A 57,671-nucleotide genomic window follows, 5' to 3' on the forward strand; every position below is an offset into this window, starting at 1 on the left:
GATTGTAAAAGCACAATGTAACTATGTCAAGGTACTAGGGTCTGTTTGAAAATTGCTTTCCGCCCTCTGCCCCGACCTGCTCATTTCTCTCCCCACCCCCATGAAACTCCGCACCAAACATATCCTGTCAATTTTTCCTTTTTATCAATCCGCATGGAGTTATGGCTGTGACGGAGGTTGTAACCACAAAGTCTTATTTTTAGGCAAGCCGTTTGGTTTGCCTTTATTATTTTTATAAAAATAATTATTGTGATATTTCAAGCTTGGAAGTAAAAACGGCAGAATCCCTGTAAGTATACGGGTGTCAGGATGTATCGGCAACGACCCGACGGAAGCGTTCTGGGGTATGTTGGAATGTGAAATATCTTATCTGAAAAAGTATTACACCTATCAAGAACCCGTAACAGCGGTGATGGATTATATAGACTGCCATAACCATAGGAAAAACAAAAAACGGCTGAGCTGTATGACACCAATAGAATACAGGGAGTATCTACAGCAACAAGCTGCATAAAAATATCACCAGCCGCTGTTACATGGTTGGTGATATAAAAACTTTCCGTTTTTTCATCTGTCGACTTGACAGGGGGCGGTTCAATCAGCGGGGTTCCGGTATTATTTTCTTATTCCCACTCAATGGTAGCCGTAGGCTTCGGGCTTATGTCATAGCATACCCGGTTCACATTCTTTACTTCCTTTAAAATCCTGTCCGTAATCTTCTGGAGCACATCATAGTCAATGCGTTCAATGATGGCTGTCATGGCATCCACCGTATTCACGGCCCTGATAATGACAGGGTAGTCAAAGCAGCGCGCATTGTCCCTTACGCCCACTGACTTAAAGTCCGGCACAATGGTAAAATACTGCCAGACCTTCTTGTCCAATCCGGCATTGGCAAATTCCTCACGAAGGATGGCATCGGATTCCCGCACCGCTTCCAGCCGTTCCCTTGTGATGGCGCCAAGGCAGCGTACACCCAGACCAGGGCCGGGGAAGGGCTGACGGTAAACCATATCATAGGGAAGCCCCAGTTCCAGACCGCAGGCCCGCACCTCGTCCTTAAACAGCTGGCGCAGCGGCTCAACCAGTGTGAAGTCCAGGTCCTCGGGAAGCCCGCCCACATTGTGGTGGGATTTGACTACCTTGGCTGTCTTGGTCCCGCTCTCAACAATGTCCGGGTAAATGGTTCCCTGCGCCAGGAAGTCGATTCCCTCCAGCTTCCTTGCCTCTTCTTCAAACACGCGGATAAACTCAGCACCAATGATTTTGCGCTTCTGCTCCGGGTCAGCCACGCCTTCCAGTTTGCCCAGGAAACGTTCCACGGCATCCACATATACCAGGTTGGCGTCCATCTGGTTCTTGAATACTTCGATTACGCTCTCAGATTCGCCTTTTCTCATAAGACCATGATTTACATGGACACAGGTAAGCTGCCTGCCGATTGCCTTAATCAGAAGGGCCGCAACAACAGAGCTGTCCACACCGCCGGACAGGGCCAGAAGCACCTTCCTGTCCCCCACCTGTTCACGGATCAGTTCTATCTGGTCAGATATGAAGTTTTTCATATTCCAGTTGGCCTGGGCGCCGCATGTATCAAAGACAAAAGAACGGAGTACCTGGGCTCCATCCCCATCCCAGCTGCTGATGGAACACTCACATGCCGCTGATGCATGGTCAGCCGCCATCACAGGAAAACCAGCCTCATATATCTCAGGCAGTACGTCTATGGAAACGCCGTCCACCACATGGTTGGGACCGCCGTTGATGATGACACCCTTTACATTGGGCAGCGCCTTCAGTTCCCCTGCCGTAATATCATGGGGATAAATCTCGCTGTAAACCCCCATCTCCCTGATGTCCCTGGCCAGCTTGGTGTTCTCAGAGCTTCCCAAATCCAGAATCACTATCATATCCTGTTTCATCTTTTGCCTCCTAGTTCATTTGTATTGGTTTTTTATTTTCTTCATTATACTATGCCCAGGGCCTGGTTACAAGCAGGAATGTCCTGCCCAGGCCTATCCTTTGGACGCTGCATGAAAATGGACAGAACCCTGCATTCCTGCATGACGGCCTGTGTCCATGGCCTTGGGTCCTGTCCATTTTTATCCTGTCTGTTTTTGTCCGGGCCAATTTTATCCGGGCCTGCATTATCCAGTCCTCTTATCCGGTCCATTGTGCCTGATTTATATATCCGCTATTGTGTCTCTTCTCCAAGATAAGCCAGTACCGCCCTCAGGCAGCCTTCTACCCCGACCGGGCCGCTGTCCAGGCACAGGTGATAGTTCTGGGCCCTTCCCCATGTGTTGCCGGTATAGTACTGGTAATATTCTTTCCGCTTGCGGTCTACCTCGCGTATACGGCGCTCCATCTCTTTTCCGTCTGATTCAGCTTCTGATTCCAGTTCCAGCATGCGCCTGATCCTATCTTTCATTTTGGCATAGATGAACAGGTTCAGACTGTCTGTCAGTATCATATCCGCACACCGCCCTACTATGATGCAGGGTCCGTAGGATGCCAGCCTCCGGATTACGTTGGACTGGGCTACAAATATCTGGTCGGACATGGGTATCTGGTATACTTCTGAAAATGCGTGGTAGAACTGCCGGTCCAGGGGATCGTGTACAACGATATGCTCGTCATAATGCTGGAATGCATCCTCTGCAATATTGATATCGTCTGCTGCCATGGAAATCAGTTCCTTGTCATAAAAGGGAATCCCCAGCTTGTCAGCCAGCTTCACTCCCAGTTCACGGCCTCCGCTTCCGAATTCACGGCTTATTGTAATAACCTTATCCATATAGCACCGCCCCTTTCTGTTGGATGGTTGGTTGTCCTGTGGCTTGCAGGCTGATGGCTCGGGGCCGGGTCCGCAGTGCGCGCTCAATTCCGCTGCGCTCCATTTCGCTCACGGGCTTCGCCCTATACAAAAAGCGAATCAGAAAATTCCTTATGTGCGAGCACAACGGGATTTCCTGTTTCTCTTTTTGTGCACTACTCATTGCCTACGTGGACATTATACCACACTTCCCAGTTAATTCCTATGCCTAAAATCTCTTAAGATTTTGGAGGCCTGGATCAGGATGGTCGGGATTGCTGCAAGCAGGCAGACGCTTCCGGTTTGGGACATGGTCAGGGGGGTGACGGAAAATAGTTTTTGTAAAAATGGTACGAACATTACAAGCCCCAGCAGGCAGACCCCGGCGGCAAAGGCGCCCAGGCTGTACCAGTTGCTGGAAAAGCCTAGTTTGAAAATATTGTGCCTGCTCCTGCAGTTGAAGCCGTGGAACAGCCTTGCCAGGGTCAGGGTGGCGAACGCCATGGTGCTGGCTATTCCTGCATCTCCGCTCCCAAGGCCCAGATGGAAGGCAATCATGGTACAGACCGCAATGATGCCGCCCTGGGTAAGGATGGTCAGCATGAAGTCTTTTGTAAGGATTCCTGTTTTTGGATTCCTTGGCTTTTCTGACAGTAAATCTTTTTCAGCAGGCTCCATGCCGATGGCAATGGCGGGCAGGGAATCTGTCAGCAGGTTGATGAACAACAGATGAACCGGGGCAAAGGGCACTGGCAGGGCTGCCACGGAAGTGTACAGCACGGACAGGATTCCCGCCATGTTGCCCGAAAGCAGGAACTTGATTGCGTTCTTGATGTTACGGTACACATTCCGTCCATTGGCAACAGCCTTGATGATGGTTGCAAAGTTGTCATCTGTCAGGATCATGGCAGCCGCATCCTTGGAAACCTCGGTTCCCGTGATACCCATGGCAACGCCGATGTCCGCCTTCTTAAGGGCCGGCGCATCATTGACACCGTCTCCTGTCATGGCTGTGATGGATCCCCGTCTCTGCCATGCGTCCACGATGCGGATCTTATTCTCAGGTGACACCCTGGCATATACGGAAATACTGGTGATATCCTTATCCAGCTCCTCTTCTGTCATGGCATCCAGCTCGCGGCCCGTCATGGCAATGTCGCCTTCTTCAAAAATACCGATCTGCTTTGCAATGGCGGTTGCAGTAATCTTATGGTCGCCTGTAATCATCACCGGTTTGATTCCGGCCCTTTTTGCGTCAGCAACAGCTGCCTTTGATTCTTCCCTTGGCGGGTCCATCATGGAGATAAGGCCCAGGAACGTGAAACCATTTTCATTGTCCAGTGACAGCGTGTAATCCTCCGGCACCTCCTTGTATCCAAATGCCAGGACCCGAAGCCCTTCCTGGGAAAATTCCAGGTTCTTTTGAAGGATTGCATCCTTATCCGCCTGGGTGATTTCCCTAATCCCGTCCTCCAGCCTGATGTTGGCCGTACGGTCCAAGAGCACGTCCAGGGCGCCCTTTGTCAGAACGGTGGGCACATCGTGAAGCTCGTATTTTGTGCTCATCAGTTTACGGTCTGAGTCAAATGGGATTTCTTCCAGACGGGGCATCAGTTCCCTGAGAAGGTTTTCATCCACCGTGGCCTTGCGCCCCATTTCCACCAATGCAAACTCTGTTGGGTCCCCGATTCCCTTTCCGTCCACAATGGAGGAATCATTGGTCAGTATGGCGTCATAGAGCAGGTAACGGTGGAGCTGGTTGCGCAGGTCCAGACGGTCGATGGAAATGGTCTCGTTATTAACATAGATATTCTGTACCGTCATCTTGTTCTGGGTTAATGTGCCTGTTTTGTCAGAACAGATGACTGATACGCAGCCCAGGCTTTCCACTGCCTTCAGTTCTTTGATGATGGCATGTTCCCTTGCCATTTTCTGCGTTCCCATTGCCTGCACGATGGTTACGATGGAACTGAGCGCCTCCGGGATTGCCGCAACTGCCAGCGCAACCGCAAACATCAGTGAATCCAGGATAGGCATGTCACGGTACAGGCTCAGAAGGAACACAAGGCCGCAGATTACCATTATGGCCATGGCCAGGCGGCTTCCGAACTGGTCCAGGCTGATCTGCAGCGGGGTTTTCTTCTCCTTTGTGGCGTTCATAAGGGCTGCAATCTTACCGATTTCCGTATCCATGCCGGTGGCTGTCACCAGCACCACGGCCCTTCCGTAGGTCACAAGGCCGCTGGAATATACCATATTAGCCCGGTCTGCCAGGGCGCAGTCGTCATGGATCAGGCCATCGCTTTTATCCACATTGGTGGACTCTCCTGTAAGGGAGCTTTCATTGACCTGCAGGGAATAATTTTCCAGTATCCTTCCGTCGGCAACCACCAGGTCCCCGGCCTCCAGGTACAGGATGTCGCCCGGAACCACCTGGGCCGATGGCACCTCAATCTTATGTCCGTCCCTCATCACTTTGGTGCTGGGCGATGACAGGGATTTAAGGCTGTCCAGGGATTTTTCCGCCTTGGCATGCTGCACGGTTCCCAGGATTGCATTAAGTACGATAACAGCGATGATCACGATCGTGCTTTCCACATTGCCGCTTACCATGGATATAAGGGCGGCAATGATCAGGATGACCACCAAAAGGTCACAGAACTGCTCAAAAAAAACCTGAAGGGTGCTTTTGCGCTTCCCCTCCTTAAGGACATTTTCCCCGCTCTCAGCCAGCCGCTTACCGGCTTCCTCACCGGTCAGCCCATGTTCCGTCACACGGAAATGTTCCAATAACTCTTCCTTAGTCTGTTGATACCATTCTTTCATATGCTTTCCTCCTTATTCAGTACATCTCCGGCTCCATCCCCAGGTGCATCAGGTTAGGTGGTTTCCACCCCTGTCCGGATGGAGTACCAGGGTCTGTTTGAACATCCATTCCCGCCATCTGCATAAAAAAAGACTTCCATGGATGGCTTGCCAGAATATGTAACATATCTGCAAGCCACGCATAAAAGTCTTGTAACCGTATCGGCATATATTGCCAGGTTCCGTGCAGAACCGAGGTTGTTGACAATATATTTAAACTACTCCCTCTTTAGCTGTGTTGCCTTGCTTATGAAGTTTTAATGAGTTTATCCCTTTTTTTAATAATTGTCAAGGGGAAAGCAGAATTTTTTTGCTATTTCAGCAAATCCAGTACATCGGCCTGGGCTTTATCACAGGCCTCCTGGGCTGTCATTTCACCTGCCTGGGCGCGTGAGGCATAGCTTCCCATTATATCCAGCATCTGGTTGATCTGCTCATGAGGCGGAGTCCATTGAAGGCCTCTCTTAACAAGGCCGTTGGCCTTCTCCAACGCTGCCAGCTGTGCTGGATAGGAGGGGTTCTCCTTAATCAGTTCCTCATTCTCATATACGGAATACCTGGTGGAGGCGCCGCCGTTCTTTACATATTCCAGACTCTTCTCGCGGCTTGTCATATACATCATGAACGCCCATGCCGCATCCGGATTCTTGGCTCCGTTCGGTATGGAAATGTTCCAGTCAGCCAGGGCTGCGGACTCTCCTGCAGGACCGTCCGGAGGCGCTGCAAATGCTACCTTGTCATAAACCTTGGACTTCTGCGGGTCCGTAATTGCAGAGGCAATGGCGGTCGCATCCAGCCACATGGCTGTCTTGCCTGACATAAATGCCCCAAGGGCTTCCTCATGTGTATAAGTTGAAACATCCGGCGGTGCGCACTCCAGCATATCAAGATACCATTGCAGGGATTCCACCACGCCCGGGTCGTTAATTTTAGGCTCCAGCGTTTTCTGGTCCATCATTCCGTCGCAGAACGCATACATGGTGGTCAGCCATCCGGAAGCAAAATGGATTCCTCTCTGCGCCCTCAGGGCAACTCCATAAAGACCGTCCTCCTTGCCGTTAAAGAACCTTGCCAGTTCCAGGAATTCATCCATGGTTTTAGGCGGCTCCTTGCCGTATTTCTCAAACAGATCCGTTCTGTAGGCGAGGAACCGGGTCTCACCTGCTATGGGTATGCCGATGGTCTCCCCCTTGTATTGGCCCAGGTCACAGTATGCAGGAATCAGGTCGGCTTTGTCGTACCATTCCGGTGTTTTCTGAGGGTCGTTCATATAATTATCAAGAGCCTGGACCACGTTCTTAGCTCCATATTCCGCATTCCAGAAGCTGTCAACCATAAAAACATCATAGCTGTGCGCGCCCTGGAAATCCAGAAGCTGCTTGTTCTTAAGATAGGTCTGCTCCACCACATCCCACTCCACCTGAATTCCTGTTAAATCAGTAAACTCCTCAGCCATTGCCTGGAAGGCTTCGGTGGATGGATGGGATGCCATGGATACAACAATCCTGGTACCATCATACTGTTCCTTCATCAGATTCCCCCAGCCTTCCATGGTCGAAGCATCCGCGGCGGCTTGTGTGCTCTCTGCAGCAGCAGTATCCTGGGCCTCAGTCCCTGATTCCTGGGTATCCGCAGGCGCAGACGAAGCCGGTGTCCCCTTGCCGGCAGAACAGGCTGTCATTGACAATACCAGCATCAATGCCGTTGCCGTAGAATACAACTTTCTTTTCATAGCTTTTCCTCCTTATTTTAAAAAATACATTTGTTAACCTTTCACTGCACCAAATGTTAAACCGCGTATCATATATTTCTGGACAATTATCCCAAAGAGGATAACCGGAAGACTGGAAAGGACACCGGTTGCCGCCATCTCTCCCCATTTCGTGCCTGACACGGACAAAAAAAGCATGACCGAAGTAGGAACGGTCTTGGCATTTACACTGGTAAGGAAGTTTGCAAAAACAAATTCGTTCCAGGAATTAATAAGACAGAATATTGCCGTTGCCGTCAGTCCCGGAAGTGACAGGGGCAATATCAGTTCTTTGAAAACCTGAAGTCCATTGCATCCATCAATCTTGCCTGCCTCCTCAATCTCCATTGGTATATCCTCAAAGAATCCACGCATCATAAGGATTGTAAACGGTATGTTAAACAGCAGATAACAGATTATCAGTATCACCCGGGTATCCAGAAGCCTGGCCGCCATTGCCATCAGGAAATATGGAATTACAATGGCCATGGCAGGCAGCATTCTCTGGCTTAAGACCAGAAAAGCAGTGCTCTCCCTTTTCTTCCAGTTAAATCTTGCAAATCCATATGCTGCAAAAGAACCAATCACCAGGGATACAAAGGTGGATACCACAGACACAACCGCGCTGTTGGCAAAATAGTCCAGTATATGGGCATTCTTTATGATACTGGCATAGTTCTCCATGGTTGGCTGGAATATAAACTTGCCCGGATCAAAAATATCCACCCGGGGCTTCAGGCTGATTAATACCATCCACAGATAGGGTGCTATAAAAAACAGGCAGACAATGAAAAAAATGATTCCCTTTCCAACTCCCAGAAAAGCCCTTTTGTTTTTTCTGCTCATCTTCACAGCTTAGTCCCCCTTTCTCTGATAATGGATCAGGATCTTGCTGACCATGGTGGAAATGACCATCAGTATGATGGCATTTGCGGCCGCCCTTCCAATCAATCCGTTCTGTGCGTTTGCCAGCCTGTAGATATGCAGGCTGAGGAATTCGGTTGAGTTTCCCGGACCGCCCTGGGTCAGGACAAAAGGCATATCGTATATCTTCAGCGAATCTATGGTCCTGAATATCAAGGTCAGGAAAATCAATGGCCGAAGGGATGGCAGCGTTATATGACGGAACAGCTGGAAAGCGTTCCCGCCGTCAATCCTGGCCGCCTCATATTGATCCACAGGCAATGAACACAGTCCTGCGTAGCTGATTAAGGACACAAACGGGGTCCACTGCCAGACATCTGCCAGCACAACAGATGTAAATGACAGATTGGCGTCCAGCCATGTAACATTTGATATGCCAGCCAGATTCAGGAAATAATTTACAATCCCGTATTCCGAATTCAGCATTAACTTCCAGATATTCCCGGCAATGCTGGGCGTCATCACAATTGGTATGATTAATATGGCAAATACAACTGGTTTCAGTTTAAACTCCGAATCACACAGCAGCTTACCAATCATAAAACCAAGCACCATCTCAATGCCTGTGGTGATGGTCATGAATTTAAGGCTGATATAGACAGCATTCCAGAAGTCAGGGTCCCTGCCGGAGAACAGCCGGATGTAATTATCAAACCAGACCAGACGGATCCGCCCCAGATTCCACCCCAGCTGATAATCCGTAATACTGATAAGGTACAGGAAAATCGTGGGAAATACCGTCAGTACCGTCATGATGGTCATTGCTGGTGCAATATACGGTATATATGGCTTTTTCTTAATATAACGTTTCATCATATTGCCCAATCCCTCTTTCTATTGCTTACACAGCTGTCTGGCATCGATGGAAATAAACTGTCTTGAATCCGCAGCCTCTTTTGCGGCCCATAATATTTTCATGGTGCCTTCAACAGAGAACAGGTTTGACTGTTCAGGTTCCTTCTGGCATTTTACACATTCCACAAAATATTTAAGCTCTTCTTCATATCCGTCCTCATGTTCCAGGCTGATACACTGCTTTTCATTTCCACGGATTAATTCCAGGCAGTCTCCCCCGGAATATGTAATCATCCCTGTGTCCCCCACGATTTCCAGCATGGACTCCAGGCCCCCGTCATGGAAGCCTTCAGGCATTCCCCAGGAACCGACCACATTGGCGCAGCAATCGCTGTAGACTATGTTGAGGATTCCATGAAGGGTTGTCTCCGCCCTCTCCACGATTTTACAGGACACCTGTTCCGGCGTTCCCAGCAGCCAGTATAAATAGTCTATATCATGTATGCACAGATCCATCAGCAGACCGCCGCTCTGCCTGTTATCCATAAGCCAGTTTCCCTTTGACCAGGAAGGCATCTTCTGCCTTCTGAAACATGTAATCAGCCTTGGTCTGCCAATCTCGCCGTTCAGCACCATTTCCCTGGCCCTCACATATCCGTTCCAGAACCTGAGCACCTGACCCACCATGAGATGGCATGTCTTTGTATCTGCGATACGGCAGAGTCCATAATAATCATCCCTTGTCAGGCATACCGGCTTTTCGCAGAATATATAGTCACATAGGTCCAAGGCCTGCTCAATGGCCTCCCTGTGCAGATACGTTGGAAGGCATATGTCAATCATGTCTATATGTTTTCCTTCCAGCCCGCTCACGTCATCTATGGCCCTGCACCGGAATCTCCCGGAAAACTCAGCTGCCTTTCCCGCATCGCGTTCAACTATATACGCTATCTCAACATCCTTTCCCATCCCTTTATAGGCCTGGCCATGAACCTGTCCCATTTTCCCGGCACCCCATATAGCCACCTTCATAAATAACCTCCACAATCATGTCCATTGGAATCTGCTGCCAAAATCCTTACAATATGCTCTCCAAATATTTCTTACCCTCGATAATCTCCTGTTTCTGCCTCTCATTGCCGGCTTCTATCTCATACTCCACAGAAACAGGGCCATCATAACCAATTTCCTTTAATTTCTTTATAAATCCCGGGAAATCCACCTTGCCCTTCCCAATGGGGAACTCACTGCCTAATTCATATCCTGTTTCCGGGTAGCTTCCATCCTTTGCATGTACGCTGCGCACATATTGCCCCAGCACGTTAAGGCCATCCACCGGATTGGCGTTGCCATACATCATGAGATTGGCGGGGTCATAATTAACAAACAGATTGTCATTCCCCACATCCTCAATCAGGCGCCTGAGGACAATGGGCGGTTCCTGGCCTGTTTCCATTAAGAAATTCTGCCCATGCTTTTTCAGTTCCGATGTGATGTATCTCAGCGCACTTACCACTCCGGTGTAATTCACGTCCCTGCAGTTAGTGGGAACAAAACCAAGATGGGTGATGATGTCCTTAACTCCGAGTATCCTGGCATAGGCCGCCCCGTCCAGCAGGTTCTTTATGCGGGACGCCCTGTATTCCGGGGGGACGATTCCCAGAATGGAAGGGCCTTCTGCAAAATCCCATTTGATGGGACCGTGCCAGCCGCACCACAGGCCGGTTACTTCCATATCCAATTTTTCCAGAAGGTCCTTAACATACCCTGCATGTTCCCTGCACAGATGGGACATATCCCAAAGCTGCAGCTGGCAGTTATGAAATCCACTGTCCTTTGCCCAGCCAAGGGTCTCCTCCAGGTCCTCTCCCATAATGACTGCAATTCCTAACGGTTTCATAGGTTTCCTCCTTTACCTGTACATTCATATCATCATCCGCAAAACAGCTGCGAAGGTTCCATGTCATTGAACTTAAAATAACGGTTAATGTAGTATTTGGCAGCTCCCCTGACAACCGATGCCTCCCCCAGTTTCGTATAAACCACATCCACATCTGATACGAACTGCCGGAAACCAAACTGCTGCATCTTTCCTTTCAGCAATTCCAGAAACCGGTCCCCCAGCTTCCGCCCAATCCCTCCAATAATAACCAACTCCGGATGGAATAAGGTAATGGCATTGCAAAGGGCATATGCAAAATCCTCTGCCATATAAGACATAAGTTTGAGCGCGTCCTCATCCCCAGCCCCCACCAGGGCTGCCAGATCCTTGAACAGAAGTTTATCTCCGGACCCTTTGGGCACCTCAAGACCAAATTCCTCAAACTGCCTGGGAAGCGCCAACTCCCCTATCTGGTTCTCCAGACATCCCCTATTGCCGCAGGCGCACGGGCATCCATTGCGGTCCACAGAAAAATGGCCAAACTGTGTTGCCATGCCGCTGGCCCCGCCGAGAAGATGTCTGTCATGTATAATGGCCGCGCCAACCCCGTCATTGATATTAATATAAATATAATTCTCCCCATCCAGTTTTCCAAAGGCTGTCTCCGCATAGGCAAAACATGCCGTGTCGTTTAAAATGGCCAGGGGATATCCATCCAGCATACTTCTCAGCCTGCTGATTTTATAATTTCCCTGGCTTTCCGTGGGCAGTACCACGGATATGATTTCATCATGTTTTTCATCAATCATCCCGGGCACAATCACACAGACGCCCATTACATGGATGTCCACACACTGCGCTTCCCTGAATTCTTCAAAATATCCTTTTAATCCTGCCAGGGCATCTCCTGCGTTCTTCATGTCATATTCCCTGCACAGCACAATATTCATGGCCGAGTCCACCAGGGCAATCTCAAGGTTATCCTTATGCCAGTTTAAAACAATCACATAATTGGTGCTGTTATTGACAGCAAGGCTGTTAGGCTTCCTTCCCTGGCGGCTGCTTTCTGATGCGCCCTCATCTATAACGAACATTTCCTGCATCATCTCATCCACTAAAGCCGAAACCGTTGTCTTGCTGAGTTTGAGCTGCTCGGCAATCTGTGTCCTGCTGATTCCTGGAAAATCCTCTATAAGCTGATATATTTGTTTTTTATTATTATCTTTGATTAGAAGCTGGTTATATTTTTTCACCAAATCTCCCCCTCCATTAATTTGTTCAGTGACCTTACTAATTATCTTGAGTATAACACACAGCTGTTTATTACGCAATACCCAAATGCAAAAGGTTATGTCATCCTCCAGATTCCAGCCTCAGATATAACCATGTCCACTGCCTGGTCATGTTCCTCCACCGGTATATCATCCCGCATGATCCTGTCCCTGCATATGACCGCCTTCACTCCTGCCACACGCCCCAGATAACGGTCATAATACCCTCCCCCGTAACCCAGGCGCCTGCCCGTTTGGCTGCATGTACAGCAGGGAATGACTGCCAGGTCGATTTCCTCCGGCTGTATCCTCACCGCATCATTCCTCGGCTCTTGAATACCGTAACTGCCATCCTCCAGATCTTCCAATGAATCAATCAGGTATGCTTCCATCACGCCCTTTGATATGCATTTCGGTACGGCAACCTGCTTTCCATGCTCCAGGGCATGGGTTATGATGGGCCTGGTATTAATTTCCCCTTCCGTTCCCACAAAAATGAAAACCGTCACGGCCTTATGATATTCATCCAGACCAGTCACGGCCTGGCAGATGGCCTGGTCTGCCTGTATACAGTATTCATGGTTTAGGCCTGAAACCTGAAGCCGCACAAGCTTCCTCAGTTCCTGTTTCCTGTTTCCTTCTTTTTTCCTGCCCACTTCCTTTTCCATATTCCCTTCCATTCCCGGCACTCACTCCCATGTCTTCCACACATCCGGCTGATATCCCACCGTTGCCTTGGCTCCATTCCTGACAATCGGTGTCTTTAACACGTTCTGATTCTCCAAAACCTTCCCGTCCCTGTCCTCTGCCGCGATATACTGGATCAGGGCCAAAAGGTCCTTGTCCTTACAGTCCTTATCAATCATGGACTCCAGCCCGCCAACCGCCTGCTTTACCCGGTTGAACTCACCCTTGCTCATGCCCTTTTCGCTCAGGTTGATGGACTGGAACCGGATTCCGCGTTCCTTAAAATACCGCTCTGCTTTCTTTGTATCAAAGCACTTGGACTTTCCAAATATCTGTATGTTCATATGCGCCCTCCTATAACCATATCCTGTTTGGGCATTCCACCATTTTACCATGTAAATGACGCAATGCCTGTATTTTATACCACATTATAACAGACGGGGAGGGATCCAGCAATTTATTTCATTGATAATGCTATCCTGCCTGATAACTAAGGCCAGGAAACCGCAAAAATCCTGCCCAGGCCATCAAATGGCATCAGGGCAGGACCTTTCAACGGCTCATTAGTTAACCGCTGCTTCTGGAACGCTTTTTTTTAAATGGTTGAAAATCCAGGTATGCATTTTTGTGAACTGGCCGCAGATAATGGCATTTATCAGGGTGCCTTCACGTATGAACATAATCTTGCCCAAGAATACCAGGCCAATGACAGCGGATATGACAAGCAGGCCGCAGTCCACCATGGATTTTACATTTCCCCACTTCATGCGGGTCCTCCTCACAACCACGGTGTTAAATGCATCAGCGGGCATCAGGATTAAATCAGCCTCAATCATAAGGTACAGTCCAAGGGCCAGGACCGCGCATCCCAATACCAGGAGACAGAGCCTTAATATATAATTCTCCACTGCCAGGAAGCTGAACAGATACAGGTTGGCATCCAGGAACATACCTGAAATCATGGCCGGTACCAGCTGTGTGTCCTGCTGTGGATAGCGGGTGCTCTATGCACAAGGACCTGCGATACGTTGTACCGGAGCCTGTCTGAACATTCATCCCCGCCATCTGGGCGCCCCTTCACAACCCGGTATATTTGAGCCAAATTCAGGTTACCCAGCCCGCTATGCGCCCTTCATTTGGCCCAGATTCCCCCCAAAGCCGGGCGCTCATCTGACGGAAAACAATGTTCAGACAGGCCTTAAGAAATCTTACCCACACGCCATCCGGACATGGTGTCCTCCCTGATCAGGAACTGGTTTCCATCCATATCCTCAAACTGGAACATATTTCCATAGGGCATCCTCTTAATCTCCCCCACGCTGACGCCCTTTTCAAGCAGTTCTTTGTAAGCCTCCTCAATGTTATCCGTACTCATCATGACAGAGGGATGGCCCACATTGACCTTTGGGTTCTGGGCCTCCATCATCTTCTTATCATACAGTACAAATACGGTTGTGTCCCCCTGGGCCGGCCCTACTTCGATCCACTTCATATCAGGTCCCATCTGTTCCTCAGAGCGTACCTCAAATCCCACCTTTTCAGTCCAGAAAGCCTTGGCTTCTTCCTGGTTATTAACATAAAGTGTGACTTTAGATATTGCATTAATCATCGCCATTTCTCCATTTCTGTCTGTCATTCTCAATCTGTTATTCAGAATGCCCTGGAAATGGGATTTTCATGCAGCGTGACATGGAACAGGAAAGCATTTTCAAACATCCCCCGGCCGTACGCCGGATCCGGTCATGCCTTAACAGCCCAGCGCATCTTGGTGGACCTGGCACGGCTGTTCATACTGCACTCTTCTGCGGACGGACGGATCACATCCCCGGCTATCTCACTGTAAATACCCTGACGGTGCAGATTCTTAAATGATTTTTTAACAATCCGGTCTTCCCCGGAATGGAAGGTCAGGACAGCCACACGGCCGCCCTTTGCAAGCACATCCGGCAACTTTTCCAGAAATTGGTACAGCACCTCAAATTCACTGTTAATATCAATGCGCAGGGCCTGGAATGTCCTCTGGCAGGATTTCTTAACCGCCTCCCTCCGGTCTGGTTCCGGAACAAAAGAAAGCGCCTGCTCTATGGCTTCCCTGAGCTGGGTCGTGGTGTCAATGCCGTCTCCCCGCTTAATCCGGTTCACAACCGCCCTGGCAATCTCCTCTGCATATGGCTCGTCTGAATTCTCAACCAGCATTCCCGTCAGTTCTTCCCTGGAAATATGTTTCAGCCGCTCCGATGCAGGTATGCCCCGGCTGGAATCCAGACGCAGATCCAGCGGGCCGTCCTTCTTAAAAGAAAATCCCCGCTCCGGGTTATCTATCTGCATGGAGGATACCCCCAAATCAGCCAGCACAAAATCAAAGGGACCGGTTTCCGCCGCCAGCTGGTCAATATCCGCAAAGTTCAGCTGCCTGATGGACAGTATCTCAGGGCCGTATCCCAGTTTTCCAAGACGTTCCCTGGTCTTGGCCATTTCTATGGTGTCCACGTCCAGGGCATGAATATGCCCATGGCCTTGCAGGCACTTGAGCATTTCCTGGGTATGTCCGCCATATCCAAGGGTTGCGTCCAATCCGGTCTGGCCCGGCTGTATCTGAAGGAAATCCAGGATTTCCTTAACCATGATGGAAATGTGCATGCCCACCGGGGTGCTTCCCTTGCTGATTACCTTGGCAACGGTTTCCGGATATTTCTCCGGCTGCAGTTCTTTATATTTCTCATTGTATTTCTTGGGGTGGGTTCCCTTGTATCGGACACGCCTCTTGTGTTCCTGGGGCGGATGTTCCTGCCCCTGACGCTGATGTTCCTGTCCCTGATGCTGATGTTCCTGTCCCTGATGCTGATGTTCCTGTCCCTGATGCTCCCGGACCTCATGTCCCTGGTATTCTTGTCCTCTGTTTTCCACGTTTTCCTCCTGATGGGTTATCACTTCACTTTTATACGGATTTATCGCTGTTTTGCGGCAGCCTTCTTAATCAGCCCCGCGATTCCCTCTTCCGGATAAGACAGCAGCCGTCCAAATTCAACAGCAATGTCATAACGCGCCTGCGCAGTGTATGCGTCCTCCTGTTTAAGGCGCTTCTGCCTCTCCTTTAACCCAAGGTATTGTTCCAGCACATCTTCCGTGCGGTAAAAGAGATAGTTGAATTTATCCTGGTTCGCCTTTGCAGGGAATAAGTCCGTGATAAATGCCTGGTCTTCCGGGTAATAGGATATCCCATACTGGCTGCAAAGCCTTTTTACTTCGCCCAGATAGCTGTCCCGTTCCTCCCTGGTGTCACATGGATGGCTCATGGCCAGTTTCTTAAGGCCGCAGGAAACCATTTCACAAAAACAGTCCATTACACCGGCCTGGTAGGAATATGGGTCGATGGGGCGGGCAGCCTTCCCATCATCTCCTGCTTCCTCATACTCATCCCGGTCTAAAGACAGGGGAATTCCTGACGCGCTGGTCACATTAACCCCTCCGTACCAGGTACTGTCCACCGTAAAGATGTCCCCGACCTGATACTCCATTGAAAATCCATCATTCTTTCTGATTATGCGGATCCGCTGTTTATCCATGGCGTATGCTCCTGATTACTCATGATTTTATGATTCATGGCCCAAAGCCACGATTACGATTAAAAGTATAACACAGGTAGATGGAAATGATAAGAGGGTGCTGTGGATTTCCACTTGTCAGAACCCCCATTGTCATGTAGAATAGTACTGCCTGAGTTAAAAGTATTGGTGTGGAAATGGTGCCATTCCTATTCCCCAGCAGGAAAAACACCTATAAAACCCTATAAAATAAAGGAGTTTTCAAATGAGTATCTTAAACGTTGAACATTTAAGCCACGGTTTCGGCGACCGTGCAATTTTCCAGGACGTATCCTTCCGCCTGCTAAAGGGCGAACACATCGGCCTGATCGGGGCCAATGGCGAGGGAAAGTCCACCTTCATGGATATCATTACCGACAAACTGATGCCCGATGAAGGCAAGGTGGAGTGGGCCAAGAATGTCCGGGTGGGTTATCTGGACCAGCACACGGTGCTTGAAAAAGGCATGACCATCCGGGACGTGTTAAAGAGCGCCTTTGGCTTCCTTTTTGAGATGGAAGAACAGATGAACCAGATATGTGAGAAGATGGGCGAGGCAGACGAGGATGAGATGAATTCCATGATGGAGGAGCTGGGTACTATCCAGGACCTTCTCATGGCCCATGATTTTTATATTATTGATGCCAAGGTGGATGAGGTCGGACGCGCCCTTGGACTGAACGAGATTGGGATGGATAAGGACGTGACCGGGCTTTCCGGCGGCCAGAGGACCAAGGTGCTTCTTGGAAAACTGCTGTTACAGAAGCCTGATATCCTGCTTCTGGATGAGCCCACCAACTACCTGGACGCCCAGCACATTGAATGGCTGAAGCGGTATCTTCAGGAATATGAGAACGCATTTATCCTGATTTCCCATGACATCCCCTTCCTTAACAGTGTCATCAACCTGATTTACCATATGGAAAACCAGCGCCTGGACCGTTATGTGGGGGATTATGACAAATTCCAGGAAGTGTACGCTGTCAAGAAATCACAGCTGGAAGCAGCCTACAAACGCCAGCAGCAGGAAATCGCGGATCTGGAAGACTTCGTGGCCCGCAACAAGGCCAGGGTCTCCACCAGGAACATGGCCATGTCACGGCAGAAAAAGCTGGATAAGATGGATGTAATTGAACTGGCAAGGGAAAAACCCAAGCCTGAGTTCCATTTCCTGGAAGCACGCACTGCCGGAAAGTGCATCTTTGAGACAAAGGACATGGTCATCGGTTATGACGAACCCCTGTCCCGCCCGCTGAACCTTTTGATGGAACGGGGGCAGAAAATCGCGCTGGTGGGTGCCAACGGTATCGGCAAGACCACGCTGTTAAAGAGCATCCTGGGCCTTATCCCGGCCATGAGCGGCAGCGTGGAACTGGGTGATTATCTGTCCATCGGATACTTTGAGCAGGAGATGGCGCCAGGCAACACCACCACGTGCCTGGAGGAGATATGGAAGGAATTCCCCTCCTATACCCAGTATCAGGTGCGGTCCGCCCTTGCCAAATGCGGCCTTACAACCAAGCACATTGAAAGCCAGGTGCGTGTCTTAAGCGGCGGCGAACAGGCAAAGGTAAGGTTATGTAAGCTGATGAACCGGGAATCCAATGTACTTCTTCTGGACGAACCTACCAACCACCTGGATGTGGACGCAAAGGAAGAACTGAAATGCGCCCTGAAGGCATATAAAGGAAGCATCCTTCTGATCTGCCATGAACCGGAGTTCTATGAGGGTCTGGCCACGGATGTGTGGGATTGCAAGGAATGGGCCTTGAGGCTGTCATAGGGTGTGTATGAAAAGGTGTGTATGAAAATAACATAATAATCCGGGCAGATCCAACCGCGGCAGGCTTATAAGCCGCCCCCGCAGTGTGGATCTGCCCTTTTTCCCATGTATCAATTTTCGTATAATGCAGCCATGTCACGTATCCTGTGCTTTATTTCCATACGGACATGCGGCGGCTCTAAGCACTCGCACTTATCCCCGAAGCCTAAAAGAATATCATAGTAGTATTCATTCTCCACGAAAGGGAAGCTGACAATGTAATGCTCACCTCCATCCGGTGAAAGGTGTTCATACGTACAAAAATCAAGTATTCTGTCCACAACGGATTTATGGATACGGATTTTTATTTCTGTCTGCATTTTCTCCAGGATTTCCGCAAAATCCATATCCGGTTTTTCATAATCCCGCGGTATGAAAGTTTCCTCCTGTATCTGCAGGTCAGACATGCGGGAGAGCCTGAATAGACGGAACCCATTCCTCTTATGGCAATACCCCCGGAGATACCAATGGCTGCCTTTCAATACAAGCTGATATGGTTCGGCTGTCCGTTGGGATCCATTACCGTGGTGGGCTATATATCCAAACGAAACCAGCCTGCTTTCCTGCATGGCCGCCTTGATGATTTCCAGATATGGCTGTATGTTCCCGCTGCCCATCCATGGGCTTAAATCTATGTGTACCTGATTTATTTTCAGTTCAATGTCCTTCGCCCTGTGGGCGGGGATGAAACTCCTGACCTTTGCAAGAGTATGTACCAGTTCATCTCCCCGCACCATGTTGGAAAGACTGGAAAGCCCCATCAGGAGGACGGAAAGGTCGTCAGCGGAAAAAACCTTTTTGTCAACCTTGTATTCCTGCATGATCTCAAATCCGCCGCCCACCCCGGATGCGGAACGGACAGGAATACCCGCCATATTGATGGCGTCTATATCACGGTAAATTGTGCGGGGAGAAACCTCAAACATATCTGCCAGCTCCTGCGCGCTTATTCGTTTCTTGTCAAGAAGTATCATGATAATACTGACAAGCCTGTCAATTTTCATGGGATGCCCCCCTTTCAATCCATATTGTGGCCATACTGTTGTCAACAATTACATGGTACAATAAAAATGAAAGCAAATCAATCAAACAATGAAAGCGGAGGAAACTATGTCTACAATCTATGTGTACGTCCTTGATACGTTAGCTGACTGGGAACTGGGTCACGTTACTTCGGAACTGAACTCCGGACGTTTTTTCAAACAGGGGGCACAGCGCGTGTCACTTAAGACAGTCAGTTATTCAAAAGAGCCAATCATTACAATGGGAGGTCTGACAATCCTACCCAATTGTTCCATTGATGACATGGCTGTGGATGAATCAAGCATGCTGCTTTTACCGGGCGCAGATACATGGAATGATCCAAAGCATGCCCCTGTCATCCAAAAAGCAGGCGAATTCCTCTCTTTAGGGGCAGCGGTGTGCGCAATCTGCGGCGCGACCGCCGCGCTTGCCAGCGTTGGGCTATTGGACCGGCGCCCCCATACCAGTAATGGGCCGGGATTTCTGGAAATGGTTTCTCCTGGTTATAAAGGGCAGGATTTTTATATAGACAAGCCATCTGTGGCGGATGGCAGCCTTATTACCGCAGGCAGCACCGGGGCTTTGCTGTGGGCCAGGCAGATCATCCAGCGTTTAGACGTGTTTCAAACAGACACGCTGGAATCATGGTATGAATATTTTAGTACCGGTAAGCCTGAACATTTCTTTGCCCTCATGCAGACGTTGCCGTCCGGCAGCGATTCACAATAATTCCCCATCGGGAAGCTCCCCGAAGAATTGGAACGGACTGCCCAGGCCCAGGCAACAGCTCTTTCCAGGTATCTGGCTTGGTTCCCAGAAAGCGGAACATAGAGCAGCCGCGCATCGTTTAAAACGGTGCGCTTTTTTCTTTATACATACACTTGCTTTTATTCTTCTGTTCCTGTATAATCCATTTAAATACTTTTATATTTATTATAGTAATTAAGCTTGGATGAAAGGAGGCTATGCACCATCCTGCATCTGGCCAGCATATCCAGAAGCATTCGGTTCAGGCAGCCGGAAAGGAGAAAACCAATGAGCAGCTTATATACAAATCTGATGGAACGGTTCATGACATACTTCCTGTCCAACTGGCAGCTTTTTATCATTATTACAGGACTTCTGTTCTTGCTTGGCGGGATTTTCAACTGGAAATGGACCTGGGCCCCTGACGGCCACGGCGGAAAAAATCATGGAAATGAAGGTAAGCCCTGTGGTCCCTGCTGACTGCCAGCAGTTCATCCACATCCTGAGGGATGACCAGAGCGATTTCTGTTTCCCTCTGGGGACTTCCCTGGCCGGCGGAGCGGATGCATGGTGTGTAACCTACAAATTTGATAAGCAGACAATCCTTCCCGGAAGCCGTCTGCCTGAGGACGGTATTGTGCCGTTCCTGCTGGAAGCAAAGCCTAAAAAGCAGATTCCCATCCAGCTTGCCGCCATACCCGGCAAATATTATCAGGCGTGACCAAGTAAGGAAACAGACCCTGATACCATATTTTCCGCCCGTGCAGCATCATGCTGTATGGGCGCTATTTGTTTCCTGGTCTTCCATTCCTTATCATCCTGACCAGAAGATTTCCCTGGACATCATCGGCCGGGACATGAAAATGCCCCGGGAAATGCCGGACAGTCTCATTCACGGTCCAATTCCTTCCATTTAAGGACAGTTCTTTCATCTTAGCTTCCCGCCTGCTATAATAAAGTCCATAAAGAAATTACGCCTTAAACCAATTGAAAGGGGAACCGTACCATGAATCCAGCCATAAAATCCATATTGAAAAAAGCAGGCATCATCTGCCTTTCCACCATACTGTTTGCCATGTGTTCCGTACTTATCTATATCACAAAGATAACCGGGAACATGCACCGCCTGGACGGCAGTCCGGAAATCCCGGTCATGGAAACCAATCCCAATATTCCGGCAGAACCCATGAACATGGGGAGCGGATACTGGACCATTGCGGTTTTTGGCGTGGACAGCCGTAACGGGGATGTGGGGAAAGGCAATCATGCGGATGTACAGCTTCTGTGCTCCATCAACGCTGCCACAGGGGATATACGCCTTGTGTCCGTATACAGGGATACCTTCCTTATGAACAGCCCGTCCACGGACGGTTACGGTAAATTAAGCCAATCCTATATGGTCTCAGGACCCAATGGCAATGTGCAGGCACTGACCGCCAATCTGGATATCACCATCGATGATTATATATCCTTTAACTGGAAATCCGTGGCAGATGTAATCAATCTTCTGGGAGGCGTGGATATTGAACTGACTAAAGCTGAATTTCATTATATCAATGCCTTTATCACGGAAACCGCGGACAGCACCGGGATTCCCTCCGTCCACCTGTCTGATTACGGGATGCAGCATCTGGACGGGGTACAGGCAGTGGCTTATATGCGGTTAAGGCAGATGGATACTGATTTTGCCCGCACGGAACGCCAGAGAAGGGTCATCAGCCAGGTCTTTGGAAAGGCAAAGGACACGGATCCCGGCACACTGCTTCAGGTGGCTGACACGGCATTTTCCCAGTCCCTCTCCTCCCTGACCGCCAAAGACCTGGTCAGCATGATACGCAACATAAAGAAATTCAATTTAAGCAGCACAGCCGGCTTCCCATTTACCCATGAGGACGCCCCTCTTGGGAAGAACGGGGACTGTGTGATTCCCAATACCCTTGAATCCAATGTGGAACAGCTTCACCAGTTCCTATATGAAGACATGGATTATACCTGCCCTGACAGGGTCCGGTCCATCAGCAGGGAGATTATCAAGCAGGCAGTTAAGAACTAAGGAGCGTATGACATGATACGAATTGCGGTTTGTGATGATGAACAATGTTTTGTGGAGCAGATTTACACCATTCTTTCAGTGCAGGCAAAGGAAATCTCCTCTGCCCTGCACATTTCCACCTATATGGACAGCGGCCAGCTGCTCTACGATGTGGAGGACGGCGCCCATTTTGACCTGCTGTTCCTGGACATAGAAATGCCCGGTACAGACGGCATGAGCCTGGCCGGAGCCATCCGGCGTTCCCTGCCCCTGGCCTTAATCGTCTTTATTACATCCCATACAAAATATGCGGTCAAGGCGTTTGAGCTTTCCGTATTCCGGTACATCCCCAAGCCGGAGCTGGCAGCCTGCCTGCCCCTGGCCCTTAAGGATGCCTGCCGGCTTCTGGAACGGAATTCCAATGGAACCTATGTCATCGAATCCTCCCGCAGGGTACGCAAGATTGCAGTGGATGATATCCTCTATATCTATAAGGACCAGAAGTACGCTGTCTTTGTACTTGAAAATGAAGAATTGCCCGTGCGCAGGCCCCTGGAGCAGGTGTTGTCAGAGCTGTGCGGCCAGGAGCGCGACAGCGGTTTCCTGATGGTGGAGCGGGGATACATCGTCAACCTGTTCCATGTGGATAAGATGGAGGATCATGAACTGTTCCTGGATAACGGGACCACGGTTCCGGTCAGCCGCAGACATCTTAGGGAAGTGCGGGAATCCATCACATCTTACTGGAGGGCCAGATTATGAACAACTGGTATGAGGCGCTGGAAGTCTGCTCTGACTTTATTGAGGCATGGCTGTGTTACCATTTTATAGGGATTTTCCTACCGGACAGGGTCAGGGGGCGGCTGCCCTTCTTTCTGCTGTCCATGACCCTGGTCTGCTCCGTCAAAGCCATGAATGCATATGGGATCGACCCCCTGATATCCACCCTGTGGTTTGTTTTCTTTATCTGTATGACCACCGTGGTCCTGTTCCAGGTGGACCTGTTTTACGCGGTCTCACTGGTCAGCTTTTACTTTCTCTGCCTTTATGTCATCAACTTTTTCTGTATGTCCGTCATGGGCGTCATAGCGGGAAACCGGCAGTTTGCGGGGTTCATATTGAACCAGCTGTCCCTGTGGAGGTGTGCTTATATTGCTGCTGACAAGGCAATGCTGTTCAGCTTCTGTTTCCTGGCAGGAAGGGCCTTTCGGGGGACCACGTTTTACAATCCGAAAATGATATTTACCGTTTCCCTGTTCGGCATCCTGGGCGTGGGCTTCCTATCCCTGTTCACCCTTCAGGAAATCTCCGTACTTACCTTATTCAGCTGGGGCCTGTGCCTGGTCATCCTGCTGTGCCTCTGCCTGCTTATGCTTATCTATGCCAACTATGTAAAGGAAAGGGAGCTTCGGGGTATCCTGGAATTCAAAGACCAGCTGGTACGCCAGGAGTATGAGATGGTAAAGCAGATGCAGAAAGAACAGGAAACCCTTTCCCACAACATGAAGAACCATCTCCTGGTCCTGGACGGCATGCTGGCAGAGGGTAATGCAGCAGGCGCCCAGGCCTATATCGGCCAGCTGAGCGCCCCCCTGGAAGGTCTTTCACCTTCCATCTGGACAGGAACCCCCACCCTGGATGTGCTGCTGAACCACACCCGGAGCCGGTGTGCACGGGCCGGCATCCCGTTTACCGTACAGGCAGATGCCATGGACCTCCATCCCATGGAAGACCAGGACATCTGCAGCCTGTTTGCCAACCTTCTTGATAATGCATATGAAGCCGCCTCCGATGTAAAGGACGGGCCGGCATGGATACATGTGAAAATCAGGAAGATGAAGGAAATGGTTTTCATTGACATTTCGAACCCAGCCGCCCAGGCTCCCTGCCAAAAAGGCGGCAGGCTGGTTTCCAGGAAACGGGACAGCGCCCTGCACGGCATCGGCCTGAGCAGCGCCGCCATATCAGCCGGCAAATACGGAGGGCAGCTGGAATATGAATATAAGGACCACGTTTTCTCTGTGCGGGTCAGTTTCCTTGGCGGGATCCGGTCCGTGGGCAGCCATTCACCGAAAACCAGTTAAACGCGCCGCCGGAAGGCCTGATTTCAAATACAAGCCGTTTCCCTGTCACCGGATGGGGAAATGCCAGATGGTAAGCACACAGGGCCAGCGGGCCGCGGGCCGCTGGTTTCTTTTTTATGTCAACAATTGTGGATATGTCCCCTCCATACCGTCCATCTCCATAGAGGGGGGTGCCATGCCCGGCAAACTGCACCCTTATCTGGTGGTGCCTTCCTGTAAGCAGCTCAATATCTATTAAAGAAACCATTTGTTCCTTGTCCTCAGGGCTGTGGATAACTTCCATTTCCCTGTATTTAAGGACTGCTTTTTTTGCATCTTTTACAGACTTATCCACAATTTCCGATGTGTTGTTTTTCCTGTCCTGCCGAAGATAATCCACATATGAACCTTGTTTATCCACAAGTTGTCCACATATCACCGCCATATAAGATTTTTCCATTTTTCCGGCCTGGAGCGCAGCGCTTAAGGCTGCTGCCGACTTCTGGTTTTTGGCATAAACCATGACTCCCTGCACCGGCTTATCCAACCTGTGGATAACTCCCACATATGGAGGCTGGACCCTTGAAATACCTGCTGCCGGCTTGTGGATATCCTGTGGATTGTGTAGATAACAACTGATTTCACTGACCATGTCCGGCGCAAAACCGCGTGATGACTGGGATTCCAGCCCTGCCGGCTTGTGTACCACGATTATATCTTTGTCTTCATATAGAATGGGAACCATGACATTTACCTCTCCTGATGTTTCAATCCTTCAGACTCAGCATGATTATAGCATAGTTTTCCAGATAAAAGCCTTTGATTTTGAAGAATTTATTAAAAAGTATTGCATAATTTATTCACAGAGTGTATAGTATATAATACAAACAGATGTAGTAATCAAAACTACATAACAAAGTTACCATTAAAATCTATCTGTTTTAATTATGAGGAGGCTGGTATATATGACAGCAAAACTAAAACGTAATCTTACCAAGGTAAAAGACCCGGGCAGTGCCCTTACGCATTTTATCGCCATGATATTGGCCATGATAGCAGCCATGCCCCTTCTGATGAAGGCGGTGCGTGATTCCGGGCACCTGCATGTGAGTGCGCTTGCCATCTTCATACTAAGTATGATTGGCCTGTACGCAGCCAGCACCATTTACCACACCCTTGACATTTCACCCCAAATCAACCAGATGCTGCGCAAGATTGACCACATGATGATCTTCATCCTGATTGCAGGAACCTATACCCCGGTGTGCATGATTGTCCTGGGAGACAAAACAGGCTGGTCCCTTCTGACCCTTGTCTGGGGTATTGCCATTGTGGGTATCCTTATCAATGCCCTGTGGATTACCTGCCCTAAATGGTTCTCTTCCCTGATTTATATTGCCATGGGCTGGGTATGCGTCCTGGCCATCACCAAAATACTGAATTCCATGCCAAAAGCCGGCTTCCTGTGGCTGCTGGCCGGCGGTGTCATATACACGGTGGGAGGCATCATCTACGCCCTGAAGCTTCCGTTCTTTAATTCCCGCCACAAGAACTTCGGCTCCCATGAGATTTTCCATCTGTTTGTCATGGGCGGAAGTATCTGCCATTATGTGATGATGTACCGTTTCGTGGCGTGACCGGCCCCATGGACCGGATTCCAAACATCCAGGCCTTGTATTACCGCCCGCGTGTTTTAGATAAACAATCCCGGGCATAAGGGTTCCTTGGCATAAGGGTTCCCAGGCATAAGAGGTTCCCGGGCCGGAGAATTTATCTTTCACACAAAAAAACCGGCGTCCCGCGGCACCACCTGCCGCAGGACGCCGGGCATCCGGTGCCTGTATCCTTGCCTGCAAAAAGCTCATCCATTCTTATGGCTGCAGGCATTCTTAGATTCTGTCTTTCTTTCATCTTATCTTGCTTTAACCCTACCTTTATCTTCATTTTCCCGCATCAGTCCGCACGCAAGCCTGCACAAGCCCGGTTCCCTTGAATCAACATCTCTTTCTGTCTCCTGGTCAAATGCTTGATTGCATATTCCCGTTTCATGGCTTCGCCTTTTGTCTCAAATGCCTCATAATAAGACAGCGCCACCGGCCGTCTGGGCTTGGTGTACTTGGCTCCGCGGCCCGCGTTATGGGCCTTCAGACGCTTGTCCAGATCATTGGTCCAGCCGCAGTACAGCGTACCGTCCGCACAGGTAAGTATATAGGTATAGTTCATCTTGCCAAATTCCTCTGCATTCCAAGATAGCTGGTTATGTAAACGGCAACAACGCTTACAGTGCGTCATCACCGCCCAGGTTGCCCTGTGATCTATTATAAAGCACCAGCTGGATGCGCGGTACAATAGTGCTTCCCAGGGTGTGTCCGGACATTCATTCCCGCCGTCTGCACGCCCCACTTTGCAGGACGCACCTCTGACGGAAAGCCGCTTTCAAACACACCCTGGCGTAAATAAGATGATACACGATACAGGATATCAGCTTATTTATGCCAGGCAGCATCAGATTGGGTAGATAAGCCTGAATCATATCTATACCCTATTATATCGCACATACCTTTAAAGTGTGCACAAAACATGATTTGTATTCAGAATCTTCTTCCTCCGCCCCCATGGCTTCGCCCGCTGCTGGAACGGTGGGTGGAGCTGCGGCCCGGGGAACCAGATCCGCCTGAGCCGCCTCTGTCCGCCCTTGGGATTGGCGCCGAGGTCACGAATTTGTTCAGCAGTATGTCATTGACATCCCCAAACCGGTACTTTGCATCTGCCCTGTAGGCCAGAAGGCTGTTGGCCCGTTCCCGGTCAGACTGCTTCATGGAATACCGGCCCTTGATTCCCAGGCACACGCTTCCCGCTATCATGGCCGGCGCGATGACGGCAAATGCAGCCTCATACCAGCGTATGCTTCTGTATATGCTGATTTCCCCTGTCTCCGTATCATAATTATACTGTCCGGCCTGGATTCCTTTGTCCACATAGTACTCAATGTCCCTGGCAAATGCAAGGATGGCTCCATAATAATCCTGGCTTCCCAGATAATCGTACATGTCATCCAGTATCAGGTCAATGCGCTTGTCCGTAAGGATACGTATCATGTTGCCTGAAGTGGATATCCAGCATTCGCCGCCCCGCCGTCCCGGCGCATCCATATAGATGAGCACCAGCGCGCCGCTCTTATCCCGGCCCGTGCCGAAATCATTGTAATCATAATAGTCGTCCGCATATTCCATGGCAGAACGGACGCCGTCATTATAGGCAGTCACTGCCGACACATCCATTCCGGTCTTCGTCCTGCAGCCGCTAAGGGCCTCCTCCAGCCGTTCCTGCTCCTCCCCGGATAAAAGCCCGGCCTCATCAAACAGCCTCTGGCCCGTATCGGCCTGGGTGCCGGCCCATGCATCTGCTTGGGAACCGGCCCGGGCTTCAACCAGATTGCCGGCCCCAGCCTGGGCGCCCATGCTGGTAACCATCCCCAGATTTACCCAGAGAACCACCCATGCAGCGGTCAGGGCCACCATGCGGATCCATGGGGCAATAACCGGATGTTTCCTGTTGTGAAAGCATTTTCCCATATCATACCCCATCATCACAGCAGATATCCTCCTATCAGAAACAATATGCAAAGCGGCAGGAAGATGGAAAGGAACAGCAACGCCAGCTTCTTAGGATCCACCGGCAGCTGGCCGCATATCTTCCCTGTCTGGCCGTTCAGGGCAAAATAATATATTTTCCCCCTGGCTTTGTCATTGTAGGTCAGGGTCCACACCGGGAGAAGGGCGTAACTCCACACCTCTCCCATAAGCTTTGCTTCCCTTTGCCTGATATTCATGGAATCATAGTTCCCGGCCTGGGACTGGAGGCTTTGAAGGGCAAACTCCCTGACCTCGGTCTGCACATCCACCACAAACTGCTCCTTTTCCATGTCACGGTTCTCTGCCAGGAAACCTGACAGGAACCCCATGGAGAATTTCTTCTTCTCATCCATCCGGAAAGGCAGGACGCCGTCCACCAGCTGGCGGTTTGCCTTTCTTAGGCCGTTTCTGGCCACATGGTCCACCTCCATGGTTCCCTGGCGCCTGACATCATACACCTGTGTTTCCGTGTAGCGCATATTGCCTGTGGTCCATGTCCTGAGTTTTTTCCCCTGGGCGTCCAGCATCCCGTCCACCCGGCATCCGTAAAGCCAGTAGGGGAAATACACACCGGTCATGGTCTCTATCTGCCTGCCGGAATAAAATGCGTCCGGCACATACTTCTTCTTTGCAATCCACCCCGCAAATATTTCCTTTGCCTTGTCCCGGTCAATCTGGAAGGGAATCACATAATCCGGGGCAAACCTGCCTGTCAGCTTTCCTGACAGCACCACCGGGTTATGGCAGTAGTAGCAGAAGGTTGCAGCTGTTGTCTCATCCGTAACAATCTGCGCACCGCAGCTGGGGCAGGTATACAGCACGGCCTGGCTGTCCTCTGGCTCCGGTACGTCTAATTCTTCCTGTGTAAAATCAGACAGGCAGAATTCACAGTGGTATTTCTGTGACGATGGGTCAAATATCAGGCCTCCGTCGCAGTTTGGGCATTTATATGTTATTGCTGCCATTTGTTATCTCCTGTATCATAATGCCAGAGCGTGTCTTAAAGCTGCTTTCCGTCTGCTGTGCATCCCGCTTTGTGGGACGTGCAGAAGGCGGAAATGGATTTTCAGACACGCATTGGCACGGGAACGCGCTCCTTCATCAAGGCCTTGGCTTGCCGCACTCGCTGCAGAACTTACCTGAGTTCACCGTACCGCAGCTGCAGGTCCAGTCTGCCGCAGGCCTTGGGTTTCCGCACTCACTGCAGAATTTGCCGGAGTTGGGTGTGCCGCAGTTCGGGCAGTACCATCCCGCTGTCCCCGGGCCAGGATTCATCCCGGACTGCGCCGTACCTACCGGCGCCCCTGCACCTGGATTCACTCCGGACTGCGCCGTGCCTGCCGGCGCCCCTGGGCCTGGATCCATCCCTGTCTGCCGCGCCCCTGCCGGCGCCCCTGGGCCTGGGTTCATCCCGGCCTGCTGCGCCCCTGCCGCCGACCAGTTCCCCTGGTTCTGCATCTGCTGCATATTCGTATTGGAGGCAGCGCCCATGAATCCCCCTCCTGTCTGCATGCCAAAGCCCATGCCCATGAACCCTGCCAGGGAACCTGCGGAATTGGAGCCCGCGTTCTTTAATCCCTCGGCAATGGTACTCTGTACATACCCTTCACGGATACCGGGGTCGCCCATCATGGCGCCCTTGTTCCTCAGGTTAATCAGGTTCTGGGATTCCTCATCATAGGTAATGCTGGCAATGCCCACGGACTGGATTTCCATTCCGCGCAGCTTGTTCCACTCTTCATCCAGGGTGTCCGCCATATACCGGCCCAGCTCCCTGCTCTTGGAGGTAACAAAGGAAATCCGCGTGCCGTCGGCAGACATCTGGTTTACCGATGTCTGGAACGCTTCCAGGAATTCAGAAAGATACTGCTCATTGATAGAATCAATATCCACCCTGTCCGCATTCTTGGGGATGACCTCCCCATAGAACTTTAGGGGGTCGGTTACCTTGATGGAGTAGGTTCCATGCGCCCGCAGGAAAAGTTCCGCGTTATAGAAATTATCAAAATAATTCACAGGGTTCCTGGTGCCGAATTTAATCCCCTTGATTTCCTGCAGGTTCACATAGTAGACCTTCTGTGCCGTGGGTGTGATCCCGCCAAAGCGGATACGGTTAAAGGATTCCTTTAACGCTTCCCCGAACTGGCCGTTAAACATGGAGGGCATGGCCGAGTGGTCGATGGTATAATAACCTTCCTCCGCCGTATAGTCCACTACCTTGCCCCCGTCAACCAGCATCATGAACTGGTTGGGATACACGTGGATGACTGAACCATTGGACACAATATCCGACGAGCCTTTTGTGTTGGACCCCTTTCCCCTGCGCACCTGTACGCCCCGGGCAAAGACAATCCTGTCCCCCATATCATCCGGTTCGATGGCCTCCAGCCACTGATCTGCCAGCGCTCCTCCCACTGCCGATGCAACCGCCTTAATAATTCCCATGTTTTACCCCTTTCCTGATATCCAATCAATCTTATTATTTATGCTTATTGCTCCTGCGCCTGCGCTTCACAGGCTCCACGCACCTGACCGCGATATAGATTAAAAGCGCTGCCAGGGCCAGTTGGATCAGGATGCTTACAATAACCCAGTTCTCCGTAACAAAATTAGTGGCTGTCATGCCAAATGAACTTTTAAGCTTGCTTAATGGCGTATTCCCTCCCGCCTGTCCGTTGAGGATGGCAAGGAAGGTGGATGCCGGGTTCAGGAGCAGCAGATAGAAAAAACCGCCGGATGTGGGCTTTACCGCATTTTCCCCGAACCCATAGGCTGCCGCTGTATTGTTTATGTTCATGGCTGACAGGGACAGGGAGAACTTATTGATAAAATACGTCCCGGCCACCACGGCCACCAGCACGCCATAAGTCGCCACCGTGGAAACAGTGGAACGCTTGAACAGGGCTGAAAAGCAGATTCCCAGGCTGCCTGCAAAAAATGCCACGGTTATATAGCAGAGAATCAGGGATACGGCATCTGTCCAGGTAATCCCTCCATAGACAAATACCATGGCCACGGACGGGAAACTGGACACTATCAGCAACAGCAGGGTGCAAAGGGCGCTCATCAGCTTGCCGATCACCACCTGGGAAGCCGTCATCTGGGTGGTAAGCATCAGTTCCAGGGTCTGCCTCTCCCTCTCCCCGCTGATACTGGCCGCTGTGACGGCCGGCACAATGAACATCAGCAGGATGAACTCAATGGTGGTGACAAACTCATACATATTCATGAAACTGCTGTACTGTATGACGGCCGTGGTCTTAACCTGGGCCACGGCGGAATACATGTTGAGAAGCGTTACCAGGGACAGGATACCGTTAAAAAGAAGAATGATCAGAGGCAGCCTCACGCTTCTTGAACCCACCTTAATCTCACGGCTAAAAACCGGATTCCGCATCATAGGACAACACCACCCTTTCTTCTTCATGTTCCGTCAGCTGCATGAACACGGATTCCAGGCTTCCCTTTTCCCTGGTAAACCCGTTGACCAGCACATCGCTGTCAATCAATTGCTGCAGCAGCAGCGCCTCATCCTGGGAATCCCCTGAAAAACGCACGCAGATATCCTGTTCCCTCAGGGAAATGGTCTGCACGCAGGGATGGCTCTTCAAAATAGCCAGGGCCTTGTCCACATTGCTGAACACGGATATGACAAGGGGATTGGAGGTGTTGACCCTGGACAGGATATCATTTATATTCCCCTCCAGCACCATCCTGCCCTGGTCGATAATCCCGATATCCGTGCACAGCTCGGACAGTTCGGACAACACATGGGAACTGATGACAATGGTCTTGCCGCTTTCCTGCAGTTCAGACAGTATTTCCTTAAACTCAAACCTGGTCCTCGGGTCCAGACCCGAGGTGGGCTCATCCAGTATCAGTATGGACGGGTCATGGATCAATGCCCTGGCAAGGCAGAGCCTTTGTTTCATCCCCCTGGAAAGGCCGTCCACATAAAAGTCCAGCTTATCTTCCAGGCCCACCTGCTCCAAAAGGGCGGTGTAGCGCTTCCTTGCCACCAGCCCGTCCATGTGATGGCAGGAGGCGAAAAACTCCATGTACTCTGACACGGTCAGGTTATCATAAACACCGAAAAAGTCCGGCACATATCCAATCCTTGCCTTCAGGGCCTTCAGGTTTGACAGGGCGTCCATACCGTCTATGGTAATCTTCCCCTCCTCCGCAGGAAGAAGGCCTGTCATTATCTTAATGGTGGTTGTCTTGCCCGCGCCGTTAGGTCCCACAAACCCATAAAGCGCCCCCGTGGCCACATTCATGTCCAGACCGCTTAATGCGTGGTATTTTCCGTATATCTTGTGTAATCCTCTGATTTCCAGCATTATTTACTCCTCCCTGTGACAGCCAGGACAGGCAGCATGATATTCCAGGTATAATCGCCCGAGGAATCATACACGTATTTAACCGTCAGCGTATTGCCGGGTGACAGGTATGGTCCCAGCACGTCCCTGTCAAATTCCGTAACACCTGTGTCCATGGAATCGTAATTTCCCGTATTATAGTTATAGAAATACATCTTGCCGCTGAACGGAACCGTGTAATAGTAGCGCATGCTCTCCGCCACCTCATCGCTTAAGTGGTAGAAATCCAGTTTATCCACCTCTATATTGTTGCCCAGATAATACTCCAGCATTACAGGAGTCAGGCCGTACATGGTATTGTTCTGCGCATAGTATTCGCCAGACAGCACGTTAGGCTGCTTCTGCATGGCTGACTGGTATATCATCCCGTCCTTCTCATAATTCACATCCACGGAGGACGTGAGCAGGGTGGTGCCATAAGTCTCATAACCGGAAGACCGGAGGAATCCCGTTTCTTCCTTATCCTTGCTGAACGCCACGATCCTGGCTTCTGAATGATAGCCGGTCAGGTAGTTGCCCATATAAAAGGACAGCAGGTTGGTCCTCTCCAGCGCCTCCACATAAGCAGTGTCCTCAATATCCTTATCTTCCTTATACCGGGAAGCCCCCGTAATCTGCTCCGCCATGGCATATCCGAAGTTGGTTGCCCCGTACAGTGTCTTAAGGCCGTCCAGCTTCACGGTCTCGCCCGGGTCCATGTGCCCCACGAATATCATCTGGTTGTAAAGGAGCACCGCCACATCCTCAACCTCCTGGCCGTAGTGATTGGTCAGGGTCCCTGACACCTTGCCGTCAAAGGAGTTTATGTTGCCGGTAAAGCCTTCCTCCTTATCATTCTCCATATGGCGTTCCAGCATGAAGAACTTGGAGTTAAACGCCCCCACGTTTTGGGACCTGATACCGGTATCCTCCTCACCGTAATGGATGGTGATGGCGGGATCCTCCTCGCCTGTGAACTTCGGTACGGGCGACATACTGTAGTATGTATTGCCTGTAAGGGGGTAGAGGGTGTAATCCGGGTTCAACCTCACGGAATAGGACTTGTTATAAGGCGCCCTCATGTTGATGAAGGTGGTTTCAGACACATTATCCGTATCCGTATCTTTTATGGATGCATAGGTAAAGAAAGGACCTGTGAACCTGGTGGCCATTCCCATAAGAAGCACCATTCCGGTACAGCACAGGGAAAGGACTGCCACACAAGGCTGGTAATACCGGAGCATCCCACGGTGCTTCATGAAGAAATACAAGCCCGGTCCGGCCAGGGCCACATAGGCAATGGCCAGGGTCACATACAGCCCGACTTTTGGGATCTTGCTCAGATTCCCCGTATTAATCAGGGACTGGACGGACCAATAAAGGCTGGATGTGCTTCCGTCCATGCCGCTGCTCAGGGAATTAATGCGGCTCTCCCCCAGCAGGCTGGTAAAGAGATGGTCAATATAGGAAATGTTGTCCTGGCAGAATCCCTCTATGTCCACAAAATCATACATGGACACAGCCACCATCCCCTTGCCCACTGACACGGACGAAATCACGGACAATTCATCACTGGCCAGTACCTCGCTTCCGCCTTTGAGCCACACCTCGGTGCAGGTCAGGGGAATGGAGGCGCCTTCCGGCCCGTCTACTGCGTATTCCACCCCCATGTTAATCAAGTACTGGTCCGGCTGCGGCACCGGCTGTTCCAGGATGTCACCGGCAAAGGCACGGAGTGTCTCCTCCCCGCGTCCGCCGGTCCCTATCAGCAGGACGCCGCCCTTCTGGACCCATTCCCACACAGCAGTTACCTGCTGCCCTGACAGGCTTCCCGTATCAAAATCCGTTATCAGGAGCACGTCCAACTGGTCAAGCCCCAGCTCGTTGGAGGGAAGGGACGCTGCCGTCATCTCTATGGACCTGGTGCGCAGCGTGCTGTAATTAATGCCCGCGCCTCCCATATACAGAAGCTTCTCGGGATTGTCGCTGAGCACGCCGATAAAAAGCTCGGCCGTATCCTTATTCAGGTTCAGCTTCAGGCGCTTGCGCGTCACTTCTTTTCCGTCTTCATCCAAAAGGCGGATGTACATCTGGTCCACCCTGGCGCCCAGGGACACGCTGAGCAGCTCAGTGAGACTGCCCGATGCCGGTATTTCCACCGGATATTCGTAACGGTAAACATCATAGTCCATGTCCATGGAATAGCCCTGCATATCGCTCTCCATGGCCAGCACGCACAGCGTGCCCTTAAACACCTGATCTGTCCGGTTGCCCAGTTCCACGCGCAGCGGAAGGAAACGCCCGCTCTTGGCAATGTTCTTATACCCGTAAACCACATCTAACGTGACAGGGGAGTCCGTCAGTTCCTCCGCGCCGTCCATATCCTGGCCGGAATCTCCGTACTGCCCGGCCTCCGCCCCAGAGGTCCCGGCCTCCGCCCCGGTAATCCCGGCCTCTGCCCCAAAGGCCTGGACCGCCACGGCAGCAGCCAGCAGTAAGCCAAAAAGGGAGCTTTTCAGCGCCCTTTTCATATTCCTGGAAAATATCCTCATATTACAAGTCCTCACCTTTCCACAATCCGTTCCATCGTGGAATTTCCTCATTGTATTCTCCATTAGTGTCAGCTGATTGTTCCGAAATTCTCTTTGTTGATATCAAAATGCACCTGCAGCTTCACAGTGAACACGGTTCCGTTTAAATCACTGGCCACCTGGATGGTGCCTCCATGCATATCCACAATCTCCTTTGCAATGGCCAGTCCCAGGCCGGTGCCTCCCGTGCTGCTGGAGCGGGACTGCTCCACGCGGTAAAACTTATTGAAAATCAGCGGAAGCTCGTCCGGCGGGATCACATACCCATAATTGGTCACGGAAACCGTCACCACATCATCATCCCCATGGATTTTCACCAGGACCCGCTTTCCATCCGCACCGTACTTGATGGCATTGCCGATCAGATTATCAAACAGCCGGGCCAGAAGGTTGCCGTCCGCCGTGATTATCTTGGCCGGGATATTGCTCTGAAGGTCGTAGGACAGGTTCTTTTCCACAAAATTCGGATAGGCCTCTTCCAGAAGCTGTCCCAGCAGCTTCACCACATCCACCTGTGCCACATGCATGGAAATCTTGCCGTAATTAAGCTTTGTGAACCCAAACAGGTCTTCTATGAGTTTTTCCAGGCGCCTTGCCTTGCCATAGGCAATCTCTATGTACTTGTGCTGCATGTCCAAAGGTATCTTGGTATTGCCTGCCAGCAGCTCCAGATAGCCGATGATGGAAGTAAGGGGCGTCCTCAGGTCATGGGCCACATTGGTTATAAGCTCATTCTTGGTGCGCTCGGATTCCCGTTCCTTGTCCATCAGCACCCGGATATCCTCCACCATCTTATTCAGGTTGGCTGCCATGCTGGAAAACTCGTCATCGCCAATCACGTCAATGGTAGTGTTCAGGTTCCCTTCGGAAATGCTCTGGACCGCATCGGAAATCTTACTGATATAGCGGATATACGGTTCCTGAAGGATCATGAACGTAACCGCGAACAGCACCAGACCGGATATGACATAGACCAGCACCACCGCCACATGGTAGCCGAGCACTGCCTGGATCAGGCCGTTCATCCTTCCCGACTCCTCCATGTACCTGGCAATCATGGAAACATTGGTCACCAGGAATATCTCCACCAGACAGGAAATAATGGCACTGTATATGATATTGGTTATGACCCGCGTATGGTAGCGCCTGTTCATATCACTTTTCAATTTTGTATCCTACTCCCCACACCGTGGTGATGATTTTATTCTGTCTGGTGTCTTCCTTCATCTTGCCCCTCAGGCGTCTGATATGTACCATGACCGTGTTGTTGGCCTCATAAACCTTCTCATTCCACACACGTTCAAAAATCTCATCCGTGCTGAATACCTTGCCCGGATTGGAAGCCAGAAGATACAGGATGTCAAATTCAATGGGGGTAAGCTTAATCTCCTCATCATCCACAATTACCTTGTGGTTATCCTTATTGATGATCATCCCCTTGATGGTAATCTCATTGTTGGCCTTGTCCTGGGAAGCGCTGTTGGGATTCAGCTGGGTATAGCGGCGCAGATGGGATTTGACCCTGGCCGTCAGTTCCAGCGGGTTAAACGGTTTCACCACATAGTCGTCCGCCCCGGTTCCCAGGCCCAGTATCTTATCCAGGTCCGTGGACTTGGCGCTGAGCATGATGATGGGGATATTATTGTTCTCCCGGATTTTCTTGCACATCTCCAGCCCGTTCATTCCGGGCATCATGATATCCAGAAGCACCAGATGGATATCCTCCTTGGCAAGGATCTCCAGTCCCCTTGCAGCGTTCTCCGCCTTAAACACTTTATAACCATCGCTGACAAGATAAATTTCAATCAGATCCGCAATCTCTTTTTCATCATCTACAACCAGAATATTAATATCGGGCATGATGTCCCCTCCTCTTACGTTAACTTATATGTATGCAGGGCGGCACCTGTTTTATGCCGCACCGTGGCTTAATACCTATTCTAACATAATATATCAAGGTTTTCCTTACTTTTTTCTTGAAATATTATGGGAATTTCTGTTACAATCCCAGTCTCTTTCCTCATATGTAAAAAGAAGGATGGGACATCCATGCTTGTCAGGCACAGATGCCATGGTATAATCATATCAGGATCATTAACCTTGGGGGATAAAAAGATGGGGAATATACGGATTGTGACACTGATGGACAACCAGAACGGCGAAAGGAAAGACCTGGCAGCTGAGCACGGGCTCTCTCTGTACATAGAAACAGGATACGCCAACATACTCTTTGACTTTGGCCAGGGAAAACACACCTATGAAAATGCAGCCGCGCTGAACATCCGGCCGGAGCGGGTTGACTATGGGGTGTGCAGCCACGGACACTATGACCATGGGGGCGGATACCCGGAATTTGTAAAGAACGGACTGTCATGCCCGCTGGCAACAGGAAAAAGGTTCTTTTCTGAAAAGTATTCCCTTGGCAGGACCAAGGCCGCCTTCCTTGGAACGGGTTTTGACGCGGCATTTTTAGAAGAAAACAAAATCCGCCACATGGTATGTGACGGTCTGCTGCCCCTGGCACAGGGCTGCTGGGCCTTGGGCGGCATCCGCAGGAAGCGCGCCTTTGAGACAATCCCAAAACGGTTCGTGCTGCGGCAGCAGGGTGCATGGGTACAGGATTATTTCCAGGACGAGATATGCCTTATTCTGGAAGAAAATGGGGAATTAACCGTGATTGTGGGATGCAGCCATCCCGGAATCCTCAATATACTGGACACGGTCAGGGAACGGTTCAGCCAGCCCATCCGGGCCGTCATCGGCGGCACCCACCTGGTAAAGGCCGGCCCGGAACGGATTGGGAATACCATTGCAGGGATAAAAGGCATGGGCATCCGGCTGCTGGGATTCAACCATTGCTCAGGAGAGGATTTCTGCCGGGCCATGGAAGAGGACGGGGAACTGGAAACAGTTTACATGGGGGTTGGGGATTGTCTGTTCCTGTAGGACAGACGGCTTACGGTCCGGAATCCGCCTCCCGCCCTGCATCAGCAGTTCTCAGTATAATTCTTCCAGAAGCTTATGGTCATTCAATTCCGCAGGCGGCAGGATGGCCTTCCTGTCAACCTTTGAATTCATGTTCCGCGGAAATGCCTCAAGTTGTATCAGGCAGGTGGGTATCATGTAATACGGTATCCTGTCTGCCAGCTTTTTCTTCAGGTCCTTTACATCCACCCTATGGTCCGCGGTAAAATACCCGCAGAGGATATTGCAGCCGCCGTCATCCATAAACGCCTTGACCACGGCTTCCTTTACATCCCCGCTTTCCAGGATGGCTGTCTCCACTGCCCCGGACTCTACCCGGAACCCGCGGATTTTAAACATGTTATCCTTGCGGCACACATACTGGAGATTCCCGTCAGGAAGTTCCCTTAGGATATCGTTGGTCCTGAATACACGTTCATAGCCCGCTTCCTGCGAAAAAGGATTCCCAATGTAATGGGCCCGCGTCATTTCAGGCAGTCCGTAATAACCACGGCTCACCTGACGGCCGGCCAGCCACAGTTCCCCCGGTTCACCGGGACGGACCGGATTGCCTTCTTCATCCGTAATGTATCCTTTCAGTCCATGATTCAGCCTCCCTACCGGATACACGGATTTTCCTCCGGCATCCTTAATCTCATAATGGGATATCATGGAACACATCTCAGAAGCCCCATACACATTAAAGATGCGGAACGGAGCCTTGCTAATATCCAGATTGCGCACAGGCTCGCTGCCCACCAGCAGCAGCCTGAGCGGGATTCCCTCCAGGTCCATGGCCAGAAGTTTCCTGGCCATGTGGGGCGGAAGGAATGTAATACATATCCCATGCATTCTGTAAAATTTTTCTAATTCAACTATATTTTTCCGGATGGTTCCCGGAATGATATAATTGGCTGCCCCAACCGCCAAGGTTGAAAATAGGTCGCTTACCGCGGCCACGAACCCGAATCCGGGGAATACCCCGAACCGTTCATGGGGCCTTGTGTCAAACACAGTGAAGTTATAGGCGGAGGCCATCACGTTCCGGTGTTCCAGCATGACACCCTTGGGCTTTGAGGTGGAACCTGAAGTATAGATAAGCAGGGCCAGGCAGTTTCTCTTGGATAAGTTAATATCCGGCAGGAACATTTCCCTGTCTATCCCCTCCCACCACCGTCTGTCCAGGATGAAGCGGCACCGGCAATCCTTGATGATGTTCTCACTCCTTTCCTTTGGATAAGCCCTGTCCAGATACACATATGCACAGCCTGCTTTCCAAATACCCAGGATACCGGCAATGGTTTCCGCGGTCCTTCCTGTGTTCACGGCAATGATTTCTTCCTTTGCGGCGCCGTCTTTAAGAAGACGGCCGGCAACCGCATTAGACCACCTTAAGATTTCCCTGTAGGTCACGGACCTGCCGTCCGCATAGACGGCGGTCCTGTCAGGGTATTGCGCGGCTGTCCCTGCGAACACATCACAGAACGTCTGATGTTCCATGATGTCATCCCAGTGTTTTTTTAAGTATTCAGCTCTGTTTCCATCATCATATGTTTTTTTCATTTGCAAACGCTTCCGCCATCATAGGGACAATTTCATACAGGTCCCCTACCAGGCCGTAATCAGCCACCTCAAAGATAGGAGCCCTTGGGTTCTTGTTTATTGCTATAATGATATCAGATGACTGCATTCCTGCCAAGTGCTGGATTGCGCCGGATATGCCGCATGCAATATAAATCTTGGGTTTGACCGTGGTGCCGGTCTGTCCCACCTGATGGGAATGGTCAATCCACCCTGCGTCCACGGCCGCCCTGGAAGCCCCTACAACCCCGCCCATTACGTCGGCCAGCTTCTGAATGACTGCAAAGCCCTCCGGGCTGCCCAGGCCGCGCCCTCCGGATACAATGACGTCCGCGTCCGTAAGGGATACGGTTTCCCTGGCGCTCTTTACGATTTCAAGCACCTTTGTCCTGATATCGGCTTCTGACAGCTCTACATCCACATCCACCACCTCGCCCTGGCGGCTGTGGTCCGGTTCCAGTTTCTGCATGACGCCGGGGCGCACCGTTGACATCTGGGGGCGGTGTTCCGGGCACACGATGGTGGCCATCAGGTTGCCGCCAAAAGCGGGGCGGGTCTGCATGATTTTTTTGTCCTCAGGGTCAATGTCCAGCCTGGTACAGTCCGCGGTCAGCCCCGTATTTACCCTGGCGGCAATCCTGGGCGCCAGGTCGCGGCCGATATGGGTTGCGCCGTAAAGCACGATTTCCGGCCTGTATTCCTGGATGGCGTCCGTGATTACCTTGGTATAGGCGTCCGTTGTATAGTTTTCCAGCAGGGGATGGTCAGCCACATATACCTTATCCGCGCCGTAACAGATCAGTTCCTTTGCAAGGCAGCCGATATCCCTGCCCAGAAGGATGGCGCATACGTCTGTTCCTATTTCCCCGGCCAGCTTTCTGCCCTCTCCTAAAAGTTCCCTTACCACAGGGGTAATCACTCCCTGCCTCTGCTCTGCAAATACCCAAACATTCCTGTATTGACTTAAGTCCATGTCCTACCTCCTACTTAGATAATGTGTTTTTCTTTCAGGCAGCCCATTAATGCCGCGACCTGTTCCTTGGGGGTCCCGCCCAGCACGGTCCCCGCGCCCTTGGGTGCCGGGGTAAATGAACGGAACACCCTGGTAGGCGAGGACTTAAGCCCTACTTTTTCCTGCGGGACATCCACATCCCCAAATCCCCATACCGTGATTTCCTTGTCGTATGCCTCGTAGATTCCCTTCATGGTCATGTATCTGGGCTTGTTCAGTTCCTTTACGGCAGTAAGGAAACATGGGGTCTGCACCCGGATTACCTCATATCCGTCTTCCAGCTGCCTCTGCACCACCACTGCCCCGTCTTCCAGTTTAAAGTCCTGCACATATGTAACCTGGGGAATCCCAAGCTTTTCTGAAATCTGGGGGCCAACCTGGGCCGTATCCCCGTCAATGGCCTGGCGTCCTCCAAATATGATATCGTAGTCCCCTATTTTTTCTATGGCGGCAGAGATGGCATTGGAGGTGGCCCATGTGTCGGAGCCCCCGAATTCCCTTCCGCTTAAAAGGATGGCCTCATCCGCTCCCATGGCCAGGCATTCCCTTAGCATGACCTCTGCCTGGGGCGGTCCCATGGAAATGACGGTAACGGTCACGTCCTCATATGCATCCTTTAATTTCAGTGCTTCCTCCAGCGCATTGGCATCATCCGGATTCAGGATGCTTTCCACGCCGTCCCTGATCAATGTTCCTTTTACCGGGTCAATCTTTACTTCGTTTGTATTGGGAACCTGCTTTGCGCAAACAACTACCTTCATTATGTATCCTCCTTCTTATGCTTCTATTACTTTCCCAGTATATGGTTGGCGATTACCACCCTCTGGATCTCCGATGTGCCCTCGTAGATTGCCACAAGCCTTGCATCCCTGAACATCCGCTCAATGGGATAATCTTTCATGTAGCCATAGCCGCCGTGAAGCTGTAAGGAACGGTATGCAATGTTGTTGCACAGGTCGCCGCAGTAGTATTTGGCCATGGCCGCATTCTTGGAATAGGGCTGTCCTGCATCCTTAAGCCGGGCCGCATTGTAAACCAGCTGCCTTCCGCATTCCACCCTGGTTGCCATGTCCGCAATCTCAAACTGGGTGTTCTGAAGCTTGGCAATGGGTTTTCCGAACTGGACCCTTTCCTTTACATATTTGACCGCCTCGTCCAATGCGCCCTGGGCAATCCCCAGTCCCTGGGTAGCCACGGTGATACGGCCTGAATCCAGGGTGGCCATACAGATTTTGAAGCCCTGCCCTTCCCCGCCTAACAGGTTTTCCTTTGGCACACGTACATTTTCAAAAATCAGGTCGCAGGTGGGCGAACCGTACATGCCCATCTTGTTCTCAACCGCTCCCGTGGAAAAACCTTCCCAGGACGACTCCACGATAAATGCGCTGATTCCCTTCACGCCCCTGGCATCCACGTCCGTCTTGGCAAATACGGTGACAAAGTCACAGCAGGGCCCGTTGGTGATAAAGCATTTGCGGCCGTTTAGGATGTAATAATCCCCATCCTTCTGCGCGGTTGTGGTGATGGCCGCAGTGTCAGAACCCGCGCCAGGCTCCGTGATGGCAAATGCGCCAACCAGTTTTCCCTCCGCCATTCCCCTGAGGTATTTCTGCTTCTGGGCCTCATTGCCGAACATCATCAGGGCGCCCCCTGACAGGGAGTTGGGCATAAGCTGGGTGGAGACGCTGGCGTCCACCCTTGTAAATTCTTCCGTCACAATGGTAGCTGCCACGGTATCCCCTCCGCAGCCCCCATATTCCTTGGGAATCACGATTGCATGGAATCCGCAGTCAATGATTTTCCTGCGCAGTTCCTCCGGATACTCCCCTGTCTCATCAATCTGTGCCGCCAGGGGTGCGATTTCATTTTCTGCAAACTCTCTTGCCAGTTTCCGAATCATTTCATGTTTTTTGCTGAACATTCCCTTTCCTCCTGTATCATTTCATTTTATGCTTTCTTACTCTTTGTCCATCAGGTCCTTAAGGCCGCCCCAGGTTTCATTGAATATCTGCGCAGGCATCTGCTCCAGGTCCTCGCTGATCATGGGGGCAAAATCCATCTGGTCCAGTATATCCTTTTGAAGGTCCACGCCGGGCGCGATTTCGGTAAGGAGGAGTCCGTCCTTTACCAGTTCGAACACGCACCGCTCCGTCACATAGATGATTTTCTTGCCCTGTTTAAGGGATGCCTCCCCGTTAAAGGAAATCTGCTCTATCTCTTTGACGAACTTCCTGGAGTTTCCTTCTTTTGTTACCTTGATATGGCCATTGCCGATTTCATAGGCAGGGCCTTCCCCTTTATGAAGGCCGCCGGTAAAGGTTGCCGCGAACACCACCTTGCTGGCGCCTCCCGCCACATTCAGGAATCCGCCCACACCCAGGCCTTCCCCGTTGCGCTTGCTTACATTCACATTTCCGTTGGGCCCTACCTGGAGCACGCCCAGCACGCCCAGGTCCAGGGCCCCGCCGTCATACATGTCGAATTCATCCGCCATCTCAATGGTGGCCTCCGCGTTCCAGCAGCACCCGAAATCATGGCTGCTGGCAGGAACCCCGCCAATGCCGCCCGCCTCGGTGGTAAGGGTAATGTAATCCCCGCAGCCCTCTTCGGCCGCAACCGAGGAAACTGCTTCCGGAATGCCCACGCCCAGGTTCACAATCGCGCCCTTTGTCAGTTCCATGGCAGCCCTTCTGGCAATCACCTTCCTGGCGCTTAGCTTTTCAAATGGGATGGCATCCAGGGGAACCCTGATTTCACCTGAAAAAACAGGATTGTAATAGGTCTTGGAGGTCTGCCAGTGGTACTCTGGCTTGGATACGAACACATAGTCAATCAGGATACCGGGGACAACCACATCCCTTGGCTTGATGCTTCCCGCCTCAACAATATTCTCCACCTGGCAGATGACAATGCCGCCGCATGCCCTGGCAGCTTCTGCCGCGGATAACTGCCCCAGCTTATATCCTTCCTTGTAACAGGAGATATTTCCCTTTGTATCCGCAACCGTGCCCCTGATCAAGGTCACGTCCAGCTTGGGAAGCTTGTACCAGAGCCACTCCTCTCCCTGAAGTTCAATCAGCTCTACCAGAGGTTCGGCGTTCTTTGCCTTCTCATTCATGCAGCCGCCGTCCACCCTGGGATCCATCATGCTTTTTAAACCGATTTTAGTAATCACGCCCGGGGTGTGGGCAGCTATGTGGCGGCACATGACCGACATTACGCCCTGGGGGAAATTGTAAATCTCGCCTTTGTTGTCGCGGCTGAATTCAGTCATGGCCGGACCGCATCCGTTGAGATGCCCTCCCACGCCGCGTTTTAAGAACCCTTCGTGGGCCGCGTGGGCAAGCCCCCTGTCCCCCCTGTTCCCGGTGGCTGACTGCCAGTACATGGTCAGGTCCCTTGGATGCCCTGTTTCTAAAAAGCTCTTTTCCAGTTCCACCAGGGCTTCCTCTGCGAATCCGCCCAGGGTGATACCCGTATACATGATGGTATCCCCGTCCTTTATCAGCCTGCTTACTTCTTCTGCACGAATAACCTTCATAGTCCTGCATCCTTTCTTGAATAAGTGAATATTAATAGTCTAATATTTATCATTCTTCTAACCTTTTTAATAAGCAAATTCCGTGCCAACCGCGGCCCACGGATCCATATATAAAAAAGAAACAGAAATCAGGCCAAAAACACCATGCCTCATTCCTGCCTCTTTGATTTTCCGCAAAAACTATACATTCTGCTTTTAAATATGTATAGTTTTTATACAATTATTTCAATCCGTATTTCTCCAGCTTTTCGTAAAACGACCTGCGGGACAGTCCAAGTTCATTGATGGCCATGCTCTTGTTCCCATTGTTTCTTTTCAGCGCCCGCTGCATCATGCTTTTTTCCAGCCTTTCCACCGCATCCTTCAGCCTGCATGGGCCATCCTCTGCCGGGCCGTCCTCCGCGCCGTCCCCTCTCAGATACTGGGGGAAATCCTTTATCTCCAGGATATCCCCTGTTTTAACAATCATCGCGTATTCTATCACATTCTGAAGTTCCCTTACATTGCCCGGCCAGCCGTATTCCTCCAGCATCCTGGCAGCGCCCGGCGTCAGGTCCGTGCTCTCGTCCCCGCCGTTCCTTTCTATGAAATAGCGCACCAGGGGCATGATATCCTCCCTCCGGTAACGCAGGGCAGGTATATGGATCGGAACCACATGAAGCCTGTAATAAAGGTCGCTGCGGAATTCATTTTTCTCAACCATTTCCTCCAGGTTCCGGTTGGTTGCCGCGATGACCCGCACGTCCAGTTTGATTGTCTTGGTGCCGCCCACCCGTTCCAGTTCCTTTTCCTGCAACACGCGCAGAAGCTTGGACTGCATGGTAAGGCTCATATCCCCGATTTCGTCCAGAAGGATGGTGCCTTTGTTGGCAAGCTCGAACTTGCCCAGCTTCCCGCCTTTTCTGGCCCCGGTAAAGGCGCCTTCCTCATAGCCGAACAGTTCGCTTTCCAGCAGGTTCTCAGGGATGGAGGCGCAGTTGACCTTAATCATGGGACGCTCCTTCCGGCTGCTGGCATTGTGGATGCACTTGGCCATGACCTCCTTGCCCACCCCGCTTTCCCCCTGTATCAAAATGGTACAGTTGGTATTGGCCACCTTGGCGGCCAGGCTCAGTGTTTTCTGCAGGTCCTTATTCTGGCTGATATAGGATTGGAAGGATATGGGCAGCTCCGACGCCTCCAGCTGGGAGGCAAGATACTGGACCATCTCCTTGGACTTCTGAAGCTTCCTGGTCAGTTCCACCACATGGGTCACATCCTTAAAGATGGCGCAGGCCCCTACTTTCTCCTTACGGCTGTCATACAGCGGAAATGCAAGCCCCACTGAATCTATGTTCAGCGACTTTATGTACTCCACTTCATCGTTGTCCCTGCCTCCCCCGTCTTCCATGACCCTTAAGAGCTTGGCCTGGGGTTCAATGTCATAGAGGTTCCTTCCCATCAGTTTTTCCAGCTTTATGTTCATATGTTCCGCATAGAACCGGTTGATATAGACCACCGTGCCCTTGCAGTCAATGATAATCACTGCATTATCCGCATTCTCCAGTATTTCCAGCAGTATCTGCGCGTCCCATTCCTTAAAATACGCTGTGGTCATCAGCCTAGATTCCAGTGACATAGTTTTTTCTCCCCGGTGTGATTTCATTCCATCTTATTGTTAATTTTTTACCAACCAAAGTATAGTATACCTACTTTTTTATGCAATTTCAACACATTTCCCAAAATAAAACGGAATATTCCGTCAATATCATCCCCCTCCCATGGAACCGGCCGCCATCCCCTCCCGATGGGTCATCCATTCTATATGCATCATCCATGTGCGCAGCATCTATGACACATGCATTGGGCATGGCCCTCATACGACAGGAGGGACGGAAACCTGTCTTACCAGACTTCCGCCCCTTATTGCCGTTACGGGTGTTTATCAAAACCGTCCTTACATTATATCAAGTCCAATACGCCCCGGATTACACAATCCCAAATTGTGCAATAATCGAAAGGCAGATGGCCACAATCAGCGGAATGATGACCGAACACACTCCCATTGGGCGGTATCCCACCCTGTGGGGCAGCCTGGCCTGGGTCAGCTCGTTAATGATGGTTCCATTACTTGGAAGGGAATCCAGGCCGCCGGAACAGATGGTTGCAATCCTGTGCACTACCTGTGGGTTCATGGCAAGCCCGCCTTCTGAAAGCGGCCCAATGAACCGGTCCGCCAATGCGTTCAGCGCAATGGTCAGTCCGCCTGCCGAAGACCCGGCCACACCGGCCGCAATATTAACAGCAACCACTACCTGGAATTCTCCGGGTCCGGGAATCCTGCCCAGGGCGCTGCATATAAGGGCGAACCCACTGGTAACTCCTACAACGGAACCAAAGGCAATTACCATGGATGCGGTACAGACAGAGTTGATGGACTGCATGGCCCCGCGCTTAAATGTCTCTATCTTAGCTGACATCCGCTTCCAGTAGACAACGTATCCCACAAGGATCCCAAAGGTTGCCGCAATATAAACCGGCTGTTTAAACACGTTCAGTGTGACAATCAGGACAATGGAAGGGATCAGACAGGTAAGGATGTTCATTTCCTGGAAATCATCATCCGCCACTTTTAACTGCACCTTGGCAATCTCCGCTCCCGTGGGCAGGAATCCTTCATGGTTTTTCTCAACCTGCCTGATTTCCCACTTAAAGTAGATGCCGGCCAGGAAAACCGCAATCAGGCAGCCTATGATGCCCAGGGCGGGCGCTGCCATTGCATTGGTGCCAAGGGCTTCTCCTGCAATTACATTGTTGACCGAAGGAGAGCCGGGCGCCATGGTAAGGGCAAGTACGCCTGCGCCTAAGATATTGACCCCGTAAAGCCTCCACGGCACGTCCAGTTCCTCAAACATTTCCTTTGCAACTGCAATCACGGTAAAGAATGCCACGAATACGCTGACGCCGCCATACCCCAGGATAAAGGATAATGCAGCCAGTGACCATAAGGCCATCAGTTTTTCTTTTCCAGGGAATTTCCTGGCAATCCGGCCGAACTTAAGGCCAATGGACTTGGCTGCGCCGCTGTCCCCCATCATGGCCCCGAATATGGCGCCTGTAAACATGGTCAGGAAATACTTCTGGATGAATCCCGCCATTCCCTCCATGTACGCGCCGCTCATGCCCGAGGCAATATCCAGGCCGCTTGTAACCAGGACCAGGATGGATACCATGGGCGCCACAATGACAGCGGGAATGCCTTTGTAGCAGGTGTAAATCAATAATGCCACTGCCAGAAGAATACCTATAATACTTACCATCTAATAACCCCCTTGTCTTTTGAAGGTATGCAAATATCTTCCTGTATGTTTCCCGTGCGATAGAAACATTGCATGATTCTATTCTTTCATACCATCGTTAATTATTCAACAATATTTAGAGCAAGATTACTGCCAAATCCCAATTATTTTAAAAATCCCCTAAAACCGCTGGGTTTTACCCTGTTTTTCCCTTCCCTCAGACCCGGGGGTGTATACTTTATAAACACCGGGCCGGATAACTGTTACCTTTTTTATACACTGCGTGCCAGCTCATAGGCCCCCCGTATGGCGGCCTCAATATCCGCGGTCACGGCAGCATCCCCAACCACATAAAATTCTTTCTGCATTTCCCCCAGGACGCTGGTCAGGGCCTGTTCCGGTTCCTCCCCCATGGCTTCTATGATAAAATCTGCACAGAGCCGTTCCCGGCTGTCTCCTTTCTGCACAATGACATACCCGTCTCCCGTCTCCACCACCCGGGCCCCTGTCATGACCTTTATATGGTTCTGTTTCAGTTCATTCATGATGATGAAGCGGGTTCCGCCCAGGTTGCGCCCGGCCCGTTCTTCCTTTTCAATCAGCGTGATGGTCCCGGAGGGCAGGAACTGTTGCTTCACCTCGTCCGGCACATACCGTTCCATGAATCCCTGATGGCCGTCCTCAAGCCACCTTTTGCCGGCCAGAAACAGCGCTGTCTCCATGGCGGCCGCATCCCCTCCTATGATGACCGTCTGATTGCAGTTCATCCGGTTCCACAGCCTGTAATCCCCCTGGATTACTTCCTGGGCAAGATAGATTCCGGCATCCGTCCCACCCTTCATGCGCCGCGGCTTTCCTCCGGTGGCCAGCACTACGAAGCTGTACTGGTCCGCCTCCGCTTTAAGTCCTTCAGCCGTCACCACTGCATCGGTGGCAATATGTGTGCCCAGCGCCTTTAAATCCCATTCCAGGGCAGCTGCAATACCCAGGAATCCTTCTTTTCCCGGGCTGGCAGCCACCTGATCCAGGACCCCGCCCAGACGGCCCTTTTTCTCCTTAAGCGTAACCTGATATCCCCGTTTTCCCAGGAACCTGGCAGCCGCCATGCCTGCCACTCCCCCGCCGATTACCAGCACCCGGCCTTCCTTGGCCGGAAGGGAGGACAGCTTCTGATACTCACTGCCCAGTTCCGGGTTCTGGATACAGCGCACTTCCTGGTTCCGGATGACGCGGTCCATGCATCCGCGGTTGCATCCCACACAGGGATGATAGGGATGTCCGTCCCGGATCTTTGCTGCAAAGCCTGCATCTGCCAGGAAGGGCCGCCCGCAGGCCACCAGGTCCGCCTTTTCCTCCTCAAGTATCCGCTCCGCCGTCTCCCTATCATTGATGCGGTTGTAGCAGATTACAGGCAGACCGCTATGCTCCTTTATACAGGAACTGAGGCAGGAATAGAATCCCCTGGGCACCTGATAGGTAATCTGAGGCACCGGAGCTTCGTGCCAGCCGCCCGTGACGCCAATGGCGTCCGCCAGTCCTGATAGCTTGGAGGAAAATGCCTCCATGTCCTTCAGTCCGTATCCCCTGGTCCGCATACTGCTGCCGGATATCTTTACCAGCACGGGAAAGTCCCTTCCAACCGCTTCCCTGACCCGGGCAAGCACCTCTAGGGGGAAACGGAACCTGTTTTCCTGGCTTCCCCCATACTCATCCGTGCGCTGGTTTGTTTCACCGGACAGGAACAGGGACAGCAGATAACCTGCGCTGCAGTTCACGGCCACCCCATCCGCGCCCCAAGCCCTGCACCTGGCGGCTGCATCTGCAAAATCCTCCTTTACCCTTTTTATATCCTCTGCCGTCATCTCCTTTGGCATATGGCGGTAAATAGGGGACGGGACCGCGGACGGCGCCAGGAGCGGCCTTCCCAGAATATCATCCGCATGGTTCCTGCCAATGTGGAACAGGTGTATGAAAAGCCTGCAGTCATGCTGATGGAGCCGTTCTGCCAGGCAGCGCACCCCGGCCCCGAAGGTATTGTCATAAACCCCGGCCATGGACTCCGGTCCTCCCTCCGGGCTTACCCTGGCAACCACGCCGATGGCCGCTGCGCCGCCTTTGGCCCGTTCCTCATAATAGGCCAGCTCCCGCTCCGTCAGGTATCCGTCCCTGCCAAATTCCGTGTGCATACCGGCCATGATGATCCTGTTTTTTAATGTAAGGTTCCCCAATACAAAGGGTTCGAATAATTTTGTCATAATTCCTCCTGACAAAAAGGCTGCCGTAACCTGTTTGACGGCAGCCTGAACTTTAACTTGAGAGTATTTCCAACATTAATTACATGTGGTCCCCATATCAGCGGCAATATAAGCGCCCGTGACAATGCTGGAGGCATCCGATGCCAGGAAAAGGGCCACTGCCGCCACTTCCCAGATTTCACCCAGGCGTTTTAACGCTGTCTTGGCAAGGATCTGTTCCCTTACCCTTGGTATAGCCAGAGGCGCCGCGTTAATGGCCGTGGGAACATATCCCGGACAGATTGCATTGGCCGTTATGCCGTAGCGCCCCCACTCCATGGCCTCTGTCTTGGAAAGGCTTATGACGCCGGACTTGGAAGCACAGTATGCCGCGATGTTCTTGGTTCCCACCAGGCCGCCTGCGGAGGAAATGTTGATGACCCTTCCCTTGGTTTCCTTTTCAATCATGACCTTGGCAGCTTCCGCGCCGCAGATGAACACGCCCTTTAAGTCCGTGTCCACTACTTCATCCCACTCTTCATCGCTCATTTCCACAATCCGCTTCGTGATTCCGATTCCGGCGTTGCAGACCATGGTGTCCAGCCTGCCAAAGGTTTCCACGGTCTTGCTGACCATGGCCCGGACCTCTGCGCGGTTCCTTACGTCTGCTTTAAATGGGATAGCGGTTCCCCCCATCTCATTAATCTCGTCTGAAACACGTCTGCAGTCCTCTTCCTCCAGACCGTTAATCACCACCTTGGCGCCGTATGCGCAGAAGGCCACCGCCATGCCGTATCCCAGCCCGGTGGTGCTTCCCGTGATTATGGCAACCTTCCCGGTCAAATCAAATGTAGGGATTTCAAATGGCGTATTTTTCATTTCAATCATAGCTTTTTCTCCTTTTTCATGTTAAATTCGTTTACTTCGTCAGTTTCTGCATGGTTTTATTTGCGCCCTCATCACGTTTCCATTTCCGCTTCCATCACCGGAGCCTCATCCACCTTCGGATTCAGCACCAGGGCCAGCCTGGGCCCCAGGAAGCGCCCCACATATCTGGCAAACCAGCCTATCATGACCGCTGATATCAGGGTTCCTTCCCTGACTCCCTCTATGCGTCCTAAAAAGATAAGGGAGATGACCAATGCCAGGGCAACCATGGAACAGTCAAACATAATCTTGCATATCCCAAAATCCAATTTTGTAACCCGCTGTATACAAACAGCCACGCCTTCTCCGGGAAGCATGCCAAAATTAGACATGACCACGCCGCAGACCCCCACTGCCAGCACAAAACAGCCAAACACCAGATATATGAGCCTGGTCCCATAAGACTGGGGCACAAATCCGCCAAACAGGATTCCTGTTAGGTCAATCAGCACTGCGAATACAGCGCTGAGTATGAACTGGGTCAAAAACCTGCGCAGCGTGTACTCTTTTTTCAGCACCAGCTTCTGGATGATATAAAGGATTGCATTCAGATACATGGTGCAGGTCCCCAGGGTCTGGCCCACTACAAAGGAAAATGCATAAGGCGCGCTTGTAATGGGCGATATCCCCAGATTGCATACTTTTACCACGGTTATCCCGGCAGCATATATAAATGAGCCCGCGAGACATACCGCTAATTTCCTAATCAGATATTTATCCATCTGACACCCCCTTGTTTCATTTAATCCGCACGTAGAGGCCAGGCGCTTTTATTGGAGCCTGCGCCTCATGCCAATTTTAAACAGCAATTTTGATGCCAACCTGTGTATATCCGACCAGATGGAGCACTGTCCCTACATCCAGGTTAAATCCAGCTTTTTCCTGGGCGCACTGCGCATATACGAAATAAGCGGATAGCCCATGGCAATGGCCATTACCATGGATTCATCCTCTGTTATCCCCAACATTTCCTTTAACTTACTGCTGTTATCCACAGCGTCCCCAAAAAAGCCGTTGATACAGGAGCCAATCCCCATGGTTTCAGCCATCAGCTGGATGTATGCAGACGCCAGCCCTCCGTCCTTTTTCACATTGAACCCTTTTTTCTTATTCCCGATTACTAATATAAGGAGGGGCGCCCCATAGAACAGTATGTCATTGCCCTTCAGGCTCTCCTTATAAATCCTCCCGTAGGCAGGCGCATAAAATCCCGGTTTCTCTGCCAGGCCGCCCAGGACGCGGGCCGCCTCCCCGGTCACCTCATCCATATGTCCGCACACCGCTATGTAGCGCAGGGCCTGCCTGTTACCTCCCGTGCCCGCATATCTGGCCCCATCCAGTATGGCTTCAATCTCCTGCCTGGAGGGTATCTTCTGTCTGTAGGCGCGGATACTCCTGCGAAGCACCATCCTGTTTTTCATTTCCTCCGGCGATGCCAGAGGGGTATCCGGCGTCATTTCCACGGACTCGCTGTTGTCATATCGGTCCGTGCACACAGCTTTCTGCGGGCAGACAGCCATGCAGTGGGCGCAGGTCATACACCTCTTTTCTCCTTTAAATACCGCCTTTTCCTCCTCCATGACAATACATGCCATGGAACATACCTTAACGCATACACCGCATCCGGTGCACAGGTCCTTATTGATATGGATCATTTACCTGTCTCCTTTCCCATTGCCACTCAATTGTTCCGTATATTTTTTATACCCGCAAATCCCACGCCAACCTTATATCACACTGCGTCATGTTTTTTTGTATACTTTTTATACAAGTTTTTAGATGACCATGCCCTTTTTATACAGTCCCATCCCCCAAATCCCCTGATTTCCGCTTCCTGATATCTGGCACAATTCTTGCTCTTTAAATCATGGTGTAAGGGCCCAAGACCATGGCGCTCCATAAATGGCAAAAATTTAACAAGTAAAAAAATGAAGGAGGAATATAGGAATGGGAATTGGAACTTATGAACAATACAAGGAACGGCTCCTCAAAATGAAACCCAATGTTTATTTAAATGGAAAATGTGTTGACCGCTCCAATGGGAAAGAAGGCGCTGAAAGGGATCTGGCTGACTGGATTAAAGGCGGGACCTATGTAATGAAACAGTGCTATGACGTTGCCAATAACCCCAGATATGAGGATGTATGTGTGACCACTTCCCATATTACAGGAGACAAAATCAACCGCTGCACCCATATCCACCACAGCATGGATGACCTGCTGAAGAAACAGCTGATGACACGCCTGATCTGCCAGCACGTGGGCGGATGTATGCAGCGCTGCATGGGCACGGACGCCATGAACGCACTGTTTTCCGTTACCTATGACTGTGACCAGGCCTGCGGCACAGAGTACCACAAACGTCTGGTCAAATACATTGAATACTGCCAGAAGGATGATTTAATCTGCAACTGCGCGCAGACCGATGTAAAAGGTTCCCGCAACCCCAAATACAAACGCGCCCACATGCAGCCTGACCCGGATTCCTTTGTACACGTGATAGATACAGATGTGGACGGCGTGGGTGTGGACGGAAAACCATGTAAGGGCATCCTTGTCCGCGGCGCCAAGATCTGCAACTCCTGCGCTCCTTACGTGGATGAAATCATTGTTAACCCAACCAAGTTCATGAGCCAGGATGACAGTGATTATGCGGTGGCCTTCGCGCTTCCGGCTGACTGGGACGGCATCAAGCTGATGGCCCTTCCCGGGCTGCACCATAAGCGTACCCATCTGGACGCGCCCTATGCCAATATCGGGGATGTGGAAAGCCTGACCATATTCGATGACTGCTTCGTGCCCTATGACCGGGTATTCATGTGCGGCCGCGACCATGAAGGTGTTGCCCGTTACGCTGGTTATCTGGCCCTGATGTTCGCACATTACCACCGCCATTCCTACACCGGATGTAAGACCGCTGTATCCGAGGTCATTGCATCCCAGGCAGCCCTGGTGGCCGATGTCAACGACATTGCCAGGGAATCCCATGTACGTGAAAAAATCTGCGATATCATCCAGACAGCGGAGCTGGTATTCGCGGCAGGCGAGGCAGCCGCCCACCATGCAACCCAATTCCCATCCGGCCAATGGGTTCCGGATGAAGTGCTGACCAATGCGGGACGCCGCCTGGCAGGACACAACATGTACCATGAATATGAGACCCTGGCAGACCTGACCGGCGGTGTCTGCGCATCCCTTCCAACGGAAGAAAGCTTCTTTGCGCCGGAAACAGCAGAACTGTGCAATAAGTATATACTCCGCAATCCCGCCTACAGCGCAGAGGATACGCACCGGGTCATGCGGATGATGGAAAACAAGCTGTGCGACTCCTACGAGGCTGCCCAGGCAGTGGCAGGCGTGCACGGCGGCGGTTCCCCACTGATGGAAACCATCACCCTTATGAGCCGTTATGACCTGGAAGAACTGAAGAAAATCGCAAAATACCTGGCCGGGCTTCCCGGATATGAGAAATGCCCGCGCTATGAGCGCAGCGCCCACACAGCAACCCCAAGGGCCATGCTTGCCAAATTCGATGCAGTAGCAGCTAAAAAACAATAAAAATAAAGGAAGGTACGAACCATGGCAATCGGTACATACGAGCAATATAAAGAACGTCTGTTAAAAATGAAACCCAACGTATACATGAATGGAAAATGCATGGACCGTTCCAACGGCAAGGAAGGCCCGGAAAGGGACCTGGCTGACTGGATGAAAGGCGGGACCTATGTAATGAAGCAGTGCTACGACACTGCCAATGACCCTGATTATGCAGATGTCTGTGTGACCACGTCCCATATTACCGGGGAACCCATCAACCGCTGCACCCATATCCATCACAGCCAGGAGGACCTGCTGAAAAAACAGCTGATGACCCGTTTAATCTGCCACCGGGTAGGCGGATGCATGCAGCGCTGCATGGGCACGGACGCCATGAACGCCCTGTTTTCCGTCACCTATGACTGTGACCAGGCCTGCGGTACAGAGTACCACAAACGGCTGTTGAACTACATTGAATACTGCCAGAAATATGACCTGGTCTGCAACTGTGCCCAGACAGACGTAAAAGGCTCCCGTAATCCCAAATACAAACGCGCCCACATGCAGCCCGACCCTGACTCCTTTGTCCATGTGGTTGAAACAGATGTGGACGGCATAGGTACAGACGGAAAGCCATGTAAGGGCATCATTGTCCGCGGCGCCAAGATCTGCAACTCCAATGCCCCTTATGTAGACGAAATCATTGTAAACCCCACCAAATTCATGGGACCGGATGACGCGGATTACGCGGTTGCATTTGCCCTTCCCGGAGACTGGGACGGTGTGAAGCTCATGGCCCTTCCAGGACTGCACCACAAACGCACCCATATCGAAGCACCCTTTGCAAACATCGGCGATGTAGAAAGCCTTACCATATTTGACGACTGCTTCGTTCCCTATGACCGGGTATTCATGTGCGGCCGCGACCATGAAGGGGTTGCGCGCTACGCAGGTTACCTTGCCCTGATGTTCGCACACTACCACCGTCATTCCTACACAGGATGCAAGACCGCTGTTTCCGAGGTAATCGCATCCCAGGCAGCCCTGGTGGCCGATGTAAATGACATTGCGCGTGAATCCCATGTCCGGGAAAAAATCTGTGATATCATCCAGACAGCAGAGCTTGTCTTTGCAGCCGGGGAAGCGTCCGCCTATCACTCAACCAAGTTCCCCTCCGGGCAGCAGGTTCCGGATGAAGTGCTGACCAATGCCGGCCGCCGTCTGGCAGGACACAACATTTACCATGAATATGAGACCCTGGCCGACCTGACCGGAGGCGTATGCGCATCCCTTCCAACCGAAGAAAGCTTCTACGCCCCTGAAACAGCAGACCTGTGCCACAAATACATCCTCCGCAACCCGGCCTACAGCCCGGAAGACACCCACCGTGTCATGCGCATGATGGAAAATAAACTCTGCGACTCCTACGAAGCCGCCCAGGCAGTAGCAGGCGTGCACGGAGGCGGTTCCCCGCTCATGGAAACCATCACCATGATGGGCCGCTATGACCTGGAAGAGCTTAAGAAAATCGCAAAATACCTGGCAGGCCTGAAAGGCTACGACGAATGCCCAAGGTACGAGCGCAGCGCCCACACAGCAACCCCAAGGGCCATGCTTGCCAAATTCGACGCAATGGCAGCCGCAAAAAAAGAAGCCAAATAAGAGGTAATCCATGAGCGAAGAACTGAAAAAAGACATTGAAGCAGTCCTGAACCTCTTCGTCCGCCCCCAGTTATCCAGCCACGGGGGCGGGCTGGAGGTATTGGATTTAGACGAAAACGGGATTCTCTGGATTGAGATGCAGGGAGAATGCGCCGGCTGCCCCTCAGCCGACGAAACAGCCAAAAACCTGGTCCAAAAAGAACTTATCACCCGCATCTCTCAGATAAAAGGCGTAGAAATCGATTCCGGAATCAGCGATGAGATTCTTGCAGAAGCCATGAAGCTGTTTACACATGGGTGATTTAGGTGGGGTGGAATGGTGAAAGAATAGTGCATCCGTTCGTGAGTGGAATTGGGATGGGGGGTGTGGATACGGCTTCGGTGCTAGCTGCTCTAAGGCTGTGGCACCCGGCGCTGGACAAGAGTCTGGCCGCCTAACTCGCGCCTAATCTTATCCGACAGTTTTGTTACTGGGCTCAGACAAAGGCGCCAGCCTCTTAGCGCCGATTGCCACAGCCTAAGACCAGCACGCACCTGCAGATGCATCCACACCCCCCATCCCAATTCCACTCACCCGCTACGTATTCTCTTTTCCACACCACATAAATTAGGTTCTGGCAGCATAAAAGACGGGGGTGGACGAATGCATCAAAGCATGAGTCCAAGGTGCTATTCACGTAGAAAGTCCTTCAGGATTTCTACGTGAATAGTACCGATCCCCCGTCTTTTATGCTGTCAGGGCCTTAGAAGCTGCCGCCTCCGGAACTGGGCGTCCGGCCTGTCCCCCTCCGCGGGCGTAACCCCCAAAATCCACCTCACCCCTAAACCATTCATTCCCCCCCGCCGCTCTCAATCGGCGTAAACACCCTGGCCCTGGATAAGTCATCCACCCGGAACTCCTTTGCCATCATGACGGCCTCCCGGCAGAACTGTTCCTGGGAGTTTACCAGGACCTTGCCCCGTTTGTCTTCTTTCTCATAGGTGCCGTCCGGCTGGAGGATATGGGCTTTTACATTGTCCTCCAGTTCAACCTTCAGGATACGTATGACCTGTTCCTTTAATTTCTGGTTTTCTACCGGGAACATGATTTCCACACGGCGGTCCAGGTTACGGGGCATCCAGTCCGCGCTGCCCATGTAGACCTCGGGACTTGCGTCATTAAGGAAGTAGAAAATCCGGCTGTGCTCCAGGAAATTGCCCACAATGGAACGGACCGATATATTCTCGCTTAAACCGGGAACACCTGCTTTCAGGCAGCAGATGCCGCGGATTATCATTTCTATCTTGACGCCTGCACAGGATGCTTCGTACAGGGCGGTTATGATTTCCTTGTCGCACAGGGAGTTCATCTTGGCCATGATGTGGGCTGGCTTGCCGTTCCTGGCATGCTCTGCTTCCCTGCGGATCATGCGCAGGAACCTTCCCCGAAGCCAAAGGGGGGCTACGGAAAGCTTATTCCATGCAAGGGGCTCTGAATATCCGGACAGCATATTAAATACAGCAGTCGCATCCTCTCCTATCTGAGGGTCGCAGGTAAGGATTCCGCAGTCCGTATAGAGCTTTGCGGTTGAATCATTATAATTGCCGGTCCCGAGATGGACGTACCGCCTTATTCCGTCCTCTTCCATGCGTACCACAAGGGTAATCTTGCTGTGGGTCTTAAGCCCCACCAGGCCATAGATGACATGGCAGCCGGCTTTCTCAAGCATCTTAGCCCAGTTGATGTTATTTTCCTCATCAAACCTTGCCTTCAGTTCCACCAGTACGGATACCTGTTTGCCGTTGTCAGCTGCCTCAGCCAGCGCTGCAATGATTGGGGAATTGCCGCTGACACGGTAAAGGGTCTGTTTGATTGCCAGCACCTCCGGGTCCCTGGCCGCACTGCGCACAAAGTTTACCACCGGGTCAAAGCTCTGGTATGGGTGGTGGAGCAGGATATCCCCTTTCCGGATGTTGGTGAATATATCATCTTCATTCATCAGGGCCGGTACGGGCTGGGGAACGTATCTGGATGTCTTAAACAAATCAAAACCTTCCAGTCCATACATTTTCATAAGGAAGGTCAGATCCAGCGGACCATTGATTCCGAAT

General features: G+C 51.4%; 51 protein-coding genes (1 of these 51 running past the window's edge). 12 read left to right on the forward strand and 39 right to left on the reverse strand.

All coding sequences use genetic code 11. The annotated features are described in order from the left end of the window. Positions 1-301: 301 nt before the first annotated feature. The gene (locus DWX59_RS30100; protein WP_353626633.1) at positions 302-514 is read left to right on the forward strand and encodes an IS3 family transposase; all 213 of its coding nucleotides are present in this window, start codon (positions 302-304) and stop codon (positions 512-514) included. Positions 515-623: 109 nt separating this feature from the next. Here the strand turns inward: DWX59_RS30100 and guaA are convergent, their stop codons facing one another. The 15 genes from guaA to DWX59_RS21345 form a co-directional block, all read right to left on the reverse strand. Beyond that, on the reverse strand, positions 624-1,922 hold the full coding sequence (gene guaA / locus DWX59_RS21260; RefSeq protein ID WP_117561154.1) for a glutamine-hydrolyzing GMP synthase: 1,299 nt from the start codon (positions 1,920-1,922) through the stop codon (positions 624-626). A gap of 272 nt (positions 1,923-2,194) precedes the next feature. Next, the gene (locus tag DWX59_RS21270; RefSeq protein WP_117561156.1) at positions 2,195-2,797 is read right to left on the reverse strand and encodes a cytidylate kinase-like family protein; all 603 of its coding nucleotides are present in this window, start codon (positions 2,795-2,797) and stop codon (positions 2,195-2,197) included. Positions 2,798-3,031: 234 nt separating this feature from the next. Continuing rightward, on the reverse strand, positions 3,032-5,641 hold the full coding sequence (locus tag DWX59_RS21280; RefSeq protein WP_117561158.1) for a cation-translocating P-type ATPase: 2,610 nt from the start codon (positions 5,639-5,641) through the stop codon (positions 3,032-3,034). A gap of 352 nt (positions 5,642-5,993) precedes the next feature. Beyond that, positions 5,994-7,412 carry an ABC transporter substrate-binding protein gene (locus DWX59_RS21285; RefSeq protein WP_117561159.1) on the reverse strand — a complete coding sequence of 473 codons (1,419 nt, stop codon included), beginning with the start codon at positions 7,410-7,412 and terminating at the stop codon, positions 5,994-5,996. 33 nt (positions 7,413-7,445) lie between these two features. Next, entirely contained in the window at positions 7,446-8,276 is an 831-nt protein-coding gene (locus tag DWX59_RS21290; protein WP_117561365.1) for a carbohydrate ABC transporter permease, read from the reverse strand. A 9-nt stretch (positions 8,277-8,285) separates the two neighbouring features. After that, positions 8,286-9,170: a carbohydrate ABC transporter permease gene (locus DWX59_RS21295; protein WP_117561160.1), complete on the reverse strand. Its 885-nt coding sequence runs from the start codon at positions 9,168-9,170 to the stop codon at positions 8,286-8,288. An 18-nt stretch (positions 9,171-9,188) separates the two neighbouring features. Continuing rightward, positions 9,189-10,181 (reverse strand): Gfo/Idh/MocA family protein, encoded by a 993-nt coding sequence (locus tag DWX59_RS21300; protein ID WP_117561161.1) that lies wholly within the window; start codon positions 10,179-10,181, stop codon positions 9,189-9,191. A gap of 46 nt (positions 10,182-10,227) precedes the next feature. Beyond that, positions 10,228-11,049, reverse strand: coding sequence for a sugar phosphate isomerase/epimerase family protein (locus DWX59_RS21305; protein ID WP_117561162.1), 822 nt, complete (start codon positions 11,047-11,049; stop codon positions 10,228-10,230). 32 nt (positions 11,050-11,081) lie between these two features. Continuing rightward, positions 11,082-12,284 (reverse strand): ROK family transcriptional regulator, encoded by a 1,203-nt coding sequence (locus DWX59_RS21310; protein WP_147325846.1) that lies wholly within the window; start codon positions 12,282-12,284, stop codon positions 11,082-11,084. Between the two features lie 95 nt (positions 12,285-12,379). Next, the gene (locus tag DWX59_RS21315) at positions 12,380-12,982 is read right to left on the reverse strand and encodes a 5-formyltetrahydrofolate cyclo-ligase (RefSeq protein ID WP_227116022.1); all 603 of its coding nucleotides are present in this window, start codon (positions 12,980-12,982) and stop codon (positions 12,380-12,382) included. A gap of 9 nt (positions 12,983-12,991) precedes the next feature. Further along, on the reverse strand, positions 12,992-13,333 hold the full coding sequence (locus DWX59_RS21320) for an arsenate reductase family protein (protein ID WP_117561164.1): 342 nt from the start codon (positions 13,331-13,333) through the stop codon (positions 12,992-12,994). A 219-nt stretch (positions 13,334-13,552) separates the two neighbouring features. Then, positions 13,553-13,951: a DUF6198 family protein gene (locus tag DWX59_RS21325; protein WP_177314599.1), complete on the reverse strand. Its 399-nt coding sequence runs from the start codon at positions 13,949-13,951 to the stop codon at positions 13,553-13,555. A gap of 236 nt (positions 13,952-14,187) precedes the next feature. After that, positions 14,188-14,625, reverse strand: a complete 438-nt coding sequence (locus DWX59_RS21335) for a VOC family protein (protein WP_353626780.1) — start codon at positions 14,623-14,625, stop codon at positions 14,188-14,190. Positions 14,626-14,729: 104 nt separating this feature from the next. Then, positions 14,730-15,896: a 16S rRNA (cytosine(1402)-N(4))-methyltransferase RsmH gene (gene rsmH, locus DWX59_RS21340; RefSeq protein ID WP_117561166.1), complete on the reverse strand. Its 1,167-nt coding sequence runs from the start codon at positions 15,894-15,896 to the stop codon at positions 14,730-14,732. Positions 15,897-15,937: 41 nt separating this feature from the next. Continuing rightward, entirely contained in the window at positions 15,938-16,555 is a 618-nt protein-coding gene (locus DWX59_RS21345; RefSeq protein ID WP_117561167.1) for a hypothetical protein, read from the reverse strand. 244 nt (positions 16,556-16,799) lie between these two features. Between DWX59_RS21345 and DWX59_RS21350 the strand changes: the two genes are divergently transcribed. Next, positions 16,800-18,356 (forward strand): ABC-F family ATP-binding cassette domain-containing protein, encoded by a 1,557-nt coding sequence (locus DWX59_RS21350; protein WP_117561168.1) that lies wholly within the window; start codon positions 16,800-16,802, stop codon positions 18,354-18,356. A 110-nt stretch (positions 18,357-18,466) separates the two neighbouring features. On the opposite strand, the gene DWX59_RS21355 is transcribed toward DWX59_RS21350, so the two are convergent. Then, on the reverse strand, positions 18,467-19,399 hold the full coding sequence (locus tag DWX59_RS21355; protein WP_117561169.1) for a helix-turn-helix transcriptional regulator: 933 nt from the start codon (positions 19,397-19,399) through the stop codon (positions 18,467-18,469). Between the two features lie 106 nt (positions 19,400-19,505). Here DWX59_RS21355 and DWX59_RS21360 point away from each other — a divergent pair, with 106 nt between their 5' ends. Next, a complete protein-coding gene (locus tag DWX59_RS21360) occupies positions 19,506-20,147 on the forward strand; it encodes a type 1 glutamine amidotransferase family protein (RefSeq protein ID WP_117561170.1) in 642 nt (213 codons plus the stop codon). A 185-nt stretch (positions 20,148-20,332) separates the two neighbouring features. On the opposite strand, the gene DWX59_RS28860 is transcribed toward DWX59_RS21360, so the two are convergent. Beyond that, complete coding sequence (locus DWX59_RS28860) at positions 20,333-20,527, reverse strand: hypothetical protein (RefSeq protein WP_207660457.1); 195 nt, start codon at positions 20,525-20,527, stop codon at positions 20,333-20,335. 83 nt (positions 20,528-20,610) lie between these two features. Here DWX59_RS28860 and DWX59_RS21370 point away from each other — a divergent pair, with 83 nt between their 5' ends. From DWX59_RS21370 to DWX59_RS21385, 4 genes are all read left to right on the forward strand, one after another. Then, on the forward strand, positions 20,611-20,886 hold the full coding sequence (locus tag DWX59_RS21370) for a hypothetical protein (RefSeq protein WP_227116018.1): 276 nt from the start codon (positions 20,611-20,613) through the stop codon (positions 20,884-20,886). Positions 20,887-21,171: 285 nt separating this feature from the next. Beyond that, entirely contained in the window at positions 21,172-22,218 is a 1,047-nt protein-coding gene (locus DWX59_RS21375; protein WP_117561171.1) for an LCP family protein, read from the forward strand. A gap of 12 nt (positions 22,219-22,230) precedes the next feature. Then, the gene (locus DWX59_RS21380) at positions 22,231-22,959 is read left to right on the forward strand and encodes a LytR/AlgR family response regulator transcription factor (RefSeq protein WP_117561172.1); all 729 of its coding nucleotides are present in this window, start codon (positions 22,231-22,233) and stop codon (positions 22,957-22,959) included. Continuing rightward, positions 22,956-24,281, forward strand: coding sequence for a sensor histidine kinase (locus DWX59_RS21385; RefSeq protein WP_117561173.1), 1,326 nt, complete (start codon positions 22,956-22,958; stop codon positions 24,279-24,281). The genes DWX59_RS21380 and DWX59_RS21385 overlap by 4 nt, the downstream gene beginning before the upstream one ends. On the opposite strand, the gene DWX59_RS21390 is transcribed toward DWX59_RS21385, so the two are convergent. After that, positions 24,226-25,005, reverse strand: a complete 780-nt coding sequence (locus tag DWX59_RS21390; RefSeq protein WP_117561174.1) for an RluA family pseudouridine synthase — start codon at positions 25,003-25,005, stop codon at positions 24,226-24,228. The genes DWX59_RS21385 and DWX59_RS21390 overlap by 56 nt on opposite strands. A gap of 220 nt (positions 25,006-25,225) precedes the next feature. On the opposite strand from DWX59_RS21390, the gene trhA reads away from it, so the two are divergent. Then, positions 25,226-25,897, forward strand: a complete 672-nt coding sequence (trhA, locus tag DWX59_RS21395) for a PAQR family membrane homeostasis protein TrhA (protein ID WP_117561175.1) — start codon at positions 25,226-25,228, stop codon at positions 25,895-25,897. A 316-nt stretch (positions 25,898-26,213) separates the two neighbouring features. On the opposite strand, the gene DWX59_RS21400 is transcribed toward trhA, so the two are convergent. From DWX59_RS21400 to DWX59_RS21440, 9 genes are all read right to left on the reverse strand, one after another. Continuing rightward, positions 26,214-26,483: a GIY-YIG nuclease family protein gene (locus DWX59_RS21400; protein WP_117561176.1), complete on the reverse strand. Its 270-nt coding sequence runs from the start codon at positions 26,481-26,483 to the stop codon at positions 26,214-26,216. A 368-nt stretch (positions 26,484-26,851) separates the two neighbouring features. Beyond that, positions 26,852-27,850 (reverse strand): TPM domain-containing protein, encoded by a 999-nt coding sequence (locus tag DWX59_RS21405; protein WP_235845131.1) that lies wholly within the window; start codon positions 27,848-27,850, stop codon positions 26,852-26,854. Further along, the gene (locus tag DWX59_RS21410) at positions 27,850-28,860 is read right to left on the reverse strand and encodes a TFIIB-type zinc ribbon-containing protein (RefSeq protein WP_117561177.1); all 1,011 of its coding nucleotides are present in this window, start codon (positions 28,858-28,860) and stop codon (positions 27,850-27,852) included. Before DWX59_RS21410 ends, DWX59_RS21405 begins: the two co-directional genes overlap by 1 nt. A 136-nt stretch (positions 28,861-28,996) precedes the next feature. Beyond that, positions 28,997-30,340, reverse strand: coding sequence for an SPFH domain-containing protein (locus DWX59_RS21415; protein WP_117561178.1), 1,344 nt, complete (start codon positions 30,338-30,340; stop codon positions 28,997-28,999). Between the two features lie 34 nt (positions 30,341-30,374). After that, entirely contained in the window at positions 30,375-31,295 is a 921-nt protein-coding gene (locus DWX59_RS21420) for an ABC transporter permease (protein WP_117561179.1), read from the reverse strand. Continuing rightward, complete coding sequence (locus DWX59_RS21425; protein WP_117561180.1) at positions 31,273-32,235, reverse strand: ABC transporter ATP-binding protein; 963 nt, start codon at positions 32,233-32,235, stop codon at positions 31,273-31,275. Before DWX59_RS21425 ends, DWX59_RS21420 begins: the two co-directional genes overlap by 23 nt. Further along, positions 32,235-34,805 carry a hypothetical protein gene (locus DWX59_RS21430; protein WP_117561181.1) on the reverse strand — a complete coding sequence of 857 codons (2,571 nt, stop codon included), beginning with the start codon at positions 34,803-34,805 and terminating at the stop codon, positions 32,235-32,237. The genes DWX59_RS21425 and DWX59_RS21430 overlap by 1 nt, the downstream gene beginning before the upstream one ends. A gap of 68 nt (positions 34,806-34,873) precedes the next feature. Continuing rightward, positions 34,874-36,010 carry a sensor histidine kinase gene (locus tag DWX59_RS21435; protein ID WP_117561184.1) on the reverse strand — a complete coding sequence of 379 codons (1,137 nt, stop codon included), beginning with the start codon at positions 36,008-36,010 and terminating at the stop codon, positions 34,874-34,876. Continuing rightward, positions 36,000-36,704, reverse strand: a complete 705-nt coding sequence (locus DWX59_RS21440) for a response regulator transcription factor (protein ID WP_008724114.1) — start codon at positions 36,702-36,704, stop codon at positions 36,000-36,002. The genes DWX59_RS21435 and DWX59_RS21440 overlap by 11 nt, the downstream gene beginning before the upstream one ends. Positions 36,705-36,959: 255 nt before the next feature. Here DWX59_RS21440 and DWX59_RS21445 point away from each other — a divergent pair, with 255 nt between their 5' ends. Beyond that, entirely contained in the window at positions 36,960-37,790 is an 831-nt protein-coding gene (locus DWX59_RS21445) for an MBL fold metallo-hydrolase (protein WP_117561379.1), read from the forward strand. A 51-nt stretch (positions 37,791-37,841) separates the two neighbouring features. Here DWX59_RS21445 and DWX59_RS21450 read toward each other — a convergent pair whose 3' ends face one another. The 11 genes from DWX59_RS21450 to DWX59_RS21500 form a co-directional block, all read right to left on the reverse strand. Then, positions 37,842-39,308, reverse strand: a complete 1,467-nt coding sequence (locus DWX59_RS21450) for an amino acid adenylation domain-containing protein (RefSeq protein ID WP_227116012.1) — start codon at positions 39,306-39,308, stop codon at positions 37,842-37,844. Positions 39,309-39,354: 46 nt separating this feature from the next. After that, positions 39,355-40,362 (reverse strand): electron transfer flavoprotein subunit alpha/FixB family protein, encoded by a 1,008-nt coding sequence (locus DWX59_RS21455; protein WP_117561189.1) that lies wholly within the window; start codon positions 40,360-40,362, stop codon positions 39,355-39,357. Between the two features lie 14 nt (positions 40,363-40,376). Further along, the gene (gene etfB, locus DWX59_RS21460) at positions 40,377-41,162 is read right to left on the reverse strand and encodes an electron transfer flavoprotein subunit beta (protein WP_117561191.1); all 786 of its coding nucleotides are present in this window, start codon (positions 41,160-41,162) and stop codon (positions 40,377-40,379) included. Between the two features lie 26 nt (positions 41,163-41,188). Then, positions 41,189-42,322, reverse strand: a complete 1,134-nt coding sequence (locus DWX59_RS21465; RefSeq protein ID WP_117561193.1) for an acyl-CoA dehydrogenase family protein — start codon at positions 42,320-42,322, stop codon at positions 41,189-41,191. Between the two features lie 36 nt (positions 42,323-42,358). Further along, entirely contained in the window at positions 42,359-43,942 is a 1,584-nt protein-coding gene (locus DWX59_RS21470) for an acyl CoA:acetate/3-ketoacid CoA transferase (RefSeq protein WP_117561195.1), read from the reverse strand. A gap of 220 nt (positions 43,943-44,162) precedes the next feature. Beyond that, positions 44,163-45,560: a sigma-54 interaction domain-containing protein gene (locus DWX59_RS21475; protein WP_166460281.1), complete on the reverse strand. Its 1,398-nt coding sequence runs from the start codon at positions 45,558-45,560 to the stop codon at positions 44,163-44,165. Between the two features lie 349 nt (positions 45,561-45,909). After that, the gene (locus DWX59_RS21480) at positions 45,910-47,241 is read right to left on the reverse strand and encodes a GntP family permease (protein ID WP_117561200.1); all 1,332 of its coding nucleotides are present in this window, start codon (positions 47,239-47,241) and stop codon (positions 45,910-45,912) included. Positions 47,242-47,492: 251 nt separating this feature from the next. After that, positions 47,493-49,475: an oxidoreductase gene (locus DWX59_RS21485; RefSeq protein WP_117561203.1), complete on the reverse strand. Its 1,983-nt coding sequence runs from the start codon at positions 49,473-49,475 to the stop codon at positions 47,493-47,495. 75 nt (positions 49,476-49,550) lie between these two features. Then, positions 49,551-50,342, reverse strand: a complete 792-nt coding sequence (locus DWX59_RS21490; RefSeq protein WP_227116008.1) for an SDR family NAD(P)-dependent oxidoreductase — start codon at positions 50,340-50,342, stop codon at positions 49,551-49,553. A gap of 71 nt (positions 50,343-50,413) precedes the next feature. Then, on the reverse strand, positions 50,414-51,103 hold the full coding sequence (locus DWX59_RS21495; RefSeq protein ID WP_166460282.1) for a YczE/YyaS/YitT family protein: 690 nt from the start codon (positions 51,101-51,103) through the stop codon (positions 50,414-50,416). A gap of 132 nt (positions 51,104-51,235) precedes the next feature. Continuing rightward, on the reverse strand, positions 51,236-52,036 hold the full coding sequence (locus DWX59_RS21500) for a nitroreductase family protein (protein WP_117561205.1): 801 nt from the start codon (positions 52,034-52,036) through the stop codon (positions 51,236-51,238). 292 nt (positions 52,037-52,328) lie between these two features. Here DWX59_RS21500 and DWX59_RS21505 point away from each other — a divergent pair, with 292 nt between their 5' ends. Genes DWX59_RS21505 through DWX59_RS21515 form a run of 3 tightly spaced genes read left to right on the forward strand, consistent with a single transcriptional unit; the run spans position 52,329 to position 55,881 of the window. Further along, complete coding sequence (locus DWX59_RS21505; protein WP_117561207.1) at positions 52,329-53,939, forward strand: 4-hydroxyphenylacetate 3-hydroxylase N-terminal domain-containing protein; 1,611 nt, start codon at positions 52,329-52,331, stop codon at positions 53,937-53,939. Between the two features lie 21 nt (positions 53,940-53,960). Beyond that, on the forward strand, positions 53,961-55,580 hold the full coding sequence (locus DWX59_RS21510) for a 4-hydroxyphenylacetate 3-hydroxylase N-terminal domain-containing protein (protein WP_117561209.1): 1,620 nt from the start codon (positions 53,961-53,963) through the stop codon (positions 55,578-55,580). Between the two features lie 10 nt (positions 55,581-55,590). Continuing rightward, complete coding sequence (locus DWX59_RS21515) at positions 55,591-55,881, forward strand: NifU family protein (RefSeq protein ID WP_117561212.1); 291 nt, start codon at positions 55,591-55,593, stop codon at positions 55,879-55,881. 529 nt (positions 55,882-56,410) lie between these two features. Here the strand turns inward: DWX59_RS21515 and DWX59_RS21520 are convergent. Continuing rightward, positions 56,411-57,671, reverse strand: partial view of an RNA degradosome polyphosphate kinase gene (locus DWX59_RS21520; protein WP_117561215.1) — the 3' portion only. The gene runs 1,163 nt beyond the window's last position; 1,261 of the gene's 2,424 nt are visible here — the last part of the coding sequence; the start codon falls outside the window, past its right edge; its stop codon occupies positions 56,411-56,413.

Origin of the sequence: Enterocloster aldenensis, from assembly GCF_003434055.1 — a bacterium.
GTDB classification, from domain to species: domain Bacteria; phylum Bacillota; class Clostridia; order Lachnospirales; family Lachnospiraceae; genus Enterocloster; species Enterocloster aldenensis.

Bases quoted from the DNA above. Each gene is read 5' to 3' on its own strand.
- guaA (WP_117561154.1), bottom strand. From the start codon at position 1,922: ATGAAACAGGATATGATAGTGATTCTGGATTTGGGAAGCTCTGAGAAC.
- DWX59_RS21270 (WP_117561156.1), bottom strand. From the start codon at position 2,797: ATGGATAAGGTTATTACAATAAGCCGTGAATTCGGAAGCGGAGGCCGT.
- DWX59_RS21280 (WP_117561158.1), bottom strand. From the start codon at position 5,641: ATGAAAGAATGGTATCAACAGACTAAGGAAGAGTTATTGGAACATTTC.
- DWX59_RS21285 (WP_117561159.1), bottom strand. From the start codon at position 7,412: ATGAAAAGAAAGTTGTATTCTACGGCAACGGCATTGATGCTGGTATTG.
- DWX59_RS21290 (WP_117561365.1), bottom strand. From the start codon at position 8,276: ATGAGCAGAAAAAACAAAAGGGCTTTTCTGGGAGTTGGAAAGGGAATC.
- DWX59_RS21295 (WP_117561160.1), bottom strand. From the start codon at position 9,170: ATGATGAAACGTTATATTAAGAAAAAGCCATATATACCGTATATTGCA.
- DWX59_RS21300 (WP_117561161.1), bottom strand. From the start codon at position 10,181: ATGAAGGTGGCTATATGGGGTGCCGGGAAAATGGGACAGGTTCATGGC.
- DWX59_RS21305 (WP_117561162.1), bottom strand. From the start codon at position 11,049: ATGAAACCGTTAGGAATTGCAGTCATTATGGGAGAGGACCTGGAGGAG.
- DWX59_RS21315 (WP_227116022.1), bottom strand. From the start codon at position 12,982: ATGGAAGGGAATATGGAAAAGGAAGTGGGCAGGAAAAAAGAAGGAAAC.
- DWX59_RS21320 (WP_117561164.1), bottom strand. From the start codon at position 13,333: ATGAACATACAGATATTTGGAAAGTCCAAGTGCTTTGATACAAAGAAA.
- DWX59_RS21325 (WP_177314599.1), bottom strand. From the start codon at position 13,951: ATGATTTCAGGTATGTTCCTGGATGCCAACCTGTATCTGTTCAGCTTC.
- DWX59_RS21335 (WP_353626780.1), bottom strand. From the start codon at position 14,625: ATGACAGACAGAAATGGAGAAATGGCGATGATTAATGCAATATCTAAA.
- DWX59_RS21345 (WP_117561167.1), bottom strand. From the start codon at position 16,555: ATGGATAAACAGCGGATCCGCATAATCAGAAAGAATGATGGATTTTCA.
- DWX59_RS21350 (WP_117561168.1), top strand. From the start codon at position 16,800: ATGAGTATCTTAAACGTTGAACATTTAAGCCACGGTTTCGGCGACCGT.
- DWX59_RS21355 (WP_117561169.1), bottom strand. From the start codon at position 19,399: ATGAAAATTGACAGGCTTGTCAGTATTATCATGATACTTCTTGACAAG.
- DWX59_RS21360 (WP_117561170.1), top strand. From the start codon at position 19,506: ATGTCTACAATCTATGTGTACGTCCTTGATACGTTAGCTGACTGGGAA.
- DWX59_RS28860 (WP_207660457.1), bottom strand. From the start codon at position 20,527: ATGATAAAAAGCTGCCAGTTGGACAGGAAGTATGTCATGAACCGTTCC.
- DWX59_RS21370 (WP_227116018.1), top strand. From the start codon at position 20,611: ATGGAAATGAAGGTAAGCCCTGTGGTCCCTGCTGACTGCCAGCAGTTC.
- DWX59_RS21375 (WP_117561171.1), top strand. From the start codon at position 21,172: ATGAATCCAGCCATAAAATCCATATTGAAAAAAGCAGGCATCATCTGC.
- DWX59_RS21380 (WP_117561172.1), top strand. From the start codon at position 22,231: ATGATACGAATTGCGGTTTGTGATGATGAACAATGTTTTGTGGAGCAG.
- DWX59_RS21385 (WP_117561173.1), top strand. From the start codon at position 22,956: ATGAACAACTGGTATGAGGCGCTGGAAGTCTGCTCTGACTTTATTGAG.
- DWX59_RS21390 (WP_117561174.1), bottom strand. From the start codon at position 25,005: ATGGTTCCCATTCTATATGAAGACAAAGATATAATCGTGGTACACAAG.
- trhA (WP_117561175.1), top strand. From the start codon at position 25,226: ATGACAGCAAAACTAAAACGTAATCTTACCAAGGTAAAAGACCCGGGC.
- DWX59_RS21400 (WP_117561176.1), bottom strand. From the start codon at position 26,483: ATGAACTATACCTATATACTTACCTGTGCGGACGGTACGCTGTACTGC.
- DWX59_RS21405 (WP_235845131.1), bottom strand. From the start codon at position 27,850: ATGATGGGGTATGATATGGGAAAATGCTTTCACAACAGGAAACATCCG.
- DWX59_RS21410 (WP_117561177.1), bottom strand. From the start codon at position 28,860: ATGGCAGCAATAACATATAAATGCCCAAACTGCGACGGAGGCCTGATA.
- DWX59_RS21415 (WP_117561178.1), bottom strand. From the start codon at position 30,340: ATGGGAATTATTAAGGCGGTTGCATCGGCAGTGGGAGGAGCGCTGGCA.
- DWX59_RS21420 (WP_117561179.1), bottom strand. From the start codon at position 31,295: ATGATGCGGAATCCGGTTTTTAGCCGTGAGATTAAGGTGGGTTCAAGA.
- DWX59_RS21425 (WP_117561180.1), bottom strand. From the start codon at position 32,235: ATGCTGGAAATCAGAGGATTACACAAGATATACGGAAAATACCACGCA.
- DWX59_RS21430 (WP_117561181.1), bottom strand. From the start codon at position 34,805: ATGAGGATATTTTCCAGGAATATGAAAAGGGCGCTGAAAAGCTCCCTT.
- DWX59_RS21440 (WP_008724114.1), bottom strand. From the start codon at position 36,704: ATGCCCGATATTAATATTCTGGTTGTAGATGATGAAAAAGAGATTGCG.
- DWX59_RS21445 (WP_117561379.1), top strand. From the start codon at position 36,960: ATGGGGAATATACGGATTGTGACACTGATGGACAACCAGAACGGCGAA.
- DWX59_RS21450 (WP_227116012.1), bottom strand. From the start codon at position 39,308: ATGGAACATCAGACGTTCTGTGATGTGTTCGCAGGGACAGCCGCGCAA.
- DWX59_RS21455 (WP_117561189.1), bottom strand. From the start codon at position 40,362: ATGGACTTAAGTCAATACAGGAATGTTTGGGTATTTGCAGAGCAGAGG.
- etfB (WP_117561191.1), bottom strand. From the start codon at position 41,162: ATGAAGGTAGTTGTTTGCGCAAAGCAGGTTCCCAATACAAACGAAGTA.
- DWX59_RS21465 (WP_117561193.1), bottom strand. From the start codon at position 42,322: ATGTTCAGCAAAAAACATGAAATGATTCGGAAACTGGCAAGAGAGTTT.
- DWX59_RS21470 (WP_117561195.1), bottom strand. From the start codon at position 43,942: ATGAAGGTTATTCGTGCAGAAGAAGTAAGCAGGCTGATAAAGGACGGG.
- DWX59_RS21475 (WP_166460281.1), bottom strand. From the start codon at position 45,560: ATGTCACTGGAATCTAGGCTGATGACCACAGCGTATTTTAAGGAATGG.
- DWX59_RS21480 (WP_117561200.1), bottom strand. From the start codon at position 47,241: ATGGTAAGTATTATAGGTATTCTTCTGGCAGTGGCATTATTGATTTAC.
- DWX59_RS21485 (WP_117561203.1), bottom strand. From the start codon at position 49,475: ATGACAAAATTATTCGAACCCTTTGTATTGGGGAACCTTACATTAAAA.
- DWX59_RS21490 (WP_227116008.1), bottom strand. From the start codon at position 50,342: ATGATTGAAATGAAAAATACGCCATTTGAAATCCCTACATTTGATTTG.
- DWX59_RS21495 (WP_166460282.1), bottom strand. From the start codon at position 51,103: ATGGATAAATATCTGATTAGGAAATTAGCGGTATGTCTCGCGGGCTCA.
- DWX59_RS21500 (WP_117561205.1), bottom strand. From the start codon at position 52,036: ATGATCCATATCAATAAGGACCTGTGCACCGGATGCGGTGTATGCGTT.
- DWX59_RS21505 (WP_117561207.1), top strand. From the start codon at position 52,329: ATGGGAATTGGAACTTATGAACAATACAAGGAACGGCTCCTCAAAATG.
- DWX59_RS21510 (WP_117561209.1), top strand. From the start codon at position 53,961: ATGGCAATCGGTACATACGAGCAATATAAAGAACGTCTGTTAAAAATG.
- DWX59_RS21515 (WP_117561212.1), top strand. From the start codon at position 55,591: ATGAGCGAAGAACTGAAAAAAGACATTGAAGCAGTCCTGAACCTCTTC.